Source organism: Mycobacterium sp. NGS41 (assembly GCF_059812725.1).
Window position 1 is genome coordinate 1 of record NZ_JCALDF010000012.1, and the last position, 56725, is coordinate 56725.

Annotated in this window: 53 protein-coding genes and 1 pseudogene (1 of these 54 cut by a window edge); 13 read left to right on the forward strand and 41 right to left on the reverse strand. The window is 65.0% G+C overall.

What is annotated here, in order from left to right; translation table 11 throughout:
• Positions 1-159: 159 nt before the first annotated feature.
• Entirely contained in the window at positions 160-714 is a 555-nt protein-coding gene (locus AC5Y21_RS13155) for a hypothetical protein (protein WP_499912892.1), read from the reverse strand.
• Between the two features lie 4 nt (positions 715-718).
• Positions 719-1816, reverse strand: a complete 1098-nt coding sequence (locus AC5Y21_RS13160; RefSeq protein WP_499912893.1) for a M23 family metallopeptidase — start codon at positions 1814-1816, stop codon at positions 719-721.
• 316 nt (positions 1817-2132) lie between these two features.
• On the opposite strand from AC5Y21_RS13160, the gene sucC reads away from it, so the two are divergent.
• From sucC to AC5Y21_RS13175, 3 genes are all read left to right on the forward strand, one after another.
• The gene (sucC, locus tag AC5Y21_RS13165) at positions 2133-3296 is read left to right on the forward strand and encodes an ADP-forming succinate--CoA ligase subunit beta (protein ID WP_499912894.1); all 1164 of its coding nucleotides are present in this window, start codon (positions 2133-2135) and stop codon (positions 3294-3296) included.
• Between the two features lie 63 nt (positions 3297-3359).
• Positions 3360-4262 carry a succinate--CoA ligase subunit alpha gene (sucD, locus tag AC5Y21_RS13170; RefSeq protein WP_499912895.1) on the forward strand — a complete coding sequence of 301 codons (903 nt, stop codon included), beginning with the start codon at positions 3360-3362 and terminating at the stop codon, positions 4260-4262.
• Positions 4263-4371: 109 nt separating this feature from the next.
• Positions 4372-5901: an acetyl-CoA acetyltransferase gene (locus tag AC5Y21_RS13175; RefSeq protein WP_499912896.1), complete on the forward strand. Its 1530-nt coding sequence runs from the start codon at positions 4372-4374 to the stop codon at positions 5899-5901.
• A gap of 60 nt (positions 5902-5961) precedes the next feature.
• Here the strand turns inward: AC5Y21_RS13175 and AC5Y21_RS13180 are convergent, their stop codons facing one another.
• Positions 5962-6810 (reverse strand): LLM class F420-dependent oxidoreductase, encoded by an 849-nt coding sequence (locus tag AC5Y21_RS13180; protein WP_499912897.1) that lies wholly within the window; start codon positions 6808-6810, stop codon positions 5962-5964.
• A gap of 163 nt (positions 6811-6973) precedes the next feature.
• Here AC5Y21_RS13180 and AC5Y21_RS13185 point away from each other — a divergent pair, with 163 nt between their 5' ends.
• From AC5Y21_RS13185 to purH, 4 genes are all read left to right on the forward strand, one after another.
• A complete protein-coding gene (locus AC5Y21_RS13185) occupies positions 6974-7954 on the forward strand; it encodes a DUF5336 domain-containing protein (RefSeq protein WP_499912898.1) in 981 nt (326 codons plus the stop codon).
• A gap of 39 nt (positions 7955-7993) precedes the next feature.
• Positions 7994-9328, forward strand: coding sequence for a cell division protein PerM (locus tag AC5Y21_RS13190; RefSeq protein ID WP_499912899.1), 1335 nt, complete (start codon positions 7994-7996; stop codon positions 9326-9328).
• A 124-nt stretch (positions 9329-9452) separates the two neighbouring features.
• Positions 9453-10082 (forward strand): phosphoribosylglycinamide formyltransferase, encoded by a 630-nt coding sequence (gene purN, locus AC5Y21_RS13195; protein WP_499912900.1) that lies wholly within the window; start codon positions 9453-9455, stop codon positions 10080-10082.
• A 7-nt stretch (positions 10083-10089) separates the two neighbouring features.
• The gene (gene purH / locus AC5Y21_RS13200; RefSeq protein WP_499912901.1) at positions 10090-11661 is read left to right on the forward strand and encodes a bifunctional phosphoribosylaminoimidazolecarboxamide formyltransferase/IMP cyclohydrolase; all 1572 of its coding nucleotides are present in this window, start codon (positions 10090-10092) and stop codon (positions 11659-11661) included.
• A gap of 157 nt (positions 11662-11818) precedes the next feature.
• On the opposite strand, the gene AC5Y21_RS13205 is transcribed toward purH, so the two are convergent.
• On the reverse strand, positions 11819-11965 hold the full coding sequence (locus AC5Y21_RS13205; protein WP_499912902.1) for a hypothetical protein: 147 nt from the start codon (positions 11963-11965) through the stop codon (positions 11819-11821).
• Between the two features lie 67 nt (positions 11966-12032).
• Here AC5Y21_RS13205 and AC5Y21_RS13210 point away from each other — a divergent pair, with 67 nt between their 5' ends.
• From AC5Y21_RS13210 to AC5Y21_RS13220, 3 genes are all read left to right on the forward strand, one after another.
• On the forward strand, positions 12033-12305 hold the full coding sequence (locus AC5Y21_RS13210; RefSeq protein WP_499912903.1) for an LGFP repeat-containing protein: 273 nt from the start codon (positions 12033-12035) through the stop codon (positions 12303-12305).
• Positions 12306-12448: 143 nt separating this feature from the next.
• Positions 12449-13843, forward strand: a complete 1395-nt coding sequence (locus tag AC5Y21_RS13215) for a sigma 54-interacting transcriptional regulator (RefSeq protein ID WP_499912904.1) — start codon at positions 12449-12451, stop codon at positions 13841-13843.
• Positions 13836-15878, forward strand: a complete 2043-nt coding sequence (locus AC5Y21_RS13220; RefSeq protein WP_499912905.1) for a vWA domain-containing protein — start codon at positions 13836-13838, stop codon at positions 15876-15878. Before AC5Y21_RS13215 ends, AC5Y21_RS13220 begins: the two co-directional genes overlap by 8 nt.
• An 81-nt stretch (positions 15879-15959) precedes the next feature.
• On the opposite strand, the gene AC5Y21_RS13225 is transcribed toward AC5Y21_RS13220, so the two are convergent.
• The 9 genes from AC5Y21_RS13225 to AC5Y21_RS13265 form a co-directional block, all read right to left on the reverse strand.
• Entirely contained in the window at positions 15960-17651 is a 1692-nt protein-coding gene (locus AC5Y21_RS13225) for an alpha/beta hydrolase (protein ID WP_499912906.1), read from the reverse strand.
• Positions 17632-17985, reverse strand: a complete 354-nt coding sequence (locus tag AC5Y21_RS13230; protein WP_499912907.1) for a hypothetical protein — start codon at positions 17983-17985, stop codon at positions 17632-17634. The genes AC5Y21_RS13225 and AC5Y21_RS13230 overlap by 20 nt, the downstream gene beginning before the upstream one ends.
• Positions 17986-18118: 133 nt before the next feature.
• Complete coding sequence (locus AC5Y21_RS13235) at positions 18119-18721, reverse strand: DUF1707 SHOCT-like domain-containing protein (protein WP_499912908.1); 603 nt, start codon at positions 18719-18721, stop codon at positions 18119-18121.
• Between the two features lie 198 nt (positions 18722-18919).
• Positions 18920-19807 (reverse strand): enoyl-CoA hydratase family protein, encoded by an 888-nt coding sequence (locus tag AC5Y21_RS13240; RefSeq protein ID WP_499912909.1) that lies wholly within the window; start codon positions 19805-19807, stop codon positions 18920-18922.
• Positions 19807-20973: an acyl-CoA dehydrogenase family protein gene (locus AC5Y21_RS13245; protein ID WP_499912910.1), complete on the reverse strand. Its 1167-nt coding sequence runs from the start codon at positions 20971-20973 to the stop codon at positions 19807-19809. Before AC5Y21_RS13245 ends, AC5Y21_RS13240 begins: the two co-directional genes overlap by 1 nt.
• Entirely contained in the window at positions 20970-22952 is a 1983-nt protein-coding gene (locus AC5Y21_RS13250; protein WP_499912911.1) for an acetyl/propionyl/methylcrotonyl-CoA carboxylase subunit alpha, read from the reverse strand. Before AC5Y21_RS13250 ends, AC5Y21_RS13245 begins: the two co-directional genes overlap by 4 nt.
• Before the next feature lie 5 nt (positions 22953-22957).
• Positions 22958-24553 (reverse strand): acyl-CoA carboxylase subunit beta, encoded by a 1596-nt coding sequence (locus tag AC5Y21_RS13255; RefSeq protein ID WP_499912912.1) that lies wholly within the window; start codon positions 24551-24553, stop codon positions 22958-22960.
• The gene (locus AC5Y21_RS13260) at positions 24550-25698 is read right to left on the reverse strand and encodes an acyl-CoA dehydrogenase family protein (protein ID WP_499912913.1); all 1149 of its coding nucleotides are present in this window, start codon (positions 25696-25698) and stop codon (positions 24550-24552) included. The genes AC5Y21_RS13255 and AC5Y21_RS13260 overlap by 4 nt, the downstream gene beginning before the upstream one ends.
• Positions 25695-27377 carry an acyclic terpene utilization AtuA family protein gene (locus AC5Y21_RS13265; RefSeq protein ID WP_499913029.1) on the reverse strand — a complete coding sequence of 561 codons (1683 nt, stop codon included), beginning with the start codon at positions 27375-27377 and terminating at the stop codon, positions 25695-25697. The genes AC5Y21_RS13260 and AC5Y21_RS13265 overlap by 4 nt, the downstream gene beginning before the upstream one ends.
• 263 nt (positions 27378-27640) lie before the next feature.
• On the opposite strand from AC5Y21_RS13265, the gene AC5Y21_RS13270 reads away from it, so the two are divergent.
• Positions 27641-28684: a tyrosine-type recombinase/integrase gene (locus AC5Y21_RS13270; protein WP_499912914.1), complete on the forward strand. Its 1044-nt coding sequence runs from the start codon at positions 27641-27643 to the stop codon at positions 28682-28684.
• A gap of 214 nt (positions 28685-28898) precedes the next feature.
• Complete coding sequence (locus AC5Y21_RS13275) at positions 28899-29153, forward strand: hypothetical protein (RefSeq protein ID WP_499912915.1); 255 nt, start codon at positions 28899-28901, stop codon at positions 29151-29153.
• Between the two features lie 515 nt (positions 29154-29668).
• Here AC5Y21_RS13275 and AC5Y21_RS13280 read toward each other — a convergent pair.
• The 15 genes and pseudogenes from AC5Y21_RS13280 to AC5Y21_RS13350 form a co-directional block, all read right to left on the reverse strand.
• Positions 29669-29881 (reverse strand): hypothetical protein, encoded by a 213-nt coding sequence (locus AC5Y21_RS13280; RefSeq protein WP_499912916.1) that lies wholly within the window; start codon positions 29879-29881, stop codon positions 29669-29671.
• Complete coding sequence (locus AC5Y21_RS13285) at positions 29878-30546, reverse strand: hypothetical protein (protein ID WP_499912917.1); 669 nt, start codon at positions 30544-30546, stop codon at positions 29878-29880. The genes AC5Y21_RS13280 and AC5Y21_RS13285 overlap by 4 nt, the downstream gene beginning before the upstream one ends.
• Position 30547: 1 nt before the next feature.
• Positions 30548-31045: a hypothetical protein gene (locus AC5Y21_RS13290; RefSeq protein WP_499912918.1), complete on the reverse strand. Its 498-nt coding sequence runs from the start codon at positions 31043-31045 to the stop codon at positions 30548-30550.
• Positions 31038-31427 carry a hypothetical protein gene (locus AC5Y21_RS13295; RefSeq protein ID WP_499912919.1) on the reverse strand — a complete coding sequence of 130 codons (390 nt, stop codon included), beginning with the start codon at positions 31425-31427 and terminating at the stop codon, positions 31038-31040. Before AC5Y21_RS13295 ends, AC5Y21_RS13290 begins: the two co-directional genes overlap by 8 nt.
• 9 nt (positions 31428-31436) lie before the next feature.
• Positions 31437-31664 (reverse strand): hypothetical protein, encoded by a 228-nt coding sequence (locus AC5Y21_RS13300; RefSeq protein ID WP_499912920.1) that lies wholly within the window; start codon positions 31662-31664, stop codon positions 31437-31439.
• Positions 31665-32067: 403 nt separating this feature from the next.
• Entirely contained in the window at positions 32068-32910 is an 843-nt protein-coding gene (locus tag AC5Y21_RS13305; RefSeq protein WP_499912921.1) for a hypothetical protein, read from the reverse strand.
• A 1-nt stretch (position 32911) separates the two neighbouring features.
• A complete protein-coding gene (locus AC5Y21_RS13310; RefSeq protein WP_499912922.1) occupies positions 32912-33415 on the reverse strand; it encodes a hypothetical protein in 504 nt (167 codons plus the stop codon).
• A 455-nt stretch (positions 33416-33870) separates the two neighbouring features.
• Positions 33871-34527 (reverse strand): annotated as a pseudogene (locus tag AC5Y21_RS13315) (peptidoglycan recognition protein family protein); the annotation flags it as partial.
• Between the two features lie 140 nt (positions 34528-34667).
• A complete protein-coding gene (locus AC5Y21_RS13320; protein ID WP_499912923.1) occupies positions 34668-35408 on the reverse strand; it encodes a C1 family peptidase in 741 nt (246 codons plus the stop codon).
• Positions 35409-35617: 209 nt separating this feature from the next.
• Positions 35618-35785, reverse strand: coding sequence for a hypothetical protein (locus AC5Y21_RS13325; RefSeq protein ID WP_499912924.1), 168 nt, complete (start codon positions 35783-35785; stop codon positions 35618-35620).
• A 13-nt stretch (positions 35786-35798) separates the two neighbouring features.
• Positions 35799-36206, reverse strand: a complete 408-nt coding sequence (locus tag AC5Y21_RS13330) for a hypothetical protein (protein WP_499912925.1) — start codon at positions 36204-36206, stop codon at positions 35799-35801.
• 31 nt (positions 36207-36237) lie between these two features.
• A complete protein-coding gene (locus AC5Y21_RS13335) occupies positions 36238-38058 on the reverse strand; it encodes a hypothetical protein (protein WP_499912926.1) in 1821 nt (606 codons plus the stop codon).
• On the reverse strand, positions 38058-40703 hold the full coding sequence (locus AC5Y21_RS13340) for a glycine-rich domain-containing protein (RefSeq protein WP_499912927.1): 2646 nt from the start codon (positions 40701-40703) through the stop codon (positions 38058-38060). Before AC5Y21_RS13340 ends, AC5Y21_RS13335 begins: the two co-directional genes overlap by 1 nt.
• A 197-nt stretch (positions 40704-40900) precedes the next feature.
• A complete protein-coding gene (locus tag AC5Y21_RS13345; RefSeq protein ID WP_499912928.1) occupies positions 40901-41281 on the reverse strand; it encodes a hypothetical protein in 381 nt (126 codons plus the stop codon).
• Positions 41281-42282 carry an LtfC-like domain-containing protein gene (locus AC5Y21_RS13350; RefSeq protein WP_499912929.1) on the reverse strand — a complete coding sequence of 334 codons (1002 nt, stop codon included), beginning with the start codon at positions 42280-42282 and terminating at the stop codon, positions 41281-41283. Before AC5Y21_RS13350 ends, AC5Y21_RS13345 begins: the two co-directional genes overlap by 1 nt.
• A gap of 266 nt (positions 42283-42548) precedes the next feature.
• Here AC5Y21_RS13350 and AC5Y21_RS13355 point away from each other — a divergent pair, with 266 nt between their 5' ends.
• The gene (locus AC5Y21_RS13355; protein WP_499912930.1) at positions 42549-43037 is read left to right on the forward strand and encodes an HNH endonuclease signature motif containing protein; all 489 of its coding nucleotides are present in this window, start codon (positions 42549-42551) and stop codon (positions 43035-43037) included.
• Here the strand turns inward: AC5Y21_RS13355 and AC5Y21_RS13360 are convergent.
• The 13 genes from AC5Y21_RS13360 to AC5Y21_RS13420 all read right to left on the reverse strand — a co-directional run.
• Positions 43034-44785, reverse strand: coding sequence for a Gp37-like protein (locus AC5Y21_RS13360; protein WP_499912931.1), 1752 nt, complete (start codon positions 44783-44785; stop codon positions 43034-43036). The two genes, AC5Y21_RS13355 and AC5Y21_RS13360, sit on opposite strands and share 4 nt — an antisense overlap.
• The gene (locus AC5Y21_RS13365; RefSeq protein ID WP_499912932.1) at positions 44782-45720 is read right to left on the reverse strand and encodes a hypothetical protein; all 939 of its coding nucleotides are present in this window, start codon (positions 45718-45720) and stop codon (positions 44782-44784) included. Before AC5Y21_RS13365 ends, AC5Y21_RS13360 begins: the two co-directional genes overlap by 4 nt.
• Entirely contained in the window at positions 45721-51000 is a 5280-nt protein-coding gene (locus tag AC5Y21_RS13370; protein ID WP_499912933.1) for a transglycosylase family protein, read from the reverse strand.
• Between the two features lies 1 nt (position 51001).
• Positions 51002-51499, reverse strand: a complete 498-nt coding sequence (locus AC5Y21_RS13375; protein WP_499912934.1) for a hypothetical protein — start codon at positions 51497-51499, stop codon at positions 51002-51004.
• Entirely contained in the window at positions 51433-51915 is a 483-nt protein-coding gene (locus tag AC5Y21_RS13380; protein ID WP_499912935.1) for a hypothetical protein, read from the reverse strand. The genes AC5Y21_RS13375 and AC5Y21_RS13380 overlap by 67 nt, the downstream gene beginning before the upstream one ends.
• Before the next feature lie 85 nt (positions 51916-52000).
• The gene (locus tag AC5Y21_RS13385; protein ID WP_499912936.1) at positions 52001-52942 is read right to left on the reverse strand and encodes an Ig-like domain-containing protein; all 942 of its coding nucleotides are present in this window, start codon (positions 52940-52942) and stop codon (positions 52001-52003) included.
• Between the two features lie 13 nt (positions 52943-52955).
• Complete coding sequence (locus AC5Y21_RS13390; RefSeq protein WP_499912937.1) at positions 52956-53447, reverse strand: phage tail termination protein; 492 nt, start codon at positions 53445-53447, stop codon at positions 52956-52958.
• Positions 53447-53785, reverse strand: a complete 339-nt coding sequence (locus AC5Y21_RS13395; RefSeq protein WP_499912938.1) for a hypothetical protein — start codon at positions 53783-53785, stop codon at positions 53447-53449. Before AC5Y21_RS13395 ends, AC5Y21_RS13390 begins: the two co-directional genes overlap by 1 nt.
• A 2-nt stretch (positions 53786-53787) precedes the next feature.
• Positions 53788-54138: a hypothetical protein gene (locus AC5Y21_RS13400; protein WP_499912939.1), complete on the reverse strand. Its 351-nt coding sequence runs from the start codon at positions 54136-54138 to the stop codon at positions 53788-53790.
• Entirely contained in the window at positions 54138-54809 is a 672-nt protein-coding gene (locus tag AC5Y21_RS13405; RefSeq protein WP_499912940.1) for a Gp19/Gp15/Gp42 family protein, read from the reverse strand. The genes AC5Y21_RS13400 and AC5Y21_RS13405 overlap by 1 nt, the downstream gene beginning before the upstream one ends.
• Entirely contained in the window at positions 54796-55035 is a 240-nt protein-coding gene (locus AC5Y21_RS13410) for a hypothetical protein (RefSeq protein ID WP_499912941.1), read from the reverse strand. The genes AC5Y21_RS13405 and AC5Y21_RS13410 overlap by 14 nt, the downstream gene beginning before the upstream one ends.
• Positions 55036-55046: 11 nt before the next feature.
• The gene (locus AC5Y21_RS13415) at positions 55047-56003 is read right to left on the reverse strand and encodes an SU10 major capsid protein (protein ID WP_499912942.1); all 957 of its coding nucleotides are present in this window, start codon (positions 56001-56003) and stop codon (positions 55047-55049) included.
• A gap of 17 nt (positions 56004-56020) precedes the next feature.
• Positions 56021-56725: the 3' portion of a hypothetical protein gene (locus AC5Y21_RS13420; protein ID WP_499912943.1), read on the reverse strand. 6 nt of this gene lie beyond the right edge of the window; 705 of the gene's 711 nt are visible here — the last part of the coding sequence; its start codon lies off the right edge, out of view; its stop codon occupies positions 56021-56023.

Sequence of the window (56725 nt, forward strand, 5' to 3'; positions counted from 1 at the left end):
GGGCCCGAGACCACCGCTGGTTCACCTTCAACGCCGCCGCTTCACACCCAACGCCGCGGCTTCACACCCAACGCCGCAACTTCACACCCAACGCCGTGGCCTCACATCCAACGCCGCAGCTTCACACCCAACGCCGCGGCTTCACACCCAACGCCGCAGCTAGCCCAATAGCCAGCGTTTGGTTCGCGGGTGCAACGCCAGGACGATGCTGGCTACCGGCAGCACCCAAAGAAGGTAGACGATCCACGCGACACGGGCATCCGCGAGAAATATCCCGCCATAGGTCAGCAACGCGACCACCGCACCCGTGGCGATCAACCACCGCCCGACAGGCCGGTGCAGCAGCAGCAGGATCACGCCCGAGACGGTGGCCAACGCGAAGACCAGCGCGAGAAAACCGACGGCGATGCAGAATAAGCGGTCGGTCCTCCACCAGCCGGCGATCAGGTCGGTGGCCACCACCGACGCGGCCCATCCGCTGACGATGCTGACCGCGCAGGCTGCGACGGCCGTGCCGGCGGTCGGCTCATCGAGGCGAGGCGCCGAGCGACGGGGGCCGGGATAGCTCTGCGGCGGAATCTGGGTGGTCGGGGACTCCGGGAGGGTCGGCATCGGGCCGCTGGGGGCGCGCCGGATGATCCGGGCTCGTGACTCGGACGACGTAGCTGGCTCGGCCGGTTGCGCGTCAGGAGGTGGAGTGTTCGGCTCGGTCAACGGCTCAACCGGCGTAGTTGCCGACGTTGAGTCCCCGCTTGGCCAACCACGGCACTGGATCGATGCGTTCGCTGCCGCCTAGGAGCACCTCGAAGTGCAAGTGCGGGCCAGTGGAGAAGCCCCGGTTGCCCATGGTGGCGATCTGGTCGCCCGCCATCACCCGCTCGCCGACGCTGACCAGCGTGCTGTTGACGTGGCCGTAGAGCGTGACGGTGCCGTCGGCGTGGCGCAGCTTGACCCACATTCCGTAGCCGGCAGTGGGTCCGGCGTCGATGACCACACCGTCTGACACCGCGTAAATCGGCGTTCCGATCGAGTTGGCCAGGTCGATTCCCGCGTGCAGCACACCCCAGCGATACCCAAAATTCGACGTGAAAATCCCCTTCGTGGGCATTACGTAGAGCGGCTGCTGCAGCCGCGCCTCACGCTGAGCACGCTCCTGGGCGAACGCCATTCCTTTGGCGAGCTCTTCGTTGTGTGTCGCGACATTGCCGGCCGGCTGTACAGCGACGACCTGCACACCCCGGGTTGCGTTGCTGCCCGACCCGCCGAGCAGCGATGACGCATTGGCGCTCAGCACCGTGTCGGTCTTCGGGGTGTCGGAGTGGGTGAGGGCCGCATGTCCGGCCGCGGCCGCCGCACCGGCAGCCATTGCCGAGATCATCAGCCGCCCCTTGGCCGCGCTGGTCGGCTGCTTGCGGTGCTGTCCGCCCCGCTGGGGCACCCGGACGACGGCCGGGCGATCGGAACGTACGGCGACCGGGCGACGCGGACGGACGACGGCCGGGCCATCCGACCGGTAGTGACGCGGTTCGGCATCGGGGTCGACGATCACCCGGGCCAGCACGTCGGTGGGGGCCGCCAGCCGCTCCGGAGTCAGGTTGTCGACGTCGTGCAGATCATCGAGCTCAGGGGCCCGCAGTACCCGGGTCTCGTTGTCGATGGCGAAGTCCACATCGAACTCCAGGTCACTGAAGTCGGTGTCGTAGAGATCGTCGAGGTCGTCGAAGTCGAAACCGTCCAGTGGAATGATTTCGGTGACTTCGTTCTGGTGGTGAGGAGTCCAGCCTTGGCGGGTGGTACGTACCGCTCCTGCAGCCACGCGAGAACGTGTCAATCGGTGCTGCGACAACCTGAAAAGTCCTCGGATCGTGACCTTAACGTTATCTGGACCCTGAGACGGTATCCGCTGACCTACAGCGCTGGCAACCCGAGGCCAGGGTCGGGCCTGGATTGTGAGCTTGATCACGTTTAGGTTCCGGAAGTCGCTCGGTGAGCTGTGTCACACCAACCGCTCCGAACGTCACGTCGGGGGCGGGGCCACGACGCGCTCGATTCGGTGGGTGGATACAGTTCCACCGTGCGTGTTGCCGAGTCCGGTACCGCCTCCCTATATGCCAAGCGAAGACAGTGAGCCCATGGATCTTTTCGAGTATCAGGCGAAAGAGCTGTTCGCCAAGCACAACGTGCCCAGCACTCCCGGCCGGGTGACCGACACCGCCGAAGGCGCCCGGGCCATCGCCGAAGAGATCGGCCGACCTGTGATGGTCAAAGCGCAGGTCAAGATCGGTGGACGGGGCAAGGCCGGCGGCGTCAAGTACGCCGCGACCCCCGAGGACGCCTACGAACACGCCAAGAACATTCTGGGCCTGGACATCAAGGGCCACATCGTCAAGAAATTGCTGGTGGCCGAGGCCAGTGACATCGCCGAGGAGTACTACTGCTCCTTCCTGCTCGACCGGGCGAATCGCACCTACCTCGCGATGTGCTCAGTAGAGGGCGGCATGGAGATCGAAGAGGTGGCCGCCACCAAGCCCGACCGGCTCGCCAAGGTTCCGGTGAACGCCGTCAAGGGTGTCGACCTGGCGACCGCGCGGTCCATCGCCGAGCAGGGCCATCTGCCGGCCGAGGTGCTCGACGCCGCCGCCGTCACCATCGCCAAACTGTGGGAGCTGTTCGTCGGCGAGGACGCGACCCTGGTCGAGGTGAACCCGCTAGTACGCACGCCTGACGATCAGATTCTGGCGCTGGACGGCAAGGTCACCCTCGACGCCAACGCCGACTTCCGCCAGCCCGGCCACGTCGAGTTCGAGGACCGCGAGGCCACCGATCCGCTGGAGCTCAAGGCCAAGGAGCACGACCTCAACTACGTCAAACTCGACGGTTCGGTCGGCATCATCGGTAACGGCGCCGGTTTGGTGATGTCGACGTTGGACGTCGTCGCGTACGCCGGCGAGAAGCACGGTGGCGCCAAGCCGGCCAACTTTCTCGACATCGGTGGCGGCGCCTCCGCGGAGGTGATGGCCGCCGGGTTGGACGTGGTGTTGGGCGACTCGCAGGTCAAAAGCGTGTTCGTCAACGTCTTCGGTGGCATCACGGCGTGTGACGCGGTTGCCACCGGGATCGTGAAGGCGCTGGAGATCCTTGGCGACGAGGCGAACAAGCCGCTGGTGGTGCGGCTGGACGGCAACAACGTCGACGAAGGCCGGCGCATCCTGGCCGAGGCCAACCATCCGCTGGTGACGCTGGTGGCGACGATGGACGAGGCCGCTGACAAAGCGGCCCAGCTGGCGAGCGCCTGACGTGGCGATCGCAAGCGCGGCGAAGCCGGCCGCAGCGGGTCGACACTAAGAAAGGACTGGCTAATGGCAATCTTTCTGACCAAAGACAACAAGGTCATCGTTCAGGGCATCACCGGCAGCGAGGCCACCGTCCACACCGCCCGGATGCTCAAGGCGGGCACGCAGATCGTCGGCGGGGTCAACGCCCGCAAGGCCGGCACCACGGTCACCCACGAGGACAAGGGTGGGCGGATCATCAAGCTGCCGGTGTTCGGCAGTGTTGCCGAGGCCATGGAGAAGACCGGCGCCGACGTCTCGATCATCTTTGTGCCGCCGAAGTTCGCCAAGGACGCCATCATCGAGGCCATCGACGCCGAGATTCCCTTGTTGGTCGTCATCACCGAGGGAATTCCGGTGCAGGACAGTGCCTATGCCTGGGCCTACAACCTCGACAAAGGCGGCAAGACCCGGATCATCGGCCCCAACTGTCCGGGCATCATCAGCCCCGGCCAGTCGCTGGTCGGCATCACGCCGGCCAACATCACCGGCTCAGGTCCCGTCGGGCTGGTGTCCAAGTCGGGCACCCTGACGTACCAGATGATGTACGAGCTGCGCGATTTCGGGTTCACCACGTCAATCGGCATTGGCGGTGACCCGGTGATCGGCACCACCCACATCGATGCCATCGAGGCGTTCGAAAAGGATCCCGACACCAAGCTCATCGTGATGATCGGCGAGATCGGCGGTGACGCCGAAGAGCGCGCGGCGGACTTCATCAAGGCCAACGTGTCCAAGCCGGTCGTCGGATATGTCGCGGGATTCACCGCCCCGGAGGGCAAGACGATGGGCCACGCGGGCGCGATCGTGTCGGGTTCGTCGGGGACCGCGGCCGCCAAGAAGGAAGCCCTGGAAGCCGCTGGTGTCAAGGTGGGCAAGACGCCCTCGGAGACGGCCGCCCTCGCTCGCGAGATCTTGCGCACCCTCTAGGCCGAGCAGACGCAAAAGCACCCGACACGCCGAGCGTGCGGGTGCTTTTGTGTCTGCTCGCGGGGGTCGCTGACGCGCCCGGGACCGGACTGCGGTAGATAGTAAGGCTATGAATCTCGATCCGCGCACGCCCGTCGTCGTCGGTGTCGGGCAGGCGGCCGAGCGCATCGACGACCCCGATTACCGGGCCATGTCACCGGTCGAACTGGCCGCCGCCGCTGCCCAAACCGCCCTGAAAGATTGCGGCGCCGACGCCGTATCGGTGGCTGCGGCCATCGACACCATCGCCGGTGTGCGCCAATTCGAGATCTCCGGGCCCGTCGCGACCGCTCCGCTGGGACGGTCGAACAACTACCCGCGATCCGTGGCCAACCGGATCGGCGCGCAGCCTGCTCGCGCGATTCTGGAGATCGTCGGCGGTCAGGGGCCCCAGCACCTGGTCAGCGAGTTGGCCGCCGAGATCGCGACCGGACGCTCGGAAGCCGCAATGGTGTTCGGCTCCGATGCGACGTCGACCCTGCGGCATTTTGCAAAGGCCGACGCGACTAAGCCGGACTTCACCGAGACCGTCGACGGCGACCTGGAAGATCGCGGCCAGGGCATCGACGGAATCATCTCGCGCTACACCGTCATTCACGGTCTGGTCGACGCACCGACGCAGTACGCGCTGATGGAGAATGCCCGACGGGCCGGAACCGGGCTCGGGCCGGCCGAGTATCTGCGGCGGATGGGTGAGCTGTTCGCGCCGTTCACCAAGGTCGCGGCGGGCAACCCGTTCGCCGCCGCACCGGTCGAATACACCGTCGACGAACTCGTCACCGTGACCGAGCGCAACCGGATGATCTCGGAGCCGTACCCGCGGCTGCTGGTCGCCCGCGACCAGGTGAACCAAGGGGCGGCGGCACTGCTGATGTCGGTGGCGGCGGCCCGGCGCCTCGGCGTTCCCGAGGAGAACTGGGTGTACCTGCACGGCCACGCCGACCTCCAGGAGCAGGGGCTGCTGCAGCGTCCGGACCTCGGGCACGCCCCGTCGGCCGTCATGGCGGTGCGCGAGGCGCTGGCCATGACCGGCATCGGCGTCGACGACCTCGCCACCTTCGACCTGTACAGCTGCTTTCCGGTGCCGGTGTTCAACATTTGCGACGGCATGGGCATTGCGCCCGACGATCCGCGCGGGCTGACCCTGACCGGTGGGCTGCCGTTCTTCGGCGGCGCGGGCAACAACTACTCGATGCACGGCATCGCCGAGACGGTGGCCCGAATACGCAGCGCGCCAGGGCAATTCGGCCTCGTCGGCGCCAACGGCGGCATCATGAGCAAGTACTCGGTCGGTATCTACTCCACCACTCCGGTGCAATGGAAGCCCGATGGCAGCACGCAGTTGCAGGCCCAGATCGACAGTGCGCCGACCGTGCCGGTGACCGAGAACGCCGACGGCCCCGCCACCGTCGAGACCTACACCGTGCGCCGCGACAACGGGCGGCCGACCGGGATCGTCATCGGCCGACTCGATGACGGCAGCCGGTTTTTGGCCACCACCGAGGACGACGAGTTGATCGCTGTGCTGACCGACGGCGACCCGCTTGGCCGACCGGTCCGGGTGCGCTCCTTCGACTACGGCAACCGCTGCAGTTTGTAGGGCGAGCAGACGCAGAATCGCACTCCGCGAGGCGGATTCGTGCGATTCTGCGTCTGCTCGTCACACCAGCGCGGCCAGTTTGCCGGCCAGTCGCTCCACATACGCGGCGATCTCGTCTTCGGGGCGATCCGGCAAACCGAACAGCACCTCGGTGACGCCGAGTTCCGCCCAGCGCGCCAACTTCTCGGGTACCGGTTTGAAGTCTAGGGCGACAATCTGCGGTGCGCCGTCCCGCCCGGCGGCGGCCCAGGTGTCCTGCAGCAACTTCACCGGTTCGTCGATGTCGAAGTCGCGCGGAGTGGTGATCCAGCCGTCGGCGCTGCGGGCGATCCACTTGAAGTTCTTTTCGGTGCCCGCCGCGCCCACCAGTACCGGAATGTGGGCCTGCACCGGCTTGGGCCATGCCCAGCTCGGCCCGAACTTGACGAACTCGCCGTCGTAAGCGGCCTCTTCCTGTGTCCACAGCGCGCGCATCGCCTCGATGTACTCGCGCAACATGGTGCGCCGGCGTGCGGGCGGCACACCGTGATCGGCCAGCTCGTCGGTGTTCCAGCCGAATCCGACGCCCAGGCTGACCCTTCCGCCGGACAGGTGGTCGAGGGTGGCGATGCTTTTCGCCAGCGTGATCGGGTCGTGCTCGACTGGCAGCGCCACCGCGGTCGACAGCCGCACCCGCGACGTCACCGCGCACGCCGCGCCCAGGCTCACCCATGGGTCCAGCGTGCGCATATACCGGTCGTCCGGCAGCGATGCGTCGCCCGTCGTCGGATGGGCCGCCTCACGCTTGACCGGAATGTGTGTGTGTTCTGGCACGTAGAAGGTACGAAAACCGTGGTCGTCGGCAAGCTTGGCGGCTGCCGCCGGGGTGATGCCACGGTCGCTGGTAAATAACACAAGCCCGTAATCCATGAACAGGATTAGAACGTGTTCTACCTTCGGTCGGCAAGCGGGGGCCCAGCGCCCCGGCACCGGCACCCCAACGTGCGCTAGCGTTGTTCATCGAATCGCGTCGCCACGCAAGCGCGGCCAGCCTGGCAAGCAATACCAGCCTGGGAAGCAACAGGAGGAGTCAATGACCTACTCGGCCGGTAATCCCGGATACCCACCCGCGCAGCAGCCCTCCGGGTCCTACGCAGCAGCCGCCCCGGCGGGCACGCCCGACTTCGCCAAAGAGCCCGGTGAAAGCAAGTTGCCGTTTTATCTGGCAATCGCCGTCGCGGTACTCGGTCTGGTGGCGTACTTCTTCAGTTTCGCTCCCGGTGGTGGCGGCATCTCCATCATCGCGGTGCTGCTGGCCGCGCTGCTCGCAGCGGTGGGCCTGCTGCCCAAGGCCACGAGCAACCTTGGGGTCATCGCCGCCGTCTCGGTGCTGGGTTTGTTAGTAGCGATCGTAGAGGTCGTCAAAGCCTCCGGCGGTGTCTCCGACAACTGGGGAAAGTGGGCAGGTCTGGTTTTGAGCCTGTTCCAGGCGGTGGCGGCCGTCGGCTCGGTTCTGTTGGAGTCGGGCGTCATCACTCCGCCGGCGCCGCGGCCCAAGTACGACCCGTACCAGCAGCAATACGGCCAGTACGGCCAGTACGGCCAGCCGCAATATGGGCAGCAGCCGTACTACGGTCAGCAGGCCCAGCAGCCTGGGCTGCAGGCGCCGCCTTCCGGCTACGGGTCACAGCAGTACGGCGGATATGGCCAGGGCCAGCCGCCGAGCCAGAACCAGCCGCCCAGCCAAGGCAGCATGCAGAACCAGAACGCGATCCCGACGTCGACCGTGTCGACTGGCGGATTCGGTGCCCAGCCTTCGTCGCAGTCGGGGCCCCAGCCGTCTGCGCAGTCGGGCCCCCAGCCCTCCGCGCAGTCGGGCCCTCAGCCGGCCGTGCAGACTCCGACCACCCCGCCCACCGGCTTCCCCAGCTACGGACAGCCACCGTCGGCGAATGCGGGCAGCGGTTCCCCGGCAAGTTCGGCAACCGTCAACTACTCGAATCCTTCGGGCGGCCAACAAACGCAGAACTTCGGACAAGGCCAGCAGTCATCACCGGGGGCGGCGCCGGCCTAACCGGGCGCGTCTGCGCCTAGTCAGGCTCATGCGCCAAGTGTGAAAAGGGTGTTAGAAGGCGAGGAATACCGGGCTGCGGGCGCGCGCCAGGCGCGTGATCTCGTTCGCGTCGCGTTCGGCCCCGCGTTGATCGCGCTCGTCATTATTGCGGCGGTTACGCTGCTGCAGCTGCTGATCGCCAACAGCGACATGACCGGCGCGTTGGGTGCGATTGCCAGCATGTGGCTGGGCGTGCATGCCGTCCCGATCTCCATAGGTGGCCGCGAGCTGGGCGTAATGCCCCTGCTTCCAGTCCTGTTGATGGGATGGGCGACGGCGCGTACCACCGCGCGGGCCACCTCGCCGCACTCGTCCTGGCTCGTCATCCGATGGGTTGTCGCCTCGGCGCTGGGCGGACCCCTGCTGTTGGCAGCCATCGCGCTGGCGGTCATCCATGACGCGTCGTCGGTGCTCACCGAGCTGCAGACACCCAGCGCCCTCCGCGCGTTCACCAGCGTGCTGGTGGTGCACGCTTTCGGTGCCGCGATCGGAATCGGATCGCGGGTGGGGCGACGGACGTTGGCGGCTTCGCCGTTGCCCAATTGGCTGGCCGACTCGGTACGTGCGGCGGCGGCCGGCGTGCTGGCGTTGTTCGGGCTCTCCAGTTTGGTGACGGCCGGTTCGCTGGTTGTGCACTGGGCGACGATGCAGCAGCTCTACGGCATCACCGATTCGATATTCGGCCAGTTCAGCCTGACCGTGCTGTCGGTGCTGTACGCGCCCAACGTCATCGTGGGTACCGCTGCGGTAGCGGTCGGGTCCAGCGCTCACATTGGGTTCGCGACGTTCAGCTCGTTCACCGTTTTCGGCGGCGACATACCGGCGTTGCCGATCCTTGCCGCGGCCCCGACGCCGCCGCTGGGGCCGGTGTGGGTGGCCCTGCTGATCGTGGGCGCGTCGTCGGGTGTCGCCGTCGGGCAGCAGTGCGCCCGGCATGCGCTGCCGCTTGTTCCGGCGATGGCCAAGCTGCTGGTGGCCGCGGTCGCCGGGGCGTTGACGATGTCGCTGCTGGCATACGGCGGAAGCGGTCGGTTGGGCAACTTCGGCGATGTCGGCGTGGACCAAGGCGCCTTGGTGATCGGCGTGTTCTTCTGGTTTGCGCTCGTTGGCGGCGTGACGGTGCTGATGGCCGGCGGGATCCGGCGCCGGCCCCGACGGCCGAAACCCGCTCCGCCACCGCCGCCGGAGGAGGTCGAGGAACCGACCGAGTTTGCCGACGAGGATGCGGTGGTCGGGGACGACGCGGTCGGAGAGGACGCGGTGGTCGGCGAGGAGGATGTGGTGGCCGGCGGCGAGGACGCGTCCGATGAAGCCGCCCGCGACCTTGGGGACTAGTTGGTGCACCGGTGGGGCTAACGAGGAGCGCTTGGTCAACCCACACCACCACCGTCATAGCGAGCGACACCCGCTGCGGCACCAAGTGGCGCGTTCCGCACACCCGCACGACTAGGCTGCCCGTGTGCAGGAACCGCTCCGCGTGCCCCCGAGTGCGCCGGCGAGGCTGGTGGTCCTGGCATCGGGCACCGGCTCACTGCTGAACGCTCTGCTCGACGCCGCACAGGGGGATTACCCGGCGCGGGTGGTAGCAGTCGGCGTGGACCGCGACTGCCGAGCCATCGAAGTCGCCGCCGGCGCATCGGTGCCGTCCTACACCGTCCGGCTCAAGGAGCACCCCGACCGTGCCGCCTGGGACGCCGCCATGACCGTGGCCACGGCCGCTCACCAGCCCGACTTGATCGTTTCCGCCGGATTCATGAAAATCCTTGGGCCGCAATTTCTGTCGCGATTCAACGGTCGTATCCTCAACACCCATCCGGCGCTGCTGCCGGCTTTCCCGGGTGCGCACGCGGTGGCCGATGCGCTGGCCTACGGTGTGAAGGTCACGGGTTGTACGGTGCACCTGGTGGACGCCGGCACGGACACCGGACCGATAGTCGCGCAGCGACCGGTCGAGGTGCTCGACGGTGACGACGAGGAAACTTTGCACGAACGCATCAAGGTCACCGAACGGCGGCTGCTGGTGGACGTGGTGGCCGCGATCGCGACCGGCGGCGTTACCTGGATCGGAGGAAAGGCGACCGTGGGATGAGCACAGCATGAGCACCGATGGCACCAAGAAGCCGATTCGCCGCGCGCTGATCAGTGTGTACGACAAGACCGGGCTGGTAGATCTAGCGCAGGGTCTTTCCGCCGCCGGTGTCGAGATCGTCTCGACCGGTTCGACGGCCAAGACCATTGCGGACAAGGGCGTTTCGGTGACACGCGTGGAGGAGCTGACCGGTTTCCCCGAGGTGCTCGACGGCCGGGTCAAGACGCTGCATCCGCGAGTGCACGCCGGCCTGCTGGCCGATCTGCGCAAGCCAGAACACCAAGCCGCCCTCGAAGAGCTCGGAATCGAGGCGTTCCAGCTCGTCGTCGTCAACCTCTACCCCTTCAGCCAGACCGTGGAATCCGGCGCAGGCGTCGACGAGTGCGTCGAGCAGATCGACATCGGCGGGCCCTCGATGGTCCGGGCTGCAGCCAAGAACCACCCCAGCGTGGCGGTAGTCACCGACCCGCGCGGGTACGACGGTGTGCTGGCGGCGGTGCGTAATGGCGGATTTACCCTCGACGAGCGGAAAAGGCTTGCGACGCTGGCCTTTCAGCACACGGCCGAATACGACATCGCCGTCGCGAGCTGGATGCAGGAGACGCTGGCACCCGAGCATCCCGAGGCGCAGTTCCCGCAGTGGTTCGCCGCAAACTGGCGCCGCCAGACAACGCTGCGGTACGGCGAGAACCCGCACCAGCAGGCGGCGCTGTACAGCGACCCGGGCGCCTGGCCCGGCCTGGCGCAGGCCGAGCAGCTGCATGGAAAAGACATGTCCTACAACAACTTCACCGACGCCGATGCGGCTTGGCGGGCGGCCTTCGATCACGAGCAGACGTGTGTGGCGATCATCAAGCACGCCAACCCCTGTGGCATCGCAATATCCGATGTTTCGGTGGCCGATGCGCATCGCAAGGCCCACGAATGCGATCCGTTGAGCGCCTACGGCGGAGTCATCGCGGCCAACACCGAGGTCAGCGTCGAGATGGCCGAATATGTCAGCACCATCTTCACCGAGGTGATTGTCGCGCCCGCCTACGCGCCCGGCGCCGTCGATCTGCTGACCCGAAAGAAGAACATCCGGGTGCTGGTGGCTTCCGAACCACTGGCCGGCGGTCACGAACTCAGGCCGATCAGTGGCGGACTGCTCATGCAACAGCGCGACCAGCTCGACGCCCACGGCGACAACCCGGCTAACTGGACCCTGGCCACCGGCGAACCAGCCGATCCGGCCACGCTGACGGACATGGTGTTCGCCTGGCGCGCCTGCCGTGCGGTCAAGTCGAACGCAATCGTGATCGCCGCCGACGGCGCCACCGTCGGCGTCGGCATGGGCCAGGTCAACCGGGTCGACGCCGCCCGGCTCGCCGTCGAACGCGGCGGCGATCGCGTCAAAGGCGCGGTCGGGGCGTCCGATGCCTTCTTCCCGTTTCCCGACGGCCTGGAGACGCTGGCCGCCGCAGGAGTCAAGGCGATAGTGCACCCCGGCGGCTCGGTGCGCGACGACGAGGTGACCGCGGCGGCGGCCAAAGCCGGTGTGACTGTGTACCTCACCGGAGCTCGTCACTTCGCGCACTAGTGGTCTTGTTGGCCGCCGCGACCCGAGATAGCGTGCAGAGATGGCCAGCGCCAGCGGGGTTACACAACTCGAGAGGAATTGATATGCGCTCGATAGCTGTACGAACGGCGGCATTTTCGGCGGCGATTCTCGGTTTTGCTTTGATCGGCGCGGGATGTCAGTCGAACAAATCCGGCGAAGCGACGAGCTCAGCCACTGCACCGACGTCGGCGACTTCGTCGGCGGCCAGCACAACTTCCGCAGCGACGTCCGCACCCTCGAGCGGTGCGCCGAGCACGACGCAGATCACGGGTGCAAACGGCACGCCGTACACGGTCGAGGGGCCCATTCTCACGAAGTACCAGGCGCTGAACGATAGCCAGCGAAAGGATTTGGGCGCACCGAAGGACAACGAGCAAAAGAACCCGGATGGCGGCGTCTATCAGCAGTTCGACGGCGGTGTGATCATTTACAAGACACAGGCCTATGTGGTGTGGGGCAAGATCCGCGACAAGTGGAATGAACTCGGCGGTTCGCAGGGCAAGCTCGGGTATCCGACCAGCGACGAGCTGGACACCCCCGACGGTATGAAGAAGTCGACGTTCGAGCACGGCACGATCACCTGGAAGACGGGCGACCCGCAGGCCACCGTGACCTACAGCTAAGCGGTCCTCGGGTCCAGTCCGCGCTGGGCTCGTAAGACCTCGACGAATGCCGGGCAATCGATCCGATTGCCCGGCATTCACTTATTGAGGGGAGGACCAGGGGAGGTCGCGGTGCCGGATTTCCAGCGTCGTCGTAGCGTGGAGTGGTGACGTCACCGAGCTATCTGCCCCGCACCGTCGGCGAATTGCGTGCCGCCGGTCATCGTGAACGTGGAGTAAAGCAGGAAATCCGGGAGAATCTGCTGACCGCGCTGGCCGAGGGCCCAGATGTCGCAGATGTGTGGCCGGGAATCCTGGGGTTCGACGAAACCGTGATTCCTCAGCTGGAACGGGCGCTGATCGCCGGTCACGACTTCGTCCTGCTGGGCGAGCGCGGCCAGGGCAAGACCCGGCTGCTACGGGCGCTGGTCGGGCTGCTTGACGAGTGGACGCCGGTGATCGCCGGGGCAGAACTGGGCGAGCATCCCTATACGCCGATCACGCCGGAGTCGATCCGGCGGGCGGCCGAGCTCGGCGACAACCTGCCGGTGCACTGGAAACACCGCAGCGAGCGTTACACCGAGAAGCTGGCCACCCCCGACACCAGCGTCGCCGACCTCGTCGGAGACATCGACCCCGTCAAGGTCGCCGAGGGCCGCAGCCTCGGTGACCCCGAGACCATCGCCTACGGGCTCATCCCGCGCGCGCACCGCGGCATTGTCGCCGTCAACGAACTGCCCGACCTCGCCGAGCGCATCCAGGTGTCGATGCTCAACGTCATGGAGGAGCGTGACATTCAGGTCCGCGGCTACACGCTGCGCCTGCCCCTGGATGTCCTTGTTGTAGCCAGTGCCAACCCCGAGGACTACACCAACCGCGGTCGCATCATCACTCCGCTCAAAGACCGGTTCGGCGCGGAGATCCGCACCCACTACCCGCTGGAACTCGAGGCCGAGATGGGCGTCATCGCTCAGGAGGCGCACCTGAGCGCACAGGTGCCCGACTATCTGACGCAAGTGATCGCACGGTTTGCCCGCTACCTGCGGGAGTCCAACTCCATCGATCAGCGCTCAGGGGTGTCGGCGCGGTTCGCGATCGCGGCGGCCGAGACAGTGGCCGCCTCCGCCCGGCATCGCGGCGCGGTACTGGGAGAGACGGACCCGGTGGCCCGAGTCGTCGACCTGGGCACGGTGATCGACGTGCTGCGCGGCAAGCTCGAATTCGAGTCCGGTGAGGAAGGCCGCGAGCAGGCGGTGCTCGAGCACCTGTTGCGGCGCGCAACCGCTGACACCGCGTCGCGAGTGCTCGGCGGCATCGACGTCGGCTCGCTAGTTGCGGCTGTCGAGGGTGGTTCCACGGTGACGACGGGCGAGCGCGTATCGGCGAAGAACGTGCTGGCCGCCGTGCCGGGACTGCGGGTGGTCGACAGCATCGCGAAAAAGCTGGGTGCCGAATCCGAAGGCGAACGGGCCGCGGCACTGGAACTCGCGCTGGAGGCCTTATACCTCGCGAAGCGCATCGACAAGGTGTCCGGGGAGGGCCAAACCGTCTATGGGTAAGTCTGATGGTGACGACCCGCTGCGCCCGGCTTCGCCGCCCTTGCGATCGTCACGAGGGCACTCGTCGCGATACTCGGCGTACACCGGCGGGCCGGACCCGCTGGCTCCGCCGGTGGACCTGCGCGAGGCCCTTGAGCAGATCGGGCAGGACGTCATGGCGGGCACCTCGCCGCGACGGGCGCTGTCCGAGCTGCTGCGTCGCGGCACCGAGAACGTCACCGGCGCCGACCGGTTGGCGGCCGAGGCCAACCGGCGCCGACGGGATTTATTGCGCCGCAACAACTTGGACGGCACATTGCAGGAGATCAAGCGGCTGCTCGACGAGGCGGTGCTGGCCGAACGCAAAGAGCTGGCCCGAGCCCTGGACGACGATGCCCGCTTCGGCGAACTGCAGTTGGATGCGCTTCCGACGTCGCCGGCCAAGGCCGTGCAAGAGCTTTCCGGCTACAACTGGCGCAGTGGGGAGGCTCGCGAAAAGTATGAGCAGATCAAGGATCTGCTCGGCCGCGACATGCTTGACCAACGTTTCGCGGGCATGAAGGAGGCGCTGGAAGGGGCTACCGACGCGGATCGCCAGCGCGTCAACGAGATGCTGGACGACCTGAACAACTTGTTGGACAAGCACTCTCGCGGCGACGACACCCAGCAGGACTTTGACGAGTTCATGGCCAAGCACGGCGAGTTCTTCCCGGAGAACCCGCGCAACGTCGAGGAGCTGCTGGACTCGCTGGCCAAGCGTGCCGCCGCCGCCCAACGCTTCCGCAACAGTCTCAGTCCCGACCAGCGGGCCGAGCTGGATGCCCTGGCGCAGCAGGCATTTGGATCGCCCGCACTGATGCAGGCGCTGAACCGGCTGGACGCGCATCTGCAGGCCGCGCGGCCTGGTGAGGACTGGTCGGGGTCCGAAGAGTTCTCGGGCGACAACCCGTTCGGCATGGGCGAAGGTACGCAGGCGCTGGCCGACATCGCCGAGCTGGAGCAGCTCGCTGAGCAGCTGTCGCAGAGCTATCCGGGCGCCACCATGGACGACGTCGATCTCGACGCGCTGGCACGCCAACTCGGCGACGAGGCCGCCATCGATGCCCGCACCCTCGCCGAACTGGAACGGGCGCTGGTCAACCAGGGTTTCCTGGATCGTGGTTCCGACGGTCAGTGGCGGCTCTCTCCAAAGGCTATGCGGCGGCTGGGTGAGGCTGCGTTACGCGATGTGGCGCAACAACTTTCCGGACGTCGCGGCGAGCGTGACCATCGCCGCGCCGGTGCGGCGGGCGAGCTGACCGGCGCCACCCGGCCCTGGCAGTTCGGCGACACCGAGCCGTGGAACATTCCCCGCACGCTCACCAACGCCGTGCTGCGCCAAGCCGGAACCGCTACCCTCGACGCGGCGGGCGGCCCGATCAAGATCACCGTCGACGACGTCGAGGTCTCCGAGACCGAGACACGCGTGCAGGCCGCGGTGGCGTTGCTGGTGGATACCTCGTTTTCGATGGTGATGGAAAACCGGTGGCTGCCGATGAAGCGAACGGCGCTGGCGCTCAACCATTTGGTGTGCACCAGGTTTCGGTCAGATGCGTTGCAGATCATCGCCTTCGGCCGCTATGCCCGAACAGTGACCGCCGCCGAGCTGACCGGCTTGGAGGGTGTCTACGAGCAGGGCACCAACCTGCATCACGCGCTCGCGCTGGCCGGGCGTCACCTGAAGCGGCACCCCAACGCGCAGCCCGTCGTGCTGGTGGTGACCGACGGTGAGCCCACCGCCCACCTGGAGGACTTCGACGGAGCGGGGTCGGGTTCTGCTGTGTTCTTTGATTACCCGCCGCATCCGCGGACCATCGCCCACACCGTGCGTGGGTTCGACGATATGGCCCGGTTGGGCGCGCAGATCACGATCTTCCGGCTGGGCAGCGATCCTGGCTTGGCGCGGTTCATCGACCAGGTGGCACGACGGGTCGAGGGGCGAGTGGTGGTGCCCGATCTCGACGGGCTGGGAGCGGCGGTAGTGGGCGACTACCTGCGGTCCCGACGGCATCGCTAGGCCTGCCGAGCAGACGCAAAATCGCCCAATCCGTACGGATTTTGGGCGACTTTGCGTCTGCTCGCTGTCAGTATGTCGCGGTCATAGCTGGTGTTGCGGCGGCGCGGGCGGCAGTTCGTACGGTCCCGATCCACCAGGAATCCTGTCCACGCCTACCGCGCGCGGCGTTATGAGGTCGTCGGGCAGTCCGGCCAGCACCCCCGCCATGTTGTAGGCGCTCATGCGGAGTTCCCCGTTGCTTCCGGTGCGCGGGTATTCAGAATGGCCGTACGCCCGCTCGTGAACTTGGCCATCTCCGTACCGACCGCCCAGGGCCACTCCGGTACTGGTCGACAGCTCGGTCATGCCGGACACGTCCTGCGGTGTGCGCCCGAAGAGGCCGAACTCTGAAATCACGTCGGCCACATGGTCGTTGGCGCCGATCAGGTAGTAGGCATGCCCAGGGCGGACACCCAGCTGCGCCGCGTCGGTGAGTTCGATGCCGGGGGAGCCGTACAGGACGACGTCGCTCACCGGCGCGCCCTGCTGCAACGCCAGGCTGGTCACCAGAGACCCGTAGGAGTGACCGAAGGCGGTGATGTGCTGATCGGCGATGCTGCTGGTCGCCGCGAGCGCTTTGTAAAAGTGGTTCAGCGATCCCGCGTGCCTGCGGGCCAGCCCGATACTGGTGACATCCGTGAGGCTGTCCGGTGCGTCATACCCCAGCCACACCACGGACGCCACAGCGTCGTAGTCGGGCCGGCCCGCCAATCTCCGCAGCTCGCTTGCTTTGTCGCGTTGTGCGTGGGCCTCGCGCACCATTTGCCCGACGCTGGAGCTGACCCGGGTGTTGAGGCCGCCCACGGTAACGCCGACACGTTCGGCATTGTCGGCGTCGCCGATAGCGATCGCCGCGAGCACTTTGCGCGGATTGCCGTCGGTGTCCAGCAGAATCAGGCGTGCGTCCGATTGCGCGGCTAAAGCGTGTTGCAGCGCAGTCAGATCCGCGAACTTCTCCGGGTTGGTGTGCAAGCCGTTGGCGTTGAGCCACCCGTTTTTCAGCCGTTCGATTTCGCGTTGCAGCACAGGCACATTGAGTTCGCTGCGGACATCGGTGGGGATGCCGTCGAGGTTGCGAAGGGAATTGCCCAACCACTCTTTGGCCCGATCTTGCTGACCCGGCGTCAGCGAATGCCACCACTTGTTGACCGCTGCGGGATCGCTGCCCGACGGGGGCAGCTGCGGCATTACTGCTGGGGCATGGGTGATTTGGGCGTTGACCTGCTCGGCGGACAGGTCGCCGTCGGCGCCGCGAATCGCTGCGGCGAGGTCCTCGTCGGCGCGCTCAGCATCGGCCACCAGGCTGGTGATGCTTTCCATCAGCTCGAACTGCGCCGCGCGGATCCTGCCGCGAACGGCGGCGGAGAATGACGGCAAGTCGGTTGGTGGGAAAACGGTGCCGGTGGCGTGGTCGATCGTCAGGTGATGATCCCGCGCGGTCTGGCAGATCGCCTCCAGCCGCGACTTGATCGCGGCGATCTCCTCGACCGACCTCTCCGCGGCGCGTGCCACCGCCTCGCAGGCGTCGGCGTGTGTGTCGAGGAAAACCGTGGTGCGGTGGGTGGCCAGATGTGCCGCATCAGCGGCGTCACCGCCGAAGTCGAGCAGCCGCATGGTATCGCTCAGCGCCGCCGACGCCACGCGCGTACCGTGGGCCCGTTTGATCGCCGCCTCGAACACGGCTGTAATCGCAGCGGGATCCCAGCGTTCGATATCAGCCAGGGTCAGCGTCATCGCCGGGTTTCCCCGCGGTCCTCATCTCGGCTAGGGCTGCGGTGTTGCGCTGTTCCATCCGGCGGAACCCCGCGGCGGCGAAGTGCATGCCGCAGGAATGCTCGCCGAAGCGGGCGATGTGGGCGGTGCTGATCGTGGTCCACCAATCGAGCAATCCAGACAACGCGCGCGCCGACCGCCCGACCCATCCCCGCTGCGCGCCCTCGGCGGTGCCGTGGCAGGACTGCTGTAAGGCCAGCAATGACTCCCCGTGATCGGCCAGCTCGTTGCCAATGCGGGACAACGCATCAGGAATCGCCCGCAAGCCTTGCGGCATAACAATTCTCGGGTGCATCGGGCGGAGTATTACACGCACCCAGGTGCGCGGCCACTCAGTGTGCCGAGCAGACGCAAAAGCCCCCAAAAACGTTGGTTTTCAGGGGCTTTTGCGTCTGCTCGCCAGGGAAAGGTGGCCCTGCTCGCCGGGGCTACTTGTGGGGTCGGCGGGCTTTGCGCTTGATACCCACGCCGCCCCAGAACGAGAAGCCGCGGATCTTCACTGTCGGGGCGCCCCGGACACCTTCGCCCAAAACTTTGCGGTCGAAGCCGCCCATCACCCCGCGGCCGTGGATCTCGACGTTGACCTCCGGCGGCAACAGGATGTTCTGCATACCCATGATCGAATACGCATGAATCTCGACTTCGGTCGACGTGAAGTCCGCATAGCGCAGATCCAGCACGCCGCTGCCCCAGAGCGTGAGAGTGGTCAGCTTGTTCGGCACATTCCAACGGCCGCGCCGCTCGAACCCGCTCAGCAGGGCCAGCAGCAGCGTCGAGGGCGCCGGATTGGGTTTGCCGCCGCGGCGCTGGTTTATCGGTACCCCCGGCAGGTCTGCCCTGAGCCGATCCAGTTCCTCGTACGTGGTGGCGGCATACGCTTTGGTAAGCCGGTCTTCGTAGTCGTTCAGCTGCAGCCGGCCTTGCTCGGCCGCATAGGCCAGCAATTGCGCGAGCATAATGCGATCGGTGTCACCCGCGCGCGACGTTGCGTCACGCGCGTCCCTTGTGTCACGTGGAGCGGGGTTGCTCATTACCCACGAGCGTACGACGTCCAGGTCTTACGGCAAGGGGGTTGGCTAAACTGCAACCTCCGCGTCGCATTGCGGCAGGTCAACGGCGGGTTACTAGCCGCCGCAATGTTTGATGGGCGGCCTCTCGGGCCCCAGATGTCAGCGCCGTGCACGGTCAGCGAGCAAAGTTTGACGGGCCGCTTCCCACTCGGGCGCTTGTCAGCGCCCGGCATTGTCAGCTGGGGAAGCCGCCCAACTCGGGGGCCGCTTCTGCAAGAACGCGAGCATGCCTTCGCGGGCTTCCTCGGACACGAACAGCCGGGCCGACTCTTCGGTCAGGCGTTCGGCGTCGCGGTCGAAACCCTCGAGCACCGCTGCCGTGGTGAGCGCCTTCGACGCGGCAAGGCCCTGTGGTGACCCTTTGCCGACGTCGGCGACCAGCGCGGCAACCGCGGCGTCCACATCGTCGGCCGCCATCGTGATCAGCCCGATCTCCGCTGCTGTACGCGCGTCGAATTTCTCGCCGGTCAGGTAGTAACGGGACGCGGCCCGCGACGACATCTTGGGCAGCAGCGTCAGCGAGATGATCGCCGGTGCGACGCCGATGCGCGCCTCGGTCAGCGCGAAGGTGCTGCGTGGACCGGCGACCACCATGTCGCACGCGCCGATCAAACCAAACCCGCCGGCCCGAACTTGCCCGTTGACGGCGCCGATCACCGGCAGCGGCGACGAGACGATGTCGCGCAACAACGTGGTCATCTCGCGGGCTCGCGCCACGGCCAACTCGTATGCCGATGGTGGCGACCCGTCCCCCTTGCCGCTCCGCGGCTGGGGGTGCCCCCAGCGACCGGCTGCGCCGCCCTCGCGATCGCCACGCGCGTCGCCGCCGGCCTCGCTCAGGTCGGCCCCGGCGCAGAAGGTGCCGCCGGTGTGCCCCAGCACCACCACCCGCACCGCCGGGTCCGCGGCGGCGTCGCGCAATCCCTGATGAAGTTGAGTGACGAGCCCGGTGGAAAGCGCGTTGCGGTTGTGCGGCGAGTTGAGCGTCAGCCGGGCGACCGGGCCTCCGCACTCGGCGGGGCCGGCGTACTCAACGAGGGTGTCCATCAGTAGCTTCGCGGCAGACCCAGCGATGTCTGCGCGACGAAGTTCAGCACCATTTCGCGGCTGATCGGTGCGATCCGGCCCAGTCGGGCGGAGGTCATCATCGCCGCCACTCCGTACTCCTTGGTCAGCCCGTTGCCGCCCATCGACTGCACGGCTTGGTCGACGGACCGGTTCGCCGCTTCTGCCGCAGCGTATTTGGCCATGTTGGCCGCCTCGGCGGCGCCGACGTCGTCACCGCTGTCGTAAAGCGACGCGGCCTTCTGCATCATCAGCTTGGCGAGCTCGACCTCGATGTGGCACTGCGCCAACGGATGTGACAGGCCCTGGTGCGCGCCGATCGGAGTGGACCAGACCTTGCGGGTCTTGACGTAGTCGACGGCCTTCGACAGTGCCAGGCGTCCCATGCCCACCGAACTCGCCGCCCCCATGATGCGTTCGGGGTTCAGGCCCGCGAAAAGCTGTGCGATAGCAGCGTCCTCGGCTCCGACGAGCGCGTCAGAGGGCAGCCGCACATCGTCTATGAACACCTGGAATTGACGTTCGGGGCTCACCAGCTCCATTTCGATCGGGGTGTAGGTGAAACCGGGCGCGTCGGTGGGCACCACAAACAATGCCGGGCGCAGCTTGCCGGTCTTGGCCTCCTCAGTGCGGGCCACCACCAGCACGGCCTGAGCTTGGTCGACACCGGAGATGAAGACCTTCTGGCCCTTGAGAATCCAGTCGCTACCGTCACGGCGGGCGGTGGTGATGATCTTGTGCGAGTTGGATCCGGCGTCGGGCTCGGTGATCGCGAAAGCCATCGTCAGCGACCCGTCGGCAATGGGCGGGATCCAGCGCTTCTTCTGCTCGTCGGTGCCGAACTTGCTGATGATGGTGCCGTTGATGGCCGGCGAGACCACCATCAGCAGGAGCGCGGAGCCCGCGGCTGCCATTTCCTCCATCACCAGCGACAGCTCGTACATGCCGGCGCCGCCACCGCCATACTCCTCGGGCAGATTCACTCCGAGAAAGCCGAGTTTTCCTGCCTCCGACCACAATTCGTCGGTGTGCTGGTGGTTGCGCGCCTTCTCCAGGTAGTACTCGGGACCGTAGTTGGACGCCCACTCCGCTACCGCCTTGCGCAGCGCCTGGCGCTCCTCGCTTTCGATGAATCTGGTGTCAGTCATTTCGAATCTCCTTCTTGGTCAGGCGCTTCCACGCGCGCTAGCACGGCGCCGACTTCGACTTGCTGGCCGGTGCTGACATTGAGCTGGGTGAGCACCCCGTCGGTCGGCGCGGTGATGGTGTGCTCCATCTTCATTGCCTCAAGCCAGATGAGCGCTTGCCCGGCGGTGACGGTATCGCCGACGGCCGCGCCGAGCCGGATGACGTTGCCGGGCATCGGCGCCACCAAAGACCCCTGTTCGACGGCCGAACCCGGCTCGGGGAAGCGGGGTAGCGCGACCAGGTGGACCGGACCGCGGGGCGAATCGACGTAGACATCCTGATCGTACTGCGCCACCAGGAACCGATACGCCACCCCGTCGGCGTCCAGCACCACCTGGTCCGGAGCGAGCGAGACCAGTTGCACCGTCGGATCGTCGGCGAGCGCCAATCCGGTTCTGCTGAACCGGTATCGGACATGGTGCTCGGTGTCGCTATCGTCGCGATAGGTCTTGACCTGATAGCCCGACGCCACGTTGCGCCAGCCGCCGGGGATGGAACCGAAAGCGGTTGCCGTTGCGCGATTGTGGGCGGCGTCGGCCAGCGCGGCGGCGATCGCCGATAGCCGCACGGTCGTCGTGTCGGCCAGCGGCGCGGACAGCTCCGCGAGGCCGTGCGTGTCGAAAAATGCTGTGTCGGTGGCGCCGTCGAGGAAGGCCGGGTGTCGCAGCACGTTGACCAGCAGCTCGCGGTTGGTCCGCAGGCCGTGCAGACGGGTGCGGGCCAGCGCGTCGGCCAGCACCAGCGCCGATTGGCGGCGAGTCGGGGCGTAGGAGATGACTTTGGCAAGCATCGGGTCGTAGTGGATCGACACCGTAGAGCCGTCGACGATTCCGGAGTCCAGCCGTATCCCGGTGCGCTGTTCCAGCGAGGAGAACTCCCCCCGGACCGACGGCACATCGATGGTGTGCACCCGGCCGGCCTGGGGTTGCCAACCGTGCGCGGGATCCTCGGCATACAGCCGGGCCTCAACCGAATACCCGTTGGCTGCAGGGGGTTCGGCATCCAGCCGACCGCCAGAGGCGACCGCGAGCTGCAACTCGACCAGGTCAACGCCGGTGGTTTCCTCGGTCACCGGGTGCTCGACCTGCAGCCGGGTGTTCATCTCCAGGAAGTAGAACTCGCCATCGTCATCGGCGAGAAACTCCACCGTCCCCGCCCCGGTGTAGCCGATTGCGCCGGCGGCCAGCCGGGCCGCGTCGAACAGCTTGGCGCGCATGCCCGGTATGCGCTCGACCAGCGGCGACGGCGCCTCCTCGATGATTTTCTGGTGGCGGCGCTGGATCGAGCATTCGCGTTCGCCGACGGCCCACACGGTTCCGTGGGTGTCGGCCATGACCTGAACCTCGACGTGATGCCCAGTGGGCAGGTAGCGCTCGCAGAACACCGTCGGATCACCGAAGGCGGACTGCGCTTCCCGCTGCGCCGCTGCGACCTCGCCTGGCAGCGCTGACAATTCGCGAACCACCCGCATCCCGCGGCCCCCGCCGCCCGCGGACGCCTTGACCAGGACCGGTAGCTGCGCCTCGGTGACGATGTCGGGGTCGAGTTCGTCGAGCACCGGCACGCCCGCCGCGGCCATGAGCTTCTTCGACTCGATCTTGGAGCCCATCGCCCGCACCGCCTCCACCGGCGGGCCCACCCAGGTCAGGCCGGCGTCCTGCACCGCCGCCGCGAATTCCGCGTTCTCCGAAAGGAAACCGTAGCCGGGATGCACCGCGTCGGCGCCGGCCGCGCACGCCGCCGCGATGATCGCCTCGGCGTTCAAATAGTCATTGGTCTGCGGCAGCCGCACCCGCGCGTCGGCCTCGCCGACGTGCGGCGCATCCGCATCCGGGTCGGTGTAGACAGCGACGGTACCGAGACCCAGCCGCCGGCAGGTGGCGAACACCCGCCGGGCGATCTCGCCTCGGTTGGCTACCAGTACTCGAGTCACAGGCATAAGGCTCACATCCGGAAGACGCCGAAGTTCGACGTTCCCTTGATCGGGCCATTGGCGATGGCGGACAGACACATTCCCAGCACGGTTCGGGTGTCTCGTGGGTCGATCACCCCATCGTCGTAGAGCATTCCGGATAGGACCATCGGCAGCGACTCAGCTTCGATCTGGCCCTCGACCGCGGCGCGCATCGCGGCGTCCGCCGCTTCGTCGACCTGCTGCCCGCGCGCCTCGGCGGCCGCCCGGGACACGATGGACAGCACGCCCGACAGCTGCGCGCCACCCATCACCGCGGATTTGGCGCTCGGCCAGGCGAACAGGAACCGGGGTTCGTACGCACGCCCGCACATTCCGTAGTGGCCGGCGCCGTAGGATGCGCCGATCAGCAGTGAGATGTGCGGGACGGTCGAATTCGACACGGCGTTGATCATCATCGAGCCGTGCTTGATCATCCCGCCTTCTTCGTAGTCCTTGCCAACCATGTAGCCGGTGGTGTTGTGCAGGAACAACAGTGGCGTATCGGAACGGTTGGCCAGCTGAATGAACTGCGTGGCCTTTTGCGACTCCTCGCTGAACAGCACGCCGCGCGCATTGGCGAGGATGCCCAACGGGTAGCCGTGCAGCTGGGCCCATCCGGTCACCAGCGACGACCCGTACATCGGCTTGAATTCGTCGAATTCGGAGCCGTCGACAATGCGGGCGATCACTTCCCGCGGGTCGAACGGGATACGCAGGTCGGCCGGGACGATGCCGATCAGTTCGCTCTGGTCGAACAGCGGCGCAGTTACCGGCTTCGGGTCCGGTCCCAGCTTCCGCCAGTTCAGCCGGGCCACAATGCGACGGCCGATCCGGATCGCGTCAAGCTCGTCGACCGCGAAGTAGTCGGCCAAACCCGATATGCGAGCGTGCATTTCGGCGCCGCCCAGTGACTCGTCGTCAGATTCTTCGCCGGTGGCCATCTTCACCAGCGGGGGACCCGCCAGGAACACCTTGGAACGTTCCTTGATCATCACGACGTGATCCGACATGCCTGGCACGTAGGCGCCGCCCGCGGTGGAGTTGCCGAATACCAACGCGATAGTGGGGATGCCCGCCGCCGACAACCGGGTCAGGTCGCGGAACATCTGCCCGCCGGGGATGAATATTTCCTTCTGCGTGGGCAGGTCCGCGCCGCCGGACTCCACCAGCGAAATGACCGGCAGGCGGTTCTGCAACGCGATCTGCTTGGCCCGCAGTATTTTTCGTAGTGTCCACGGATTGCTGGTGCCGCCTTTGACGGTGGGGTCGTTGGCGACGATCATGCATTCCACACCGGAGATCGCACCGATGCCGACAACCAGACTGGCGCCGACTGTGAACGCGGTGCCATAGGCTGCCAGCGGACTCAGTTCCAGGAACGGCGAATCCGGATCGACGAGCAGCTCGATGCGTTCCCGCGCGGTCATCTTGCCGCGGGCATGGTGACGCTCGACGTATTTGGGACCGCCTCCGGCAATCGCTTTGGCCAGTTCGGCGTCGATCTCGTCGAGCCGTGATGTCGCCGCCGCAGCCGCCTGAGTGTAGGTGTCGGCGGTCGCGTCGAGGGTCGACTGCAGCGTAGTCACGATTGATATCCCAACAGTTTGGCGGCCAGGGCGGTGAGGATTTCGGTGGTGCCGCCGCCGATGCCCAGGATCCGCATGTCCCGGTATTGGCGTTCGACTTCGGATTCGGCCATGTAGCCCATGCCGCCGAACAGTTGGACCGCTTGGTTGGCCACCCATTCGCCGGCTTCGACGGCGGTGTTCTTCGCGAAGCACACTTGCGTAATCAGGTTGGTCTCGCCGGCGAGTTGGCGTTCCACCACGCTGCGCGAGTAGACGCGTGCCACGTCGATACGGCGGGCCATCTCGGCGAGCGTGTTCTGCACGGCCTGCCGCGAAATCAGCGGACGGCCGAACGTCTCTCGGTCGCGGCACCACTGCGCGGTTATGTCCAGGCACCGCTGCGCGCTCGAATACGCTTGGGCGGCAAGACCGATGCGCTCGGCGACGAACGCCTGCGCGATCTGGGCGAACCCGCTGTTCTCGATGCCGACGAGGTTGGCCGCAGGCACCCGCACGTCGGTGTAGGACAGCTCGGCGGTGTCCGAGGACCGCCAACCCATTTTGTCGAGCTTGCGGCTGACCTCAAAGCCTGGCGTGCCCTTGTCGACCACCAGCAGCGAAACCCCCGCTGCGCCAGGGCCTCCGGTGCGCACCGCAGTAACGACGTAGTCGGCGCGGACCCCCGAGGTGATGTAGGTCTTGGCGCCGTTGACGATGTAGTCGTCGCCGTCACGTACCGCGGTGGTGCGCAGGTGCCCGACGTCCGAACCGCCACCGGGCTCGGTGATGGCCAGGGCTCCGATCTTCTCGCCGGCCAGCGTTGGGCGCACATACGTGTCGATCTGCCGCTCATCGCCGGCCGCAATCATGTGCGGCACCGCGATCCCGCACGTGAACAGCGACGCGAACACCCCTCCGGGTGCACCCGACTGGTGCATCTCCTCACAGATGACCACGGCGTCGGCGCCGTCCCCGCCGCCGCCGCCGACGGCTTCGGGGAAGTTGGCGCCCAGCAGCCCCGCCGCACCGGCCCGCCGGTGCAGGTCACGCGGCAGGTCGCCGATGTGTTCCCACTCGTCGATGTTGGGCAAAATCTCCCGTTCGGCGAACGAGCGCACCGTCTTTCGCAGTTGCTCGCGCTCCGGCGTGGTCCAGATACTCATAGGAGGCTCTCCGGAATGTCGACGTGTCGGCTGCGCAACCATTCGCCCAGCCCCTTGGCCTGCGGGTCGAAGCGTGCCTGGTAGGCGACGCCCTGACCGAGGATTCCCTCGATGACGAAGTTCACCGACCGCAAGTTGGGCAGCACGTGGCGGGTGACCTCGAGGTCGGCCGTCTCGGGCAGCAGTTTTTTGAGCAGCTCGACGGTCAGGGTGTGGGCCAGCCAGCGCCACTGCTCGTCGGTGCGGACCCACACGCCGACGTTGGCCGATCCCCCTTTGTCGCCGCTGCGTGCCCCGGCGATCAGGCCCAACGGCACCCGTCGGGTCGGGCCGGTTGGCAACGGCTCCGGCAGTGGCGGTGGGTCGGCGGGCGTCAGCTCCAAAGTGTCTGTGGCGCAGGGGATTTCGATGCGATCACCGTCGGCGTGCACGGCGACGTGCGGTACCTGCGCGGCATCGACGTAGCCGGGCTGGAAGACGCCGTACACCTGTCCGTCGCCCGGCGGGGCGGTAGAGGTAAATCCCGGATAGCTGGCAAGCGCCAATTCTACTGCCGCTGAGGAGAATTGACGTCCGACGTTGGCGGCATCAGGATCGCGGACCACGCAGCGCAGCAACGCGCTGGCGGCTTCCTCGGTGTCCGCGTCGGGGTGGTCGGTGCGGGCCAGCGTCCATTCCAGTTCGGCGGGCTTGACCGTCAGCGCGGCCTCGAGTTGACGTCGCACCAAGTCCGCCTTGGCCTCGACGTCCAGGCCGGTCAGCACAAACGTCATGGAATTGCGGAACCCGCCGATGCTGTTCAGCGACACCTTGAGCGTCGGCGGCGGCGGCTCGCCGACCACACCGCTCACGCGCACCCGGTCGGCGCCGTCAGCAACGAGCTGGATGCTGTCCATCCGCGCCGTCACATCCGGGTTGGCGTAGCGTCCGCCGGTGATCTCGTAGAGCAGTTGGGCGGTGACCGTGTCGACGCTGACCAGGCCCCCGGTGCCGGGGTGCTTGGTGATCACCGACGAGCCGTCGGCGTAGACCTCGGCCAGCGGGAACCCTGCGTAGGTCAGGTCAGGGACCTCGGTGAAGAAGGAGAAGTTGCCGCCGGTGGCCTGGACACCGCATTCGATGATGTGGCCGGCGACCACGGCGCCGGCCAGCTGGTTGTAGTCGGTACGGCCCCAGCCGAAGTGGGCGGCCGCCGACCCGACGATCACCGAGGCGTCGGTGACCCGGCCGGTGACCACCACGTCTGCTCCGGCGTTGAGACAGTCGGCGATGCCCCATCCACCCAGGTAGGCGTTTGCCGTCAGCGGGGTGCCGAGTCCCAGTTCGGCGGCCCGCGGCAGCAGGTCGTCGCCTTCGACGTGCGCGATGCGGGCCGGGACGCCCAGCCGTTGCGCCAGATCCCGCACCGCCCCGGCCAGTCCGGCGGGGTTCAGCCCGCCGGCGTTGGCGACGATGCGCACGCCGCGGTCAATCGCCAGGCCAAGGCACGCTTCGAGTTGCGTCAGGAAGGTCTTCGCGTAGCCGCGCTCCGGGTGCTTCATCTTGTCGCGGCCGAGGATCAGCATTGTCAGCTCGGCCAGATAGTCTCCGGTGAGGTAGTCGAGTTCGCCGCCGGTGAGCATCTCGTGCATCGCCGACAGCCGGTCACCGTAGAAACCCGAGCAGTTCCCGATTCGCACGGCACCAGCCGATGGGGCCACGCGTGTCCTCCCTTCAGTGGGACTACCGGTGGCGGCAATCAAACCAACCAACCGGTAGATTACCTGGTTCCGCAGGCCGCGTAGAAAGGCATTGACACCTGGGTAAACGCACAGCTTTCCTGTCTAAACCCGCTAACCTTTCGGTTAGTAGGTTTATTGGTGTCGACGGTTTAACCAGGGGTCACCTGAGTTTTGACAACACGCATGTTCAAAATCGCGGAAGGGGGGAACGGGTGAAGTCCATGCCATCTGAGCGAGCGCACAGCCTGACCTATTCACTGCCCGAACCCTGGGAGGCGGCCATCACAGGCTGGCTCACCTATCTCATCGCCGCCGGAAGCTCCGCAGCGACCCGCCGCACCCGCCGCGCCCACATCCGCGCCGCCGCCCGCAAGCTCGACACCGCACACCCGCGCGACGTCACCGCCGCAGACCTCATCATCGTGCTCGGTAAGCCCGGTCATTCCGCCGAGCACCGCCGCGGCATGCGCGCCAGCCTCATGTCCTTCTACAAGTGGTGCGTGAACGCAGGCATCGCCGACACAGATCCCACGCTCGAGCTTCCACAGGTGCGTGCCGCCGTCGCCTCCCCACGCCCGGCCACCGACGACATCTGGCAGCAGATCCTCAACACCGCCGACAGTCGGACGGTGCTGATGGCGCGACTCGCCGGGGAAGCAGGGCTACGGCGAGCAGAGGTGGCGCAGGTGCACACTAACGACTTGATCAGTGGTAATGATGGAATGCAGTTGATTGTCCACGGCAAAGGCAACAAACAGCGCGTCGTGCCGATTACGCCATCGCTGGCGACTGCGATCACCGCGGCGCGACCCGAAGGCGGCTTTGTGTTCCCCGGCCGCATCGACGGACACATGAGCGCCGAACATGTTGGCGACTTAGTCAGTCGGGTGATGCCGCGCGGATGGAGCATGCACAAGCTGCGGCACCGCTTCGCGACTCGCGGCTACGCCGGCACCGGCAATCTCCGGGCCGTGCAGGAAGCGTTGGGCCACTCGTCGGTGGCAACCACGCAAAGATACACGGCTGTTTCTGCGCGGGAGGTGCGGTCGGTGGCTGATGCGGCGGCGTGGAACGGTCTAAGCAGGGTAAGGGAGTTTCGTCACTGTGACCAAGAGATCAGCAGCCTGAGAGGTAACTGTGAGTGGAAACCAAGAGATCGCAGAGGCATTGTGCGCGGCGGATTCGATCTTGTCGCTGTTGCATTACCGACACCGCAACGAACTTGGGGATCAAAACCGGGCAGATGTCGAGGACGCGATGAATAAGGTCACCGCGCTCCGCCCCTGGTATGAAGCCGAGATGCGTCGTTGCACTGCACGAAGCGGCGAGGGCTACAACTGCGATCTAAGCGGCGTCCACGAAGAACACGAGCATCGCTTCCCAAGCGGCGCACTGATGCGGTGGGCGGCCAGCCGGTGAGCGATTTGGCCGCAGACCGTTAACCGTTCGATTAGGAGCCCTGGGATAGAAAGGAAGCCAATGGGCGGAGCGTTTCACATCTTGCAGAATCAGCTTTACTGCGTCGCGGAGCAGGTCGCCGAGAGTATCGGCCTGGTAGACCGCCGCATCGCCGAGCGCCGTGACAGGCTGCGCGGGTCGGCCACCGAATATGACCGTGGCTATCACACGGGCTACGCCGACGCTATGAAGTTCGCGAGATCTGAACTGGAGCGCATCAACCGACTTCCTGGTGTCAGCGAGCATGTTGCCGAAGTCGCCGCCAGTCTTACGTGACCACTAACCCAATGATTAGAAGGCAAATGAATGATTCCCGGTGACGTAGTTGAAGCCACCTTCGACCCAATACGCACAGACGACCTTAAGCCAGCGGCACGAGCCATCATAGGACAGCGATTCCGCTGGACATGCACACGTGAGGTCGAGGACAACGGTCCCGACTATGACGGGCAATGGCGACTAGAGCTTGGGCGCGAGGATTTCGAACGGACCGGCATCTGGTGGGTGGCGGAGTGTGACCTGAGTGGGCAGACAACGAGCATCTGCACCGAGTGCATCGGCAAGTGCCCGCAGCTGGGCTCGTGGCTGTGCCTTGGCTGCGGTGAGAAAACTGATTGCCGATGGACGCCAATGACATTCGGCATCCGCTGGTTGTAGACCTGGAAACGACGAAAAAAGCCGCCCGCTCCATTCTAGGAGAGGGCGGCTTTCGTTTTAACCGACGTAGTGCCAGCAGATGATGATGTTGAAGACGACGACAGCTGCCAAAGCGATCCAGCCGGACGCGATGACTACCGTCTGCGCGCGCGAGCCTTGTTTTTCAGCGACCACCATTGCACCTGCGCCCATTTGCGCGGGCTCACGGCCACCCAGTAGCCGGGGCTGAGCCAGTCGGGGTTTTGCCAACGGTCAGGCAGGAATGACACGGCGAGCACGACGGCGCACTGGATGACGATGAATCCGATGACGAGCCAGAGGATCGCGGCCTCGCCAAGGCGGTTCACGGCAACGGCGGCAACGCCGGCAATCCTGGCAACGCGGGCAGCGGAACAGGAACCGGCACTTCACCTTCTGTCTGCGGCGGAGCCGGCAGTACGTTCGGCGGCGCATTCCGGTTCAGCGGCGGCATCTGCACATTACCGGGTTGTTGCCACGGCTTAGTGCGGTCGTCGGGGAAACCCTCGTCAGGGCTCACCAGTTCACTTGTAGGGCCAGCCGCAATGAGATGCCCCTCGCGAACGCAAAAGGCTTTCCCGCGGGCAATGATAGCCGTTACATCGATATAGCTATGTTGCCAAACGAATGGCGGGTTAGGTTGTGGCGCAACAGTATTATCCGGACACCTAAACGAACAGCCTTGGCCGCTGCCGCCGATACCATTGCCGCCGATACCACCCAGCGACAGCGGGCCGGCTGGCGCGAAAGCGAATGCGCCGCCCTGAACGTTGGCTCCGCCGGATTCGCAGTGGTAATGCGTGAGGTTGATTTCTGTTGGCCCGTCGCAGAACTGGCCGCTGGCATCGACGATGAAGTTGATGTCGACGCCGGTGCCGACGCCGGGCGGCTGGCAGGGATAGTTGAAGTAGTCCGCGTGTGCCGGCGGCGTGGCGGCTGAGAGCTGCCACAGGGTGAGCGTCAGGCCGAAAAGTATGAGCAGTAGCGGTTTCATCTCAGATCCCACATGTTGGTGCCGGGTACATTTTCTCTTTCCGTGCTTCCAGAGCGGCGACTCTTGCGTCACGAATCTTGTTTACCGCGAACAGATAGTCCCGAATGGTTCCTTGCACCCAAGCCCGGTAAACCGGGTCCGTCGTGTGCAAGCCGGCGATCTCCGGCGGCGGATTCGTTAAGGTGGCGAGCCAGTGTGCGTTGGCGTCGATTTCCTGGCTGGCCAACGTATCCGATTCGTCGCTGAGCCTGGCCCGGTCCTGCAGCACCACGTTGAATTCGGCCTGGCACTGCTTGACTTCCGCGGCCAAACCGACTTGCTGGATCGCGAGGAAAACGATCACGGAAACACCCATGATGATGCCGAGCGGTGTCAGGTCGAGGATGATGCCCTGTTTCTTCAGTTTGAAGTAATGCCAGGCTGAGGCGGCGGCGACTCCGGCTAGGAAGAACAGCATGCGGGTGGTGTTGAAGAGGTCGTACCACTGGCTGCTACCCATTGGTGTCGTCCTCTGCGCGAGCAATGCGAGGCGGTTTCTGCGCTCTGAGTTCGCCGGTGTGCTTGTCCTCGATGATGGGCGCCATTCCGCCTGTCGCGGTTTCAACCACGGCATGGGCATCTTCTGCCACTGCCACAGCGTGCTCCGCTTTCTGCTCGACACGGGCGGTCTTCTCCGCCGACCGTCTGCTCTGCGCGATACCGAGGTTGCCGACCCAAATCCCGGTGATGGTGACGAAAGCGTTCGTCAGCTCAGGAGCGGTGATGTTGGCCAGCCGGAACCCAATGTAGGCGCAGAACACCAGGACCCACGCGGCGGTGGCGATTCGGCCGTCGCTGGCCCAGGCCGCCCACTTCGATGTGGAGCCGTTGCCGTTAGCCATTCGGGCCTCTCATCGATTGACGAGGCGCACCGACTGGGTCGCGGCGACTTGCGGGTCGGTGGTCTGGTTCGGGGCGAGGTAGTGCACGATCGCGCCGGCGATGGCTACGACGACGCCGATGGTGTTGGCGACGCTTTGCGGCAGAATCCCGGTCGTGTAGCTCAGGATCGGGGTGCCGACCGACACGATGAGGGTGGCGACGTTGATGATCGTCTTGGTGATCTCCGATAACTGCATTAGTTTCCCTTTCTCTAGCAACAGGTTTGGTGGCGGTTAGAACGGCCACCACGATGGTTTCTGTCCGCCGGCGCCGGTCATGGCGCCGACGATCCGCTGCGCGAGCGCGCCGGGGTCCAGCACACCGAACAGCGGCGACACTTTTGGTTGTGACGCGGTTGGCGATGTCGTCGGTGGTTCCGGTGATGTCGTGCAGCAGATCCTCGACGGGTTTCTCCGCCGCACCGAGAAGCCGGCTAGGCAGTTCGTCGATCTTGCCGAGGACGGCAGTCTTCAGTTCGTCGCCGACGGATTGGATTTCGCCTTTGATGTCGTCTTCGACCTCTTGGATGCCGGCTTTGACTGCGGCTTGGGCGATCGGCGTCAATGTGTCGACGATCCACTGCTGAATTTTCGAGGTCATTCATCCGACCCTCTCGATAAGCCAATTCACCATCGCCGGCACGAACGGTCCGTACTGCCAATGCGGCGCATTCGGCCCGGCCGCCGCGAACACCAGGCCGTTGATGATCGCCTTCACCATGCCGATCGGTGCTTCCAGCGCCAGCGCAATCGACAGGAACGAGCCGACTCCGGATTTCTGGATGAAGTTGTAGATCCGGGTTTCGACCTTCCCGGTCGAGTCTTCGTGATGCCAGGGGTCCTCGCCGACTGGGCAAGCGGCGTAGAGGTCACCGTCGAGCGCGCACGACAATAGGCAGTCAGGTGTTTGATCCGGTGTCAGGTCAGCGGGCCCGGCGATGCCGCCGGTGGTCGCCCCGTCCTCTTCTGTGGGCATCGGCATCCCGGCGACAAGGTTCCCATTCGCCACACCCGGGCACCTGGTGGGGTCTCCGAATAGGATCAGTCCGCCCCGCTTCTGCACGTCGTCTAACCTGTTGTGCAGCACGCCGTTTGGGTTAAGGATGTCGTTCACCCATACCTGCGTCATACCGATAGCTGACTGGGAGTAGCCGCCCAGAACCAGCGGATAGCCGACGGGGCAGGACCCGTCCTGCTCGTGACGTTTCACTTGCGCGACGACCTCGACGCGCAAGGCTTGCACGGATTTGCCCATGTTCACCACCGCGGCCGGGTAGCCGCAGGGCTGCCACCCGATTTTCGGCAGCGCACCGGATCCGACGAGCTGCGCCATCACGTAATCCCACGGGGAGTTCACCGCAAACCCAATGTCGGTGGAGAACCCTGGCCCGAAAGGATCCGGCACACCGGTCCCGTTCGCCGAGACATACAGAGGCTGTCCCATGTCAGCCGATGTCCTGCTTGAGTTTCTCGACGATCAGGTCGGCGATGATGACCAGCGATTGCGTGTCCACCATGGGTGCTATGACAGGCGCAGCGGCCGGCGGTGTGGCCGCCTCTTCGGTGAACGGATTGTCCAGCACTGGTTCGGCTTTGTCGCGGGCCGCCGCGAAGTGCGACACCACATCATCGTCGGCCTGCGCCGCCAGCAGCTGGTGCAGCAGTTTGTTGTTCTGATCCGCCAACCACCAAATCGCGGTGATCGTATCCCGCAACCCATACGGGATGGAACGGTCAGACGACGGGACACCATCGTCGATCTTCTTGAACCGCAGCAAATCCCATGACAGCCGGTTCAGCCAGGACCGGACATCCCAGGCCCGCCACGGCGCGAACCCGTTCTTCGTCTTGTCCGCACCCTCGTAGAGGACGATGGTGTCGGCCGGTGCCTGGTTGTTGGCCTGCATCGGGGGGAATAGTTGAGCCATCACATCATCGGGTCCGGCCATTACTTCGTCTCCTTCGGGGCCGCTTTCTTCGCGGCCTTTTGTTTGGTTTGGGGTTGCAGCCCCCAGAGGAAGTCGCGCAGGGTTTCACCCTTCGACCCCCAGGACGGGTCACCCGGGCCTAGTTGGGCCACAATGTATTCGAGCAATTCCCGGTCGGTCGCGGCCTTCGTCCATACCAAGAATGGGTCACCGGGTGTGTCGGGTGCTGGTATCGGGATTGGTGTCGGTGCGGGCTCGCCGGTGGCGTGTTTGGCGACAGCTGTCTTGAACACGTCCCACGGGAAGTTGGGGCCGACGTCGGAGTGGTTGTTGCCGTCCTTCAGGTAGACGCTGCAGTAGTTGTGGTCGGCCGCGCCGGGCGGATCCGAATAGGGCGCCGCAATCACCTGCGCCCGTAGTTTCGGGTACTTCGCCACGTCTTGCACGAACAGGTAGGCGGCAACGTCGATCACCTTGGCCTGCTTCAGCCACTGCTCACGCGTCCAGCTCGTCGAGCTGCCGGCGAAGCAGAAGTTGATCGAGCGGTCATTGGAGTTACCGACCGACCAGCTAGCCTGGTCGGTGTCCACCACATCGACAATCGTCACGCCACCGTCGGAGGCCTGACTTCCGGTGTAGTGGTAGGACACTGGATTCGGGCCGCCTGTGGTGGAGATCAGGAAGTCAGCCAGGTCTTCGGCAGCGCTGTCACCGCCGCCGCCTTCCTGGGTGTGCAACAGCCACAGGTCGACATCGGTGTCGCCACGGTCCTGACTGTTGTCGCACCACTTCGGGAACTCGTTGAAATCCGGCCGGTTCGGGTCGGGCGCTGTCACAGGTGCGGTTCCTCCAGTGAGTTGGTCATAGAGCGTTTGTGCGTCGCTGATGCGCTGGTCGTAACGGTCCGGGAATGCGGACTGCTGCACCGCCTGCGCGTACGATCCGGGGCTATTGGCGGTGTTGTTGTAGTCCAACTTCTTCAGGCGACTGAAGAACAGCTGGGCTGACTTGTAGGGGTCCATGCAAGTCGCGGCGTCACCCCACCACCAGCCGCCGGCGCCTTGCACGACTTGCTGCTGGAACAGGCCGACGCTGTAGCCGTCGGAGCCGACCGCGTCGTGCGGAATGCTCATGGAAGCTGGAACTTTCGCGTTGGCGTAGTTCGCCCAGTTCGATTCGACGTAGACGGTGGCGAACCCGATCACAATGCCGCGCGCAGTGATGCCGAGGTCGCGTCCTGCTTGCAGCACCTGTGGGGCGTATTGGTCGGCGCTCACTGCTGACCTTTGCCGTGGAGCACGGTGACGTCGCCTTGTTCGGCGAGCAGATGCGCGAAGTCGGTAAAGCTGATTGCGAAGTAGCCGCCCGGTTTGCAGCCGGGCCACGCGTCAGTGTCGCCCCAGGAGTTACGGAAGATGATGACTTCTTCGGCGTAGTCGATTCCGGCGGCGAGGTATTCGTGGCCGCCGGCGATGTTGGAGTCGGTGAGCCGCCCGACTTTCACTAGCCCGTTGTGAGGCTTGAACATCGTGTTGGTCCAGAGGGTGCCGACGATCGCGGGTGTTGTTTCCAGCGCGGCCTGCAGCGCCGAGAAGGAGAACGTGTGGGTGTAGCGGTCGAGGTAGCCGAGCTGCACCCCGGCCTTCGCGACCGCCAGGCCGGTGCACCCGGTGTCGTCGGGCGGATATGCGCCTGATGTGCTGTCGAGATGTGTTCCCAGCGAATAGATCTGCACCGCGTCGCCCTCATTGAGGTAGTGCCCGCCGTGCACGGTTTCGCGAACCTGGTTGGCGAAATTCGCGTTCAGCCACTGGGCGGTCGCGTTGCCGGTGCAGCTTCCGACGTCGCCCTGGTTGAGCGGGCCCGTGCCGGAGTCCCAGAATGTGTTCTTGACCCGGGGTTTCGCGGTGCGCGGCAGGAACTCGTAATCCAGACTGCGGGAGTCGTGGTGCACGTGACGGCCCAGCCGCGGGTCGGTCGGCTCGTAGCGTTCAATGGTCAGGGTGTGCGTCATCGCTGCCCTTTCTTCTTATGGCCGTGGTGAATTGCGTGCCCGAGGTATTCCAAGATCGCGCCGGCGAGTGCCGAGACGAGTGATACGAAAGCGATGAGGGCTATGACATGCCCAGTCATGTCCGCGGGTAGTGGCAGGCGTGCCCGTGGCGGCGCAGACGCCGGTCGATCACGTGCTCAATCGTGACCATAATTTTTCGATGCGGTCGGCTAGTTCAGCTTGCTGCCCACGGCATCGTTGTAACCCTTTATCCAGTAGTAGGTGTACGGATACAGGTCTTCGGAGGTTTGACCGTACGGCTTGGGTTCGGTGGCCGATTCCGCCACTGCTGCCGCGCGGCCCTCAGCGATCCGCTTCTCAATAGCGTTGATATCCACAGTGATTCGCCTTCTACAGCTTGAAGATTTTGTTGCTGCCATTGTCGAACTGGATATTGATGTCTCCTCCGTTGGGGGTGACGGGCAGGCCGGTAGCGGTGTCGATGTAGGCGATCAGCGGGCTGGTGGCCGCGGTGCCGGTGTCCTTGTAGGCGATGATGGCTTCGGAGGGGTCGCCGGTGACGGTGGAGAATGCGAAGTCTGCGGCATCAGCCACCCCAGCTGTGGTGGCTTTGGACGTCAGCGCCCCGGAGGTGGCTACGCGCCCACCGCTGGCCACGTCGGACAGGAATTCATGGGTGGACAGGTTGACGGTGTAGTCAGCGACGTCCACCAACACGAATTTGATGGTGTCGTTGTTCCAGCTGATCTCCCCGCGCAAAAATTTTTCCCTGCCTTTGTCATAGAGTGCATTGGCCATTGCTGTCTTTCTCCTTGTGTTAGTTGGGGTTTCAGACCCATTCCAAAAGCGTGTATCCGTTGGCTCCGTTGCCGCCCGCGCCGACGGAGCCCAGGCCGCCGCCGCCACCACCGCCACCGGCGCCGTACGCGCCGCCTGTACCGCCCGTACCGCCGTTTCCTGCTGCGCCGGACCCGCCGAAGCCGCCACCGCCCCCGCCGCCGCCGTTGCCTGCGCCGGCCGATGACGGGGATCCGCCGTTTGGTGAGCCGGATGTGCCTGCGGCACCGCCGGTCCGGTTGTTGCTGTTGCCGCCGGCGGATCCGTTCTGGCCGCCGCCGACAGCACGGCCGGCGCCGCCACCCCCGGCACCGACGTTGTTGGTGGTGTCGCTGCCGCCTGCGGTGGGGCCGCTGGTGTAGCCGCCGCGGCCGCCGTCCGTGCCGGTATGAGTTGTGGCGGAAACACCGCTGGCGGAACAGGTTCCCCCGGCGCCGCCAGCGGCATTAGTGCTAGATGCGCCGTTGTTGCCGCCCTGGCCGCCGCCCGCCGACAACGACACACCGCCGGAGCTGAACGTGGATGCCGTACCTGATGCGGTGGGGCTGGAGCCGCCCGACCCGACGCCAACCGTGTAGGTGGCACCGAGGGAGGCGACAGGAATGAATACGCGGTCGACGCGTCCGCCGCCGCCGCCTCCGGCGCCGCCGCTGATGAACTGCGTTGTCCCGCCTGTGCCGCCAGCACCACCTGCGCCGATTCCGGTGAAGTAGACACCGCTTGCGCCTACTGGAACGGGTTGGTTGGTGCGTGGTGTGTTTGTCTCGTTGAACGGCGTGAAGGTTGGGACTGCTTCGACGGTCATGGTGCCGAACGCTGTGACGCTGGCGATTCCGGTCAGGGAGACGGTGACAGCCCCCCGCGCCAGGGTGGTTGTGCCGAACGTCTCCGCGCTGGGAATCCCTGTCGGCGCGATGTTTTGGTTTACCTTGGCAGCTCCGAACGCCTCCGCGGACACAATGCCGGTCAGCGCCATACTGGAGTTAGCTTTGGCGGTGCCGAACGCTTCCGCGCTGGGGATGCCCGTCGGCGCCACCGTCACCGGCCCCGTGGTCACCGTTGGGGCGCCGAACGCCTCCGCGGTGCTGACACCCATGGGCAGAACCGTCACGGGGCCAGGAGCTGCCGCGCTGCCACCGAACGCCTCTGTGGATGCGATACCTACAGGTGCGATGATCTGGATTCCGCCCGCCACATTGGGTGTGCCGAATACTTCCCCGGACAAAATTCCGGCCAGCGTCACATTCAGCGCCAGCGTCGGTGCTCCGAACGCTTCCTCAGATGGAATGCCAGGCGGGGCAACCATGTAAGCCACGGCGGTGGCCCCGAACGCTTCGGCAGTGTCGATACCGCCCACGTCGATCACGTCCACCGGCCCCGTGGTAATCACGGGCGTGCCGAATCCCTGCCCGGAGGCGATGCCGGTGGGGGCCACAGTGACAGCACCCGGGATAGCTGTGGGTGTGCCGAACGCCTCCCCGCTGGGAATCCCTTGGAGCAGCACGGTGGCTGGCCCCGGATCCAGCAGGCTGCCGCCGAACGCCTCCAATGACGCGATGCCGGTCAAAGTCACGGTTTGGCGGTAGCGGGCAGTCAATTCCCCGAATGCCTCGAGGCTGGGGATGCCGGTGAGGGTGACGGTCTGTGTCGGCGCCACCCGTGTCGTGCCGAACGCCTCCGCAGACGCGATCCCGCTCAGTTTGACCCGGGTAGGCGCCCACCAGCCGATCGGCGGCCGAGGTCGTGGGATCAGCGTCGGTGACCAGCCAGGCAGCGAACGCCGCGGCCGAACCGACGAAGGAACGTAAGCCATCAGGCCTGCCTGGCCCGGAAAATCACTCGGCCTTCACCGCTCTGACGGCCCACCGCCGGATACCCGGAACCACCACCACCGCCGGGGGTATTTCCATCCTGGTTAGCGCCCACAGCCGCGCCACCCTGGCCCAGATACCCGGCTATCGTTGCGCTTGGCGCCCCCTGCCCGCCAACAGTGCCGCTACCGCCCCGGCCACCGCCATTTCCGCCAGCGGCAGTTTTTGTTGCAAAGCCGCCTCCGCCAGGACTGTTAATTGTTGTCGGATTCCCGTTATCGCCAGGCTGCAAAATAAATGGGTTCAATCCACCGTCAGCATTATCCCCGACAACTCCAGTCAATTGTGTTGTGCCCAAAGGTATATGCGTGCCATAAATCAGCGTTCCGGAAAGCAATTGCCCGCAGGCACCCCCTTCCAGCGCGGCGAAATAACCACCAGACTGTCCACCACCGCCGCCACCCCATGCGAAGTAGTCGATCAACGCGCCAGCGACCTGCGCGAAACTGGGGATCGGGTACGTGTACGACCCGGCTCCACTGTTCTGCCAGATTTGCGGCGGGTGATAGTCGAGCGGAATATCGCTACGCCCTAAACCGATCCACGGCGTTTTAGTGGTGAACATGGCGTTCATCGTCCCGGCGGAAAGGTTCAGGTTCGGCGCGCCGCCGGCGGTGTTGCGTGAGGCGCCGAGTCGTTTCGTGGTGGCGCCGGGGAAGTCGTCACCCATCCAGGCGAAGTCGCAACCGGCGATCGACATGGTGCCCGAGCCGACAATAATGAACTCGACAACGATATTGTCTGACGCCGCATGCACAATCTTGTTGGCGTCGGGCACCTGGTAGGCGTCCCATGACCAAGTTGTTGTCAAATCCCCAGCCTTGTTGGGCGATTGGAACAAATGGCTAACGGTGCCATCCAAATTGAGTTTGCCGAAGTTGATGTAAAACCCTGTGATCGTCCCGGTGTACATGCTGCGCCAATACAGGATGCCCTTGGTGTCAGCGTTCGGCATCCTGATCGTGCCGATCGCTGACGCGCCCGAGGTGACCGCGAAATTGCTTGGCGTCGACCCGGTCCCGAGCAGGGTGACACTGAAGTTGGAAACCGTTGTGCGTTCCAGCGCCCCGTCGATCGGGTTGTTTGTACGAACACCCAACGTCACCTCGTGGGCCCCGGCGAGCATATTGGCGTTCAGGGCGCTGAACGAGGTGTCCTGCGCTGCTGAACTTAACGCGTCCAACGTGAAATCTGACAGGCCCTCGAGACGCAGCGCCGAAGTCACCTGATTCCACATGGTGTAAAACGTGTCTTCAATGGTTGAGATACCGCCCGCGCCAAGAACATTCGCCCCAGGAATGAGGGTCAACGCCGTCTTCCAGTCGTCGAGGAACCAGCCGGTGTCGGAGCCGCCGATCAAAGCTTGCACACCGACATCGATCAGGTCCTGAATGTTTTGGGCGATGTTGCCGCTGCCCTGGAAGCCGAGGATGTTCAGGCCGGGGATCGCTGAGGCGATGCTCAGCAGGTCTAGCAGGTTGAAGTCTTCGCCGGAGATGCCCCACGCGTTCAGAAAGGTGTCGATGATGCCTTGAAAGTTGCCGAGCAGCTCCTGCAAAGATTCGGGCAGCCCGTCGATCCAGTCTTGCGGCGCAACCCCATCCCCCACCTGCTTGGTTAAAGAGCCGAACGAGAACCACACATCACCGTCGGTGGCGGTGTCCTCAAGGTGTGGGCGCATCACCACCTGGTCGATGGTGTGCCCGGGCGCGTCCGGCACCGTGTAGTCGCCGACGATCGGCACCCAGCCGTCGTCTTCGGCGTCTGGGTGCGTCGTCGAATCCGAGCCCGGGGTCACCGCGGCCACCACAGTGGTGGCCACCTCCTGCACGATCGCCTCACCACCGGAGATGACGGTTTCGTAAGCGGTCGCCAAAATCTGTATCGGATCCCCTGTTGATGACAGGTCAGACCAGAACGATTTGATCGACATCGGGATGATGTCGCCGCTGGTGGCGCTGATCGCGTTGGAGTACAAGTCTTTTGGCGAACCGTCGGCGGTGGTTTTCGCTGATCCGAGCGCGCCTTCGGGGGCGAAACTGTCAGGCGCGAAGTCGCTGCCGGCTAGCATGGTTCCGTTGCCGAACAGCGGATCGATCAACAAGTTGGGGATGACGTCACGCAACGCCGACAACGGCAACAGGCCGAACAACTGCTCGGGCAGGTTCCCGAAGATGTTGAACGCATCCAGCGGGGAGCCGGAGGTCAGGATCTGAATGAACAGGTTGAAGATGTCGGTCAGCCCATGCCCGCTGCCCTCTAGTCCGAGGGCGTTGCAGATGGTGTCGATCAGTTCCTGCGCCCCGGGAATCAGGGCGATCGCGTCGTCGACGACGCTGGTGATCGCCGTGAGGATCGGGTTCGGGCCGGACAGGTCGAGGCCGCCGAACACGTCCTGGAAAGCGCTCAGAACGTCGTCGAGGCCGAAGCCGCTGCCGGAGACACCGAGCCCGTTGACGATCTTGTCGATGAGGGAGACGAAGTCGCCGAGGACGGGGACTTGTTCGATCGCGGCCAGCAGGGACGGCAGGTCAGTGATGTCGGACAGGTTTAGCCCGAAAATCTTGCCGATGAACGCCAGGAACATTCCCGGCAGGCCGCCGGCGATTCCTTGGAACACGTTCAGTGAGGACGTGTTCCAGCCGTCTGAGGACTGAACCTGGCCTTTCAAGATGTCGCTGACAGAGCTTTGGGTGCGCTGCGCCAGTCCTGGCAGTGAGCCGTCGCCGGAGGTGACGCCGAACTCGATGTCCGGGGATATCCCGGCCTGCTCGTTGGGCAGTGTCACGTTTGCGCCTCTTGCGCGGCGGCGAGCTGCTGTTCGGCCTGCTTGATGATCACCTCGTGCCGGGCGCGGATGTCGGCCAGAATCTGCTGCTTCTGCGCTTCGGTGGTTGCGGCGTCCATCCGGTCGGCCAGGTCCGGTGCGAAGTCACGCACGATCGCCATTGCGTCTTTGGATTTCATGCTGACCAACTGACGCGGGCGGTGGGCGCCCATGCCCGGCGGACCGGTCACCAGCAGCTGTTTGGTCGCGAGCTCGGGGTGGACGCGCACCCCGAGGTCGTACATGCCGGCGGCGATTTGTGAGCGTGCCGGTGGCGGTAGGAACCACAACGCCTTGGCGAGCAGCACGCACTGGTCGACTTTTTCGAAGTCGGGCATCAGATACGGTCCATCGCTTGCCAGTTGGTGACCTGCAGACCATCAGAGTTGGCGCTGGTCGACCACGACAGGGCGGTGTAGCGGTAGCCGGGACCGTGCGGTACAGCGGCGCTGGCGTCGTGCCACGACCCGAGCAGTGTTGTCCCATCGCTGGCGTACAGGCGGATGGTGGCGGCGTCGTCGTCGTAGTCGATGACGTAGGAATCGCCGTCGGCGACCGCATGCGCGGTCGGGGTGCCCTGATAGGAGACCGTGGTGGGGCTGGTTGGGATCACGAACGCGAACGTTTGCGTGCGTGTCGATCCGGATTTGCTGTCGGCGAACTCCACCCCAACGCCGGTACTCAAATACGTGTCGGCGCAAGGGAACACGCGCAATCGGTTGTAGGCGCCCGATCCTGTGGCGGACTGGTTGAGCAGCGAAACTTTGACACGGACGCTGTTGCTGTTCAGTTCCCGGTACCAGCGGATAGCGTTGTCCTGGGCGGTGCCGAAACCGAGGAACCCGCCGTCGGTCTGCGAGCCAACTCCGTTGGGCAGCGAAGCGCCCGAGTTGTCGTAGACCATCGTGGTTCCGGCCATGCGGATCCACGAGGACCGCAACCCGGGGGTCGGCCACGTGTCGGCGAATTGCAGCGCCTGGGCGATACCGGTGGGTGCCGGAGCCAGGAACTGCGCTTCGCGGCGCACAACGTTTCCGCAGCGGATCTGATAGGGCTTCGCGTCGGCGGTGGTGAGGAAGATTTCAAAGCCGGCACCGTTCGGAATCGGGTCAACAACCGACGGTGCGGCGTTGAAGTCGATGCCGTTGGGGTTCACGGCGCCGTCCACTATGGTCAGCACTCCGCCGGAGCTGTCGTAGAAGATCGCTTGCGCCGTCGCACCGTCCGGCCACACCCCGCCCGCGATATCTCTGGGCAGCGTGTAGGGAGGGTCCCAGAATTTCGGGTTCCAGGTGCTGCCGCGGGAAAGCACCACCACAGAGGGGATCGACTCATACATCAGGCGCGCCTGCCGATATTAGTCATATAACCTCGCTAAGATTGTGAAGTATGTCCACGTGTTCAGTCGGCGGTTGCGGACGCAAAGTTATCGCCAAGGACCTCTGCGGAGGCCACTACAAACGCCTCTCCTACGGCCTCCCGCTCGACACCCCACTGAGGCGCCGAATCGTCGGGTCCAAATGCACTGTCGATGGCTGTGGCCGCAAGCACCTAGCCAACGGTCTATGCCAAATGCACCTTTCTCGTCAGCGCAACGGCACACCGATGAACAAGCCAGTCCGCATCGTCATGAAGGACGCGACTCTGGCCGAACGACTCAGGGCCTACGCACCCGAAGGTGCTCCTGATGCGTGCTGGGAATGGACCCGTGGAAAGACCAAGGGATACGGCGTGGTCAGCATCGGCAATGGCAAAATGCGCGGCGCGCACATCATCGCCTGGGAGCTCGCCAACGGCCGCGCGCTCCCCGATGGAATGATCGTTCGGCACACCTGCGACAACCCGCCGTGTACAAATCCGGCCCACTTAGTTCTTGGCGGCCATGCAGACAATGTCGCCGATATGGTTGCGCGCAGTCGGCAGTCTGTTGGTGAAAAACATGGGCTGGCGAAACTCAGCGTCGACGATGTCGTTGAGATCCGTCGCCTGTACTCGGGTGGTATGAAGCAGCGCGAAATCGCAGTGCGGTTTGGGATTTCTCAGCCCAATGTCAGCATTATTATTAGTCGTAAAGCATGGTCACATATTGACTAGCTAATCAAGTGTACTCCGATATCCGCTAATTTATCCAAGACGAATTTCAGTTGCTGGGCTGCTCTTTCGCCGGTTGTTTTGGCGGCGTCGTTTTTGCCTGATTTGACGACGAACTGGCTCTTGCCGGTGTCGTCGCCGGAGAGGTTTTGTTCTTCGATCTGGTTGACGAACAGCATGTCTACGCCCATGCGTTGAAGGGCGCCGCAGGATGAGGCGATGCGGTCTTTCATGCTGAAGTGCACGCCGGGCAGCGGCCAGGTTGAGTCGTCGATCACCATCGTGTGGTTGGTTTGCGCTTGGGTGGCGACGAATCCGCCGCGCAGCGCTGCTAGTGCTGCTATGGACCAGGCGTTGTTTTCGGCGCCCTGCTGGAAGATCTCGAAGAGGTGGACCCAGCCGAGTTCGTGTTTGCGGCTGGCGTTTTCCCAGGACACCCAGGCCGCGATGGTGCCGACCAGGAACGGCATGATGACGTCGGCGGCGATGTCGCCTGCGGAGTCGAATCCGCCGAGCAGGAAGTAGCCGAGCAGGTTTCCGACTGATTCGATGATCAGTTTGACGATGGCGTCTGCGGTGGGGTTGTCGCCGCCGACGACGACGGTGACGGCGGTAGCGGGTGAGTAGGTGACGACGGATTGCAGGTCGTTCCACCAGGAGTCACGCACTGTCAGCGCTGGGGCGGACGCGAAGCTGCCTAAAAAGCCGGTCTGCCAGTATTCGTCGGCGTAGAGGGATTCGTCGTCGACGACTTCGTTGAGTGTGTCCTCGACGAACCCGTCGCCCCACTGCAGCACGGTGCGGATCAAACCTTCAGCGGCGGTTCCGCCGAGGAAGGTGCCCACCGGTAGAGAGAACTGGGACTTGTCCGAGATCGTCAAGATGAGGGCGCCGTTGGCGACGGTCTGCCCGAACATGTTGACGCCTTCTTCGCCTTCGTCGGTGAAGTGGCGGCGGTAGTCGATGCACAGCTGGCCGTCGTCGAGGGCGGCGGCGATCACGGAGTCGACGGTGTTCATGCGGGAGGCGATGAACGTCCACAAGCTGGAATCGTTGATGAACGACGGGAATTGGACGTGCATCTGCCAGTTCGCCGGGTTCAGCGATTCGATATCTTGTTGTAGCCACTGCCCGATGTCGGCGGGGTCTTCGACCAGTTGGATGACTCCGGCGAGCAGGTCAGCCAAGAATTCCCCGGCCTGGCGGCGGATCAGTTGCAGGAAGATCAGCAGCCCGATGCACCAGCACGACGGGCCGAACATTGGCCAGTCCCTGGGGAACTGGAAAATTTCTAACGGCAGCAATGGGTTTGGTGGTGCCAGCATGAACTGGATCGTCTGCATATCGTCGTTGAACGACATGAGCATGTAGTCGGAGCCGTCGCGGGTGTAGACCTGCCAGTGATGCAGCAGTCCTGTCCAGCGCCACTTGCCGCCGAACCGGTCGACCCTGATCACGATGTTCTTGCATTCGTCGGGGTTGTTCGGCACTCCCGCAACGAATTTCGCGATCCAATGATCAGCGCGGAGCTCAAGAGTACCGGATTTGGAGACGTTGCCCGCGGAGTCGAAGGTGTGTTTGACGGCGTCGAACTGGTTGATGCGGCCCACCGGCAGCAGGCCCGCCGACCCGTCGCGCGGGTTTTTGTAGATGCTGATCTGCGTTTGGGCGTTCTGCAGCGCTTTACGTTGCCGCCGTATCTCTTTGGTGATCACCATCGAACTGGTGAGCCGATCGGCCAGCATAGTCATCCGACGACCCTCGCGGTGGAGAACGGTTCGTCGTACCAGCGTGGCATCGTCAGTTCCAGCCGTGCCCCGTCGGTGTTGGTGACGTCAACACGCACCACGGCGCCCTGTTCGGGGTCTCCCATGCCGGGTGCGATGGGGTATTCGAAGTCGCGGCCCTTCATGCGCATCGCGAACGGTGTTTCCAGGCTGGTGATGAACGTTTCGATGTCCGGGCGGGTTTGGATGTCGAGGTCTTCGCCATCCATCAGTGCGGCGAGGCGCAGCGTCTTGCCGGTGTCCTGCAGGCCGCGGCCGTAGGCTTCAGAGCCCCAGGAGAAGTCGGGTAGTTGCCAGGTGGCGCCGCCGGTGGCGGACCATTCGGGCCAGATGTCCACGCTGGCGGGGTTGAAGAATGGGATCGAGAACCAGTAGGAGCCTGGTCCTTCGGCTTCCCAGGTGTAGGTGTCGGGTTTGCCGACGTAGAACGGCAGTTCGCAGCCCATCGTTTGTACCACCGAGCCGAACGCGAACAGGCTGGGGTCCTTGCCTTCGAAGTTATGCGCGGAGAACGGTTTCGCCGCTTCGAGAGTGCGGACTCCGAGGGTGCGGGGCCCGTCGGTGGATGTGTAGACGATGGTGGCTTCGGCGACCGGGGAGAACATCGCTTTCCATCGGGCGTAGATGGTGTGCCACAGGTCGGAGTCCTGGTCCAAGGTGGCCCCGTTGTAGGGGTTGCCGATGTTGACTGTCCAGACGATGTTGCGGCGCTTGGGTTTCCATGACTGGAAGCGTTGCCCGAATCCGTAGGACACCCAGTTCGTTTGAACTGGCATGTCATACAGTCCGGTTGAGCCGGGCGCTAATTCGGGCCCCCAGGAGAAGCCGGGGGGGCTGATGCGGCAGAAGTCGCCGTTGACGCCGATGACGTCGATGACGTCGGCTTCGCGTCGAATCATCTATCCGTTCCTGGGCCTGTGGGCCAGCGCGGGCTGCTGTTCTTGGGCCTGTTTGAGTTCGGCGGCGTCCAGCGCGGCCCGCAGCTCGTAGTTGCCCGAGATGTTCCACTGCGTCACCGAGGGCGCGGTGTTGGGGACGTTCTGCGGTGTCCGCAACAGCGATCCGTACGCGGAGGGTTGGGTGCCGGGGGTGACGTTTCCGACCAGGAAGGACGATGCGACATTGACGGCGTCTTTGGCGATCTTCCCGCCTTCTTGGATCAGGCCGGAGGCGAAGGCGCCGGCTGCGCCGCCGCCCATTCCCATTCCGCCGCCCATGCTCATCGCTGCCTGCACGGCGTTTCCGAGAGCTTTGGCTCCGGAGTCGATGCCGGTGTCGATCGCCTTCAGGTTGTGGTCGAGGTTGTCGGGGGCGGCGGCGACCTGGGGGGCGGTGAGCACGGGCGGGGGTGCTGCGCCGGGCGCCGACGGCGGCGGCTGCGCTTCTGTCGGTGGGGGTGGTGCGGCCGGGCTCGGTGTCGGCGCAGTGGTTTTCGGCTGCTGTGGCCCGGCCGGCGGCGTCAAGTATTGGGCGTTCGGGACGGGCGACGGTCCCGGGGGCGGCTGTGCGCTGAGGGTTTGCGCGTTGGGCACGTCATAGAGCGCGGACACGATCGACGCGTCGCCGCCTTCAGCGAACCCGGGCAGCTTCGCGAACGCCGACGCGACTGTCTTCAGGGAGCGGCCCTGGTCGTGGGTCAGGACCGGCTCGGGGTGGCCGCTCTGGTTGTCGGCCAGCGACAGCCCGGTGGGCAGGTAGCCTCCGGAGTCGTAAAGCTTCGGTACTGGGCCGCCTTTGGCGAACGCGATGTGGACGTGGTCGGAGTGGTCGCCGGCTTGCGCCAGGGTGTAGAACGCGCCGAACGGGCCCTTGATCTGCCCATCTTTGACGGTGCCTGTGAATCCCGGCGCGGAATGGATCAGCTCTTTGAGCTGCGGGCCATAGTTGGCGGCCAGGAAGTTCGCGAACGCCAGCATCTTGTCGGGCGGGCCGCTGTAGTCATGAGCGCGGTTGCTGGCGTGGTAGGACTGCGCTGCTGGCACCCCGGCGATCTGTCCGGTGTCAGGGCCCCGATACCCCGAGGTCATGCGCAGCCCGAATGATGCTGCGAGCGCGTCCATTCCGGCCCATTGCTGCGGTACCAGCGTCATCAGGCCGCCGGTGCCCAACCCTGCGGCAGCAGGGCTGACGGCACCCGGGGCGGTCTTCCACTTGAACGTCTGCGGCCAGGCGCCCGGCCCTTGTATCTGAAAGAGCCGGTTAGCGATTTCGATCTGCTGGTCTTTGGTGGCCTGGTCGGGGCGCGGCGCGTATTTCAGGCCGCCGGCAAGTTCCCACGACGACGGTGAGAACTGCAGGCCGCCGTAGTGACCGTTGTGGCCGGTGTCGGCGTTGGCCCAGTTGCCGCCAGATTCGGCCGCCGCGATGGCTTCCCAGTCGGGCACCCGGCCCCCAACGGCTGGGCTTGCGGCGACGCTGGCCGGCCCGGTTGCCGTCTTGTACGTCGGGACGGTGATGACCGACCCGTCCCCCAGGGTGATGGATTCCTGTCCCAGCCCGGCAGCCGGCGCCCCGGCGCCGCCCAGTCCCGCCATGAGCGGCGACTGCGAACCCAGGAAGAAGCCGGCGGTGCGTTCCAGTGCGTCATGCCATTTGTTGCCCGGCGCCAGGATGCTTCTATCGAGACCCGTCGCTCCGAGCACACCGCTGTAGCCGATATTCAGCGCGCTGGTGAGGGTTTTGGTGCCCCAGTTTGCGAGCCAATTCGTGGTCTGGCCTTCCCACGCCTTCATCTTGTCTGGGTCGCCGCCCGCGCCGATCAAACCCCACAAGCCGGGAACCATGCCGCCGCCGCCACCACCGCCGGGGTTGTTGGCCAGGCTGGTGCCCATGTTGATGGCGTTGCCGATCAGGCCGCCGAAGCCTTGACCGAGGCCGCCGAGGATGGTGTTGAGGATCCCGCCGCCCTGCGCGGTGGGGTTGGGGGCGATCTGTGGTGGCCCCAGCGTCGGATCAGTGGGGCCGCCGTCGGCGAATCCGGGTGCGCCGCTCTCCAGCATGGAGCCGAGCATGGAGCGCATGATGGAGCCCTTCGGGGCGTCCTGCAGTTGCTGACCGATGGGGTGGTCCATTCCCAGGCCCTTGGCTGCGAACTGCTCGCCCCAGTGCCAGCCGGTCTTGCCCCAGTTCCATAGATCGCTTCCGGCGTGCGCTAATTCGCCGCCCCACTGGCTGGGGGGTACGACGCCGCCGTCGTCGAACCCTTGCAGGCTGTTCGAGTCCACCAAACCCTGGTTCAAAGCGTTCAGAAACGCGTCGGGCACTTTGGAGCGGCCGCGCGCGGAGATGACGTATTCGTCGCCGTGAACCTCGATCGGGAACCCGCCCGTCGGACCCGGGCCACGCCCAGACGGGGTCGGGCCACCAATGTCGTACCTCTCAACGTCGGGGGAACCCTGCGGAAGCGTGAACGTCCAGCCCTGCCCGTACGGCAACTGCGTCGCAGTGATGTTGAGCGACTTGAGTTTTTCGGCCAGCTGCGGCGGAATGTCGGGGAGGACGATGCTATAACCGTCATCTCCCGCCTTGACCTGCGTAGTGGCGGGCAGCCCGAGATCCGTGATGCCTCGCCCGGACAGCCGCCAATTCCCGTACTTGGCCTGGTTGGTCTGATCGACAACGCCGGGGGCACCGCCAATATCCTTGAGTGCCTGGTTCAATCGGCCGCCCGCCGTGATCGACGCCTGCCCGGTCGGCGACAACATCTTGCCCAGATCGGTCAGTGTGTAGCCGGGTTCGTCGCCGCCCAAGCTGGATTTGCGGAACTGCTCGAGCGCGTCGGGATCGCCCATCCATGCGCGGGCGAGAAGTTCAGGGGTGATCGCCGGAAGATTACGTGTGCGATCTATATCGGCCCAATGCTGCAGTGCCTGCTGCAACCCTTGGTTAGCACCTATCTCCGGTATCAGATTGTTCTTGAGCAGGATGTCTTTGACCTTGGCGACGGCGTCCTGGTTTCCCATCGTGGCGTCGGTGTAGAGGTCCAGCGGAATGCCCAGCGCCTTGGCCGCATCCAGCGCGTTGCCCCGGTCGTAGCGGCGGGAGCCTGCGATCGCCTGATCGCGGGTCTGCGCGGTCATCTTCCCGGTGACTTGGTCGAGGGTGTCCGCGAGCGCCTGCTCAGCGTCCTTGTGGCGGCTGGCCTCTTGGGCAGCTTGCTGTTGTTTCTCGTTCAGTTTGTCGATCGCTACCATCGCGGCAGGGATGGCTACCGCGCTCAGGATTCCTAGGACGCCGGTGCCTGCTGCGCCACCGAGTCCCTTAATGGCTGCCCCGAACTTTCTGACGCCTTGTTCTCGGGCGTCGTCGAATCCTGCCTTCGCTTTTGTGGAGAAGTCCTTTACCGCCGAGACTCCGTCGCTGAGCGGCTTGCCGATGGTTTTGAAACCTAGATACGACTGCACGGCGGTATAGACCAGGGCGGGATGGTCGGCCAAGGTCTTGGTGATGGGTCGCAGGACATCCAGCAGCGGCTGCGCAGCGTCATGGGCCGCCTTCAGCGCCGCCGGAAGCATCTTGGCGACGTCCTCGATGACCGGCTTCCATTTCTGAAACTCGATGCGTGCGTCTTGGAAGAACTTGGTGAGCGTGCTCTGGCCCTTGTCCGAGTTGATAAAGGCCGCGAGTTTGGCTGTCGCCTTGTCCAGCGATGACAACAGACCTTCGCCGCCAATGGCTTTGGTGATCCCGGTGAAGGTTTTGCCGATGTTGATCACCGAGTCGCCCAAATGGGTGAGCCCGGTCAGTCCTTCGTCGATCCACTTCTTGAGCCGTCCGTCTTGATCAGCGGCGGTGATGAACTTGTTGAACCGGTCGCTGATATTCAGCAGCGCGTCCGAGAGTCGCGGCAGCGCATCCGAGCCGACAGCGGCCAGCGTGCCGAACGCATGGACGAGCAGGTCGATGGATTCCTCGTTGCGATCCGCGTTGGCCGTGTTGCCGAGGATCCGATCCAACAAGCCGCGGCTGCTGTCGGAGCCGAGGCTGTCGAACAGTTGCCGAAAGTCGGCGTTGAGCGCCGACGCGATACCACCCATCCCCGTTTTCAACGTGGGCAGGTCCGCATCCACCAACTGGCGCAGTGATTGCGACATTCCGGCGAACAGGTTCTGCTGCACCGTGCTGCGCAGATCAATGAACGCCGGCTTGAGGTTGAGCATGGTCTGCAGGAACTCGCGCGCATTCGGCGCGAGCTTCGCCATCGCCTCAGCGGCCTTGTCAGCCGCCCCGCCCGCACCCTGATTGTCCAGGCTGGCCTGGGCGGCCTGGACCGCCTGATGCGAACGCACCAGCCGCTCGTTGGCGGCCACCACCTGATCCGAACCCGAGATACCCTTGGCGTTGGCGTCGGAAACCTTCTGCTGCAGCTCGATATTGCGCTGCCGGGCCTCAACAACCCGCTGGTCGGCTTCCTCGACCCGCAGCTGCGCCGACTGATAATCCAGCGCATCCTTGAACCGCCCAGTCGCCAGATCGCGGCGCGCTTTCTGCGCTTCCAGGATCGCCTCACGCTCCGACAGCACCCCGCCGCGCTGCTGGATATTGAGGTCCTCAAGCTGCTGGCGCGCATCCTTGTACGCGTTGGCGACATCCTTCTGCGCGTTGGCTTCATCGACTTTGGCGTTACGCAGGGCGTTGGTGGCGGCAACGGCTTGCTGCGCCATGCGCGCCTGATCAGCCCCAGAGGTGCTGGCTTCCTTGCTGATCGCCGACCACGCGTCCTTGACCCCACCCAGGCCCAGGGCCAGCGTTCCGACCGACGCGCCGATACTGGCCAGGATCCCCGGCACAGCGAGCCCGGCTTGGGCGACCTGCTGCAACGCTTGGGCTACCGACGCCAAACCCGTAGCCAGACTGGGCAGCAAGTCCACACCGACCACGGCGGCATCGATCTTGAGCGCCCGCCCGAGGGCGGCACCGACACCTTCGAAGTCGGAGCGGATCGAACTGATGGACCGGTTCAGGTGGTCGCGGTCCACCTCAGCGCGCAACTTGACCGCATTCGCTTCCTGCTCGGCGCGGAACTTGTCGATCTCCGCGCGCGCCCGCGCAAGGTCGGCGGTGATCTGCACCGCATAGTCGACCTGAGTCTTCTTGAGGTCAGCTTCGAGTTTCGCTTTGAACTCGCGCGCGTCCGGAACGATGGTGAGCCGGGCTTGTCCTGCCTCGTAGACCGCCAAACTAGCTCACCTCCTTGTATCCCAGCGCCGCATCCACGATCGCGAAGCTCGCCTCGGTTTCTCTGGCCTTGATCAGATCCGCAGGCCCTTCGGGGCCGTCGATGAATTCGATTTCCGACTGGGTCATGGCGCGGACCAGCAGCCGAATCTGGTTGGCCACCATGAACAGTGCGTCCACCTCAGCGGTGTGACCTTGCAGCGGTGGTCGCGCATTCTTGGTGCGCGATTCAGCCAGCCGTTTCTTGATCTCGTCGAAGTAGCGTTCGTCGGTGAGCTGCGCCGCGTAGAGCCGGCCGCCGCGGATCTGCGCGACCGTGTCGCAGTAGTTCAGGAACTGGTCCCACGGCCGCATCCCACGGATCCAGTCGCGCGCATCGGTGCCATGCAGCAGGTGCGCGAAGTCGCCCTCTATCTGATCCCAGTAGTGCTCGATCAGGTCGAGGGTTCGGAACCTTTTCCCGCCAGTTCTTCGTCCACCACATGCCCGCAGTGCGGGCACGCGCCGGTCAGCGGTTCGCTAGGCATGAACGCGGCTTTGATGTCGGTGCAGAACGCCTGCCAGTGCGCCTGGGGCCGGTCAGCGAAGAACGCCATCACGTTGTCGTGCTGGTCACCGAAAAACAGTTCGTTGTAGGCGGCTTCGGCTTCGTTGATGATTTTCGTCAGCTGCGCCAGATCATCATCGGTCGGGGCTTGTTCGCCTTGCCGTTTCAGCGCTTCAGCGAGGAAGAAGTTGCCGACCATACGCTGGTTCTGCAGTTCGGTGAGTTGTTCGATCGCCGTTTTCGTCAGCGGCTGAACAATGATCTTGTCCGACACCGCGTAGGGTTGCGGGACAACGGTTTTGGAGAACAGATCCGCGAGCCTGCTCGACGGCTCTCCCAGTGGCGATCCTGTCGCCTTTTTGCCAGCCAACTTGACTCGCCCTTTCGAATTGTCGTGCGGAAACGGCCCCGCCCGGGGCGACGCTGACCCGCGGCGGGGCCGCTTCCGAGAGGGGTTAGGAGACGGTCACCGCGCAAGCCGACGAGGTGACGCCCTGGTAGCTGGCTGTCACGTTCGTCGACCCGGCTGCCACACCGGTGACCTTTCCGGTGCTGTCCACGGTGGCCTTCGCCGGATCCGATGAGGTCCACGTCGCCTGGGCGGTGCGGTCCTCGTTGTTGGAGTCCTTGACCGTCACCTGCTTGGTGTGGTTAGTCCCGGTCGCGGCCGTGACGCTCAACGTGGCCGGGCTGGTCGTCAGCGCAGTGATCGCCGGGTAGAGGCCGGTGTTGTTGACGTCGTTGAGGTCGAACCAGCCGTCGCCGCAGATCCCGAAGATCACGTTCTTGTCTTGCCCCAGAGCGGGATCGGTCTGGAATTCCAGCGACACGCCTTGCTCGTAGACGTTGGAGTCCACGGCATTGATGTCGTTGCGGTCAGCGACTTCAGCGCGGTTGGCTATCCAGTACAGGTACACCGGCTTGCCGTTGTAGATGTCGCCGGCGATCATCACGCAACGCCAGATGATCCGCGCCGGCAGTTCGGGGATCGCGATGGTGATGCCGCCCTTGGCTGACGGTGTCGACAACGCGTCGGGGGTGAAGCCCCAGCTGTTCTGCAGGTTCAGGAAGTTGATTTCCTGCGGCGTGTAGGTGATGCCTTTACCGGACTCGGAGAACAGGTACCGGGTCGGCGTGCCGTAGCCGGCGGACATGATCTTGTTCACCGTCGGCTTGTTCGACAGTTTCACGCCGGCTTTCTTCTCGTAGTTGCCGACCGTCACGAACGGCGAGGTTCCCAGGCCGACTTTCGTGGCGTCCAGGCCGCCGGTGGCGGCGTCTTCGATGTTCAGCAGCGGCTGGGTGCCGATGTAGGGCGCGAGCAGTACCCGCGGGGTGCAGGCGGCCAATTCCAGATCGGGCTGTCCGGCCTGCAGAAGCTCTGCAATGGTTGACATGTCGTTACCTTTCTCACAGGTCGATAAGGTTCAGTGCCGCGCGGTAGTCGGGCAGCCCCTTCGCTCTCCACGTATAGAGTTCGAAGGTCACCGGGACTAATCTGTCGTCCTGCAACAGTTCCGGAATCAGTTGTGGGCCAGCGACTTCGCCTTCCACACCGAGATTATGAGTGGTTCCGGGAACCAGTGTCGCCTGGTTCAGGAAGCACCAAAGCACCTGGCGCACAAATTCGATCAGCGCCCAGGAGTCGTTACGCGACCCGGTCAACGCGGCGAACTGCACGCGCGGCTGGTCGCGGTTCTCGTCGAAGTTGAATCCGCCGCCGGTGCGGTAGGTCCGCAGATAGCTGCGGCCAGCGGCGATCTCAGCTTCATACACGTCGGGTTTGGGGATCCATGACACGACGTTGGTGCTGGGCAGCCACGGCTGAAAGAGTGGTCGCAGCACATCTTTTTCGACGTCGGGGAATCCGCCTTTGTAGAAGTCTGGCAGCGTCAGCGCCATCACATGCCGCCGATTTCTTCCAGTACACGGTTGAGTTCATGGGCGCCGCGCACGTACATTCCGGTTCCGGCGACACCGGCGCTGTGATGTCCGAACTGGTGCGCCGCTCCGTAGGCCAGTCCCAGGCCGACCGTCAGATGTCCGACTGTGCGGTCGTGGTGCACACCGCCGATCCCGACGTCGACTTGCGCGGACGCGGCCAGCCGTCCGCTGCGTTTGGCGACTTCGGTCTTCCACATCGTCGCCGCCAACTGTGTCAGCTCTTGGATGGCCGGTGCGCAGCCGACCGTCAGCGCGGCGGCAATAGCCGGGTTGGGGTACAGCAGGTCCACTTCCACCGCTATCCCCTGTTCCCCCAGCGCGCGATCTGGCCGATGAAACTGAACGTCACCCACCCGAAGTCGGCGCCAGTCATCGGATGATTCATGTCGCCATTCGGGCCGCCGGACAGCAGGTAGTGCGCCCCGGCCCACAGGAAACGGTCACCGACCTTCAAATCGGAGCCACGCGGGACGGCGACAGTACCGCCTTGCGCGTAGGTGGTGCCCGACCCGGATTCCAAACCCGGGCCGGTCATTTCGACAACCGCCGCAATGCTGCCCAGGCTGGACGGGGTGGTGTTGCCGTCCGCGTCTTCTGTCAGCCGTTCGAACGGCACCAGCGGCGCGTACGGCGCCGAGATCAGTCCCATCAGGTCACCGTCACCGCGCAGACCGCGTGCAAACCTTCATAGGCGGCGGTGATGGTAGCCGAACCGACGCCGACCGCGGCAACCAGGCCGTCGCCGGACACCGTTGCCACCGTGGGATCCGAACTGCTGAAATGCGCATAACTGGTGCGGTCGGCGTATTCGAAGTCGCTGGCCGTCAGTACCGCCAGTTGCCGCTCGTCACCCGGCGACAGCTCAGTTTCTGCCGGATACATGACGATCCATTGCGTTTCACCGGGGGTTTGCAGCAGCGGCTGAAATTCCCATGGCTCCAAGCCGACCCGCGCATTCGACGACAGCACCACCGAGCCGGCCGACTGCCCGAACCTGCCGCGCAGCCGATTGACTTCCTTGCTGGTGATGTACAGCGCGCCAGTCGGATTCGCGTAGGACTGGTTGACCGTCATGCCGACCATGGACTGCGACTGCGTCTTGACGCCGTCGCCGTCTCCGCCGACCATGGCCCGCTTGACCATGTCCAGCGACACCCACTTGCACGCTGTGGCAGCGAAGCCGTCCGCGCCGGGAATTTCGTTGATGCGATCCGCCGCCGCGCCGAGCAGCACGGTTGCCCGAGACTGCTCGGCGTCGGTCAGCGGTCGCCAGTAGCCGGCCAGATCGTCGGCGGCGGCGTAGCTGCTAGGAAGCGGCATCGCCTTCACCGGCGGAAGCTGACGCCTTCGTCGGCTTCCTTGCCGGCGTCTTCTCGTGGACTTCTTCGACGCCGTCGATCTTGTTCAGCCGGTCGATGACCTTCTTGTCGGAGGTTTCGAATTCGTACACGGCAGGATTGCTGTCGGGTACGCGGGTGAACATCGCCCACGATTCGGAGCCGTCTTCGGAGAAGTTGAACCCCTTGGACGAACGGAACTTAGCCATATCCCCGCTCCTTAGCTGAGGTCGTTGATGATGCCGTGGTAGACCTCGGGCCCGTACTCCAGGCCGACCTCGCCGTACAGCTGGTACTTGGTCGACGCCCCAGTCTTGGCCAGCGGTTCCACGAACAGCGTTCCCTTGCCGGGGATCTCCAAGAACACGGTGTGCAGCACCGAGAGGTCCGCCACGATCAGCGACCCGGCCGGCGCGTAGCGGTCGAGCATGATGCCGAACGTGCCGAAGTCGGTGATGATGGTGTCCAGGTTGAAGCCACCGACGTTGCGGGTCATGGTCGGCTGGTTCAGCGAACCGGCGGCGTACAGGTTGCCCAGTGCGACCTTTTGCGCGGCGCCGACGATGAACACGGTGTTGTCCTGGTTCAGCGGTGCGCCGTTGGCGTACATCGTCGCCAGCGCCGAGTCGATGATCGACTTGGACACAGCGCGGCCGGTGCCGCCGTTGGCGAACACGTTGGTGCTGACTGCGCCGATGAGGCCCTGGGTCTGCCGTGCGGTCGAGTTGTTGGCCGGCTTCTGGTAGGTGCCCGACAGGAACGACTTCTCGATGTCGACGGCGATCTTCTTCAGCTTCAGGTTGATCTGGTGCTGAAGTTCGTCGGTGACGGGGTTCATGCCGTCCTGGGTGGCGATGCCGTTCAGCTGGCCGACTGCGGCCTGCTTGGTGTAGGAGACCTCGACGGCTTCCTGGTGGATCTCCACCACGTTGGAGACGTTGGACCGCGACACTTCCGAAGCGGTCGGCGCGGCAGCACCTTCCACCTTGGAGTTGTTTGCCGAGGTGGCTTCGAGCCCTTCAGTCTGCCACTCGAATTGCGTTGCGGTTACCCGCTTGTAGCTGTTCAGTCCGCCCATCGCGGAGAGCAGCGGGGTGTCTGCGGGAGCCACATTGAATAACTCCCCGGTGTAGTTGGGCAGGTTGTAGGTTGTGCCCAGCCCGGAAACGGTAGCCATGTCGGCTCCCTTCTAGATCAGAAGCCGCCGTTCGGCTTCATATCGACGAGTTGTTGCGCCTTCAGCCGTCCTGCGGTTTTGAAGTCGCCGGCCGCTTCCGCTTGGGAAGCGATCTGAGAGGGTGTCAAAGTCCCGTTGCCTGAACTGCTTTGAGCACGGTTGGGGGTGAATCCCGGTGGTTGCGGCGGTGCCGCGACCAGATGAGGTTTGTCAGCCGCAAGTTTGTCGAAGCGGGCCATCAGCTTCGGCTGATCCAGCCCGTCTGGGGTGGCGTATTCGCTCAGGTCGCCGATCAGGGCGATGGCGGCGTCGGCGTCGATGAATCGGTCGGCCAGTGCGCGGGCGTCGGCGCGGATCGCGCGTGCGCGCCAGGTGTCGCGTTCGCCGGTGAGTGCGGTGACGTCTTCGTGCGCGCGTTCCAAGTCGGTCTGCGAGGCGCGACGCAGCGTTTCCCATTCGGCGATAATCGGATCGGTCTTCGCCTTCAACTCAGCGAGGTCCCTGGTTTTGTTCTGGATCAGGTTCCAAGCGCGTTCGGGGTTGAAGTCTTCGCCGGTCTTCTCCCACGGCGGCCGGGCATCCGGCGCTGCGGCGGCTTCTGCTGGGGCGGCGGGGGGCTGGTCTTCGGAGTGTGGGGAGGTCTGCGGTGCTTGCGGTTCGGCAGGCGGCGCGGGGGCGGCTGGCGTCTGTGCGGCACCGGGCATCTGGTTCGGGGTGGGAGC

Excerpts from the sequence above, each read along its gene's own strand:
- sucC (WP_499912894.1), top strand. The coding sequence starts at position 2,133 with ATGGATCTTTTCGAGTATCAGGCGAAAGAGCTGTTCGCCAAGCACAAC.
- sucD (WP_499912895.1), top strand. The coding sequence starts at position 3,360 with ATGGCAATCTTTCTGACCAAAGACAACAAGGTCATCGTTCAGGGCATC.
- AC5Y21_RS13175 (WP_499912896.1), top strand. The coding sequence starts at position 4,372 with ATGAATCTCGATCCGCGCACGCCCGTCGTCGTCGGTGTCGGGCAGGCG.
- AC5Y21_RS13180 (WP_499912897.1), bottom strand. The coding sequence starts at position 6,810 with ATGGATTACGGGCTTGTGTTATTTACCAGCGACCGTGGCATCACCCCG.
- AC5Y21_RS13185 (WP_499912898.1), top strand. The coding sequence starts at position 6,974 with ATGACCTACTCGGCCGGTAATCCCGGATACCCACCCGCGCAGCAGCCC.
- purH (WP_499912901.1), top strand. The coding sequence starts at position 10,090 with ATGAGCACCGATGGCACCAAGAAGCCGATTCGCCGCGCGCTGATCAGT.
- AC5Y21_RS13220 (WP_499912905.1), top strand. The coding sequence starts at position 13,836 with ATGGGTAAGTCTGATGGTGACGACCCGCTGCGCCCGGCTTCGCCGCCC.
- AC5Y21_RS13225 (WP_499912906.1), bottom strand. The coding sequence starts at position 17,651 with ATGACGCTGACCCTGGCTGATATCGAACGCTGGGATCCCGCTGCGATT.
- AC5Y21_RS13230 (WP_499912907.1), bottom strand. The coding sequence starts at position 17,985 with ATGCACCCGAGAATTGTTATGCCGCAAGGCTTGCGGGCGATTCCTGAT.
- AC5Y21_RS13235 (WP_499912908.1), bottom strand. The coding sequence starts at position 18,721 with ATGAGCAACCCCGCTCCACGTGACACAAGGGACGCGCGTGACGCAACG.
- AC5Y21_RS13240 (WP_499912909.1), bottom strand. The coding sequence starts at position 19,807 with ATGGACACCCTCGTTGAGTACGCCGGCCCCGCCGAGTGCGGAGGCCCG.
- AC5Y21_RS13245 (WP_499912910.1), bottom strand. The coding sequence starts at position 20,973 with ATGACTGACACCAGATTCATCGAAAGCGAGGAGCGCCAGGCGCTGCGC.
- AC5Y21_RS13250 (WP_499912911.1), bottom strand. The coding sequence starts at position 22,952 with ATGCCTGTGACTCGAGTACTGGTAGCCAACCGAGGCGAGATCGCCCGG.
- AC5Y21_RS13260 (WP_499912913.1), bottom strand. The coding sequence starts at position 25,698 with ATGAGTATCTGGACCACGCCGGAGCGCGAGCAACTGCGAAAGACGGTG.
- AC5Y21_RS13270 (WP_499912914.1), top strand. The coding sequence starts at position 27,641 with ATGCCATCTGAGCGAGCGCACAGCCTGACCTATTCACTGCCCGAACCC.
- AC5Y21_RS13275 (WP_499912915.1), top strand. The coding sequence starts at position 28,899 with ATGGGCGGAGCGTTTCACATCTTGCAGAATCAGCTTTACTGCGTCGCG.
- AC5Y21_RS13285 (WP_499912917.1), bottom strand. The coding sequence starts at position 30,546 with ATGAAACCGCTACTGCTCATACTTTTCGGCCTGACGCTCACCCTGTGG.
- AC5Y21_RS13290 (WP_499912918.1), bottom strand. The coding sequence starts at position 31,045 with ATGGGTAGCAGCCAGTGGTACGACCTCTTCAACACCACCCGCATGCTG.
- AC5Y21_RS13295 (WP_499912919.1), bottom strand. The coding sequence starts at position 31,427 with ATGGCTAACGGCAACGGCTCCACATCGAAGTGGGCGGCCTGGGCCAGC.
- AC5Y21_RS13300 (WP_499912920.1), bottom strand. The coding sequence starts at position 31,664 with ATGCAGTTATCGGAGATCACCAAGACGATCATCAACGTCGCCACCCTC.
- AC5Y21_RS13305 (WP_499912921.1), bottom strand. The coding sequence starts at position 32,910 with ATGGGACAGCCTCTGTATGTCTCGGCGAACGGGACCGGTGTGCCGGAT.
- AC5Y21_RS13310 (WP_499912922.1), bottom strand. The coding sequence starts at position 33,415 with ATGGCCGGACCCGATGATGTGATGGCTCAACTATTCCCCCCGATGCAG.
- AC5Y21_RS13320 (WP_499912923.1), bottom strand. The coding sequence starts at position 35,408 with ATGACGCACACCCTGACCATTGAACGCTACGAGCCGACCGACCCGCGG.
- AC5Y21_RS13330 (WP_499912925.1), bottom strand. The coding sequence starts at position 36,206 with ATGGCCAATGCACTCTATGACAAAGGCAGGGAAAAATTTTTGCGCGGG.
- AC5Y21_RS13335 (WP_499912926.1), bottom strand. The coding sequence starts at position 38,058 with ATGGCTTACGTTCCTTCGTCGGTTCGGCCGCGGCGTTCGCTGCCTGGC.
- AC5Y21_RS13340 (WP_499912927.1), bottom strand. The coding sequence starts at position 40,703 with ATGTTCCTGGCGTTCATCGGCAAGATTTTCGGGCTAAACCTGTCCGAC.
- AC5Y21_RS13345 (WP_499912928.1), bottom strand. The coding sequence starts at position 41,281 with ATGCCCGACTTCGAAAAAGTCGACCAGTGCGTGCTGCTCGCCAAGGCG.
- AC5Y21_RS13350 (WP_499912929.1), bottom strand. The coding sequence starts at position 42,282 with ATGTATGAGTCGATCCCCTCTGTGGTGGTGCTTTCCCGCGGCAGCACC.
- AC5Y21_RS13355 (WP_499912930.1), top strand. The coding sequence starts at position 42,549 with ATGAACAAGCCAGTCCGCATCGTCATGAAGGACGCGACTCTGGCCGAA.
- AC5Y21_RS13360 (WP_499912931.1), bottom strand. The coding sequence starts at position 44,785 with ATGACTATGCTGGCCGATCGGCTCACCAGTTCGATGGTGATCACCAAA.
- AC5Y21_RS13365 (WP_499912932.1), bottom strand. The coding sequence starts at position 45,720 with ATGATTCGACGCGAAGCCGACGTCATCGACGTCATCGGCGTCAACGGC.
- AC5Y21_RS13385 (WP_499912936.1), bottom strand. The coding sequence starts at position 52,942 with ATGTCAACCATTGCAGAGCTTCTGCAGGCCGGACAGCCCGATCTGGAA.
- AC5Y21_RS13390 (WP_499912937.1), bottom strand. The coding sequence starts at position 53,447 with ATGGCGCTGACGCTGCCAGACTTCTACAAAGGCGGATTCCCCGACGTC.
- AC5Y21_RS13400 (WP_499912939.1), bottom strand. The coding sequence starts at position 54,138 with ATGGGACTGATCTCGGCGCCGTACGCGCCGCTGGTGCCGTTCGAACGG.
- AC5Y21_RS13405 (WP_499912940.1), bottom strand. The coding sequence starts at position 54,809 with ATGCCGCTTCCTAGCAGCTACGCCGCCGCCGACGATCTGGCCGGCTAC.
- AC5Y21_RS13410 (WP_499912941.1), bottom strand. The coding sequence starts at position 55,035 with ATGGCTAAGTTCCGTTCGTCCAAGGGGTTCAACTTCTCCGAAGACGGC.
- AC5Y21_RS13415 (WP_499912942.1), bottom strand. The coding sequence starts at position 56,003 with ATGGCTACCGTTTCCGGGCTGGGCACAACCTACAACCTGCCCAACTAC.